The 55866-nt window shown below is 60.2% G+C and carries 53 protein-coding genes, 1 pseudogene and 1 riboswitch (1 of these 55 only partly in view); of the genes and pseudogenes, 26 read left to right on the forward strand and 28 right to left on the reverse strand.

Going from position 1 to position 55866, the window contains the following annotated elements; genetic code table 11:
• Nucleotides 1-257 (forward strand): annotated as a pseudogene (locus LEPTO7104_RS41790) (IS3 family transposase); the annotation flags it as partial.
• Nucleotides 258-386: 129 nt separating this feature from the next.
• On the opposite strand, the gene LEPTO7104_RS0122935 reads toward LEPTO7104_RS41790, so the two are convergent.
• The 10 genes from LEPTO7104_RS0122935 to LEPTO7104_RS40360 all read right to left on the reverse strand — a co-directional run bounded on the left by LEPTO7104_RS0122935 (nucleotide 387) and on the right by LEPTO7104_RS40360 (nucleotide 13180).
• The gene (locus LEPTO7104_RS0122935; protein WP_017300931.1) at nucleotides 387-3059 is read right to left on the reverse strand and encodes an MGH1-like glycoside hydrolase domain-containing protein; all 2673 of its coding nucleotides are present in this window, start codon (nucleotides 3057-3059) and stop codon (nucleotides 387-389) included.
• A gap of 133 nt (nucleotides 3060-3192) precedes the next feature.
• Complete coding sequence (locus tag LEPTO7104_RS0122940; RefSeq protein WP_017300932.1) at nucleotides 3193-5208, reverse strand: amylo-alpha-1,6-glucosidase; 2016 nt, start codon at nucleotides 5206-5208, stop codon at nucleotides 3193-3195.
• A gap of 85 nt (nucleotides 5209-5293) precedes the next feature.
• Entirely contained in the window at nucleotides 5294-6382 is a 1089-nt protein-coding gene (locus LEPTO7104_RS0122945; RefSeq protein WP_017300933.1) for a VOC family protein, read from the reverse strand.
• Between the two features lie 114 nt (nucleotides 6383-6496).
• The gene (locus LEPTO7104_RS0122950) at nucleotides 6497-7300 is read right to left on the reverse strand and encodes a hypothetical protein (protein WP_017300934.1); all 804 of its coding nucleotides are present in this window, start codon (nucleotides 7298-7300) and stop codon (nucleotides 6497-6499) included.
• Between the two features lie 60 nt (nucleotides 7301-7360).
• Nucleotides 7361-7492 (reverse strand): hypothetical protein, encoded by a 132-nt coding sequence (locus LEPTO7104_RS42470; protein ID WP_017300935.1) that lies wholly within the window; start codon nucleotides 7490-7492, stop codon nucleotides 7361-7363.
• Nucleotides 7493-7514: 22 nt separating this feature from the next.
• Nucleotides 7515-9074: a GMC oxidoreductase gene (locus LEPTO7104_RS0122960; RefSeq protein WP_017300936.1), complete on the reverse strand. Its 1560-nt coding sequence runs from the start codon at nucleotides 9072-9074 to the stop codon at nucleotides 7515-7517.
• A gap of 99 nt (nucleotides 9075-9173) precedes the next feature.
• Entirely contained in the window at nucleotides 9174-10517 is a 1344-nt protein-coding gene (locus tag LEPTO7104_RS0122965) for a 2Fe-2S iron-sulfur cluster-binding protein (RefSeq protein WP_017300937.1), read from the reverse strand.
• A 105-nt stretch (nucleotides 10518-10622) separates the two neighbouring features.
• Nucleotides 10623-11423 (reverse strand): MIP/aquaporin family protein, encoded by an 801-nt coding sequence (locus LEPTO7104_RS0122970; protein WP_017300938.1) that lies wholly within the window; start codon nucleotides 11421-11423, stop codon nucleotides 10623-10625.
• An 8-nt stretch (nucleotides 11424-11431) separates the two neighbouring features.
• Nucleotides 11432-12235, reverse strand: coding sequence for an SDR family NAD(P)-dependent oxidoreductase (locus LEPTO7104_RS0122975; RefSeq protein ID WP_017300939.1), 804 nt, complete (start codon nucleotides 12233-12235; stop codon nucleotides 11432-11434).
• A gap of 693 nt (nucleotides 12236-12928) precedes the next feature.
• Complete coding sequence (locus LEPTO7104_RS40360) at nucleotides 12929-13180, reverse strand: hypothetical protein (RefSeq protein WP_155523741.1); 252 nt, start codon at nucleotides 13178-13180, stop codon at nucleotides 12929-12931.
• An 8-nt stretch (nucleotides 13181-13188) separates the two neighbouring features.
• On the opposite strand from LEPTO7104_RS40360, the gene LEPTO7104_RS0122980 reads away from it, so the two are divergent.
• Complete coding sequence (locus LEPTO7104_RS0122980) at nucleotides 13189-14583, forward strand: chloride channel protein (protein WP_017300940.1); 1395 nt, start codon at nucleotides 13189-13191, stop codon at nucleotides 14581-14583.
• 123 nt (nucleotides 14584-14706) lie between these two features.
• Here the strand turns inward: LEPTO7104_RS0122980 and psbA are convergent, their stop codons facing one another.
• Both psbA and pirA read right to left on the reverse strand, forming a co-directional pair.
• Nucleotides 14707-15789: a photosystem II q(b) protein gene (psbA, locus tag LEPTO7104_RS0122985; protein WP_017300941.1), complete on the reverse strand. Its 1083-nt coding sequence runs from the start codon at nucleotides 15787-15789 to the stop codon at nucleotides 14707-14709.
• 211 nt (nucleotides 15790-16000) lie between these two features.
• On the reverse strand, nucleotides 16001-16417 hold the full coding sequence (gene pirA / locus LEPTO7104_RS0122990; protein ID WP_017300942.1) for an arginine synthesis PII-interacting regulator PirA: 417 nt from the start codon (nucleotides 16415-16417) through the stop codon (nucleotides 16001-16003).
• Between the two features lie 45 nt (nucleotides 16418-16462).
• Nucleotides 16463-16547, reverse strand: a riboswitch (Glutamine riboswitch).
• 290 nt (nucleotides 16548-16837) lie between these two features.
• Here pirA and LEPTO7104_RS0122995 point away from each other — a divergent pair.
• Entirely contained in the window at nucleotides 16838-17704 is an 867-nt protein-coding gene (locus tag LEPTO7104_RS0122995) for a 6-carboxytetrahydropterin synthase (RefSeq protein WP_017300943.1), read from the forward strand.
• A gap of 44 nt (nucleotides 17705-17748) precedes the next feature.
• Here LEPTO7104_RS0122995 and LEPTO7104_RS0123000 read toward each other — a convergent pair whose 3' ends face one another.
• The 4 genes from LEPTO7104_RS0123000 to psbN all read right to left on the reverse strand — a co-directional run bounded on the left by LEPTO7104_RS0123000 (nucleotide 17749) and on the right by psbN (nucleotide 19738).
• Nucleotides 17749-18732: a PhoH family protein gene (locus tag LEPTO7104_RS0123000; protein ID WP_017300944.1), complete on the reverse strand. Its 984-nt coding sequence runs from the start codon at nucleotides 18730-18732 to the stop codon at nucleotides 17749-17751.
• A gap of 42 nt (nucleotides 18733-18774) precedes the next feature.
• A complete protein-coding gene (locus LEPTO7104_RS0123005; RefSeq protein WP_017300945.1) occupies nucleotides 18775-19119 on the reverse strand; it encodes a KH domain-containing protein in 345 nt (114 codons plus the stop codon).
• Nucleotides 19120-19151: 32 nt separating this feature from the next.
• Nucleotides 19152-19418, reverse strand: coding sequence for a 30S ribosomal protein S16 (rpsP, locus tag LEPTO7104_RS0123010; protein WP_017300946.1), 267 nt, complete (start codon nucleotides 19416-19418; stop codon nucleotides 19152-19154).
• A gap of 188 nt (nucleotides 19419-19606) precedes the next feature.
• A complete protein-coding gene (gene psbN / locus LEPTO7104_RS34970) occupies nucleotides 19607-19738 on the reverse strand; it encodes a photosystem II reaction center protein PsbN (RefSeq protein WP_040697336.1) in 132 nt (43 codons plus the stop codon).
• 74 nt (nucleotides 19739-19812) lie between these two features.
• On the opposite strand from psbN, the gene psbH reads away from it, so the two are divergent.
• The 3 genes from psbH (at nucleotide 19813) to pth (ending at nucleotide 21275) form a co-directional block, all read left to right on the forward strand.
• Nucleotides 19813-20016, forward strand: a complete 204-nt coding sequence (gene psbH / locus LEPTO7104_RS0123020; RefSeq protein ID WP_026073000.1) for a photosystem II reaction center phosphoprotein PsbH — start codon at nucleotides 19813-19815, stop codon at nucleotides 20014-20016.
• Between the two features lie 247 nt (nucleotides 20017-20263).
• A complete protein-coding gene (locus LEPTO7104_RS37280; protein ID WP_051158530.1) occupies nucleotides 20264-20635 on the forward strand; it encodes a TatA/E family twin arginine-targeting protein translocase in 372 nt (123 codons plus the stop codon).
• Nucleotides 20636-20657: 22 nt separating this feature from the next.
• The gene (pth, locus tag LEPTO7104_RS0123030; RefSeq protein ID WP_017300950.1) at nucleotides 20658-21275 is read left to right on the forward strand and encodes an aminoacyl-tRNA hydrolase; all 618 of its coding nucleotides are present in this window, start codon (nucleotides 20658-20660) and stop codon (nucleotides 21273-21275) included.
• 145 nt (nucleotides 21276-21420) lie between these two features.
• Here the strand turns inward: pth and LEPTO7104_RS0123035 are convergent, their stop codons facing one another.
• Entirely contained in the window at nucleotides 21421-23505 is a 2085-nt protein-coding gene (locus LEPTO7104_RS0123035) for a M3 family metallopeptidase (protein ID WP_017300951.1), read from the reverse strand.
• A gap of 280 nt (nucleotides 23506-23785) precedes the next feature.
• Here LEPTO7104_RS0123035 and LEPTO7104_RS0123040 point away from each other — a divergent pair, with 280 nt between their 5' ends.
• Nucleotides 23786-24844, forward strand: coding sequence for a potassium channel family protein (locus LEPTO7104_RS0123040; protein WP_026073002.1), 1059 nt, complete (start codon nucleotides 23786-23788; stop codon nucleotides 24842-24844).
• A gap of 91 nt (nucleotides 24845-24935) precedes the next feature.
• Here LEPTO7104_RS0123040 and LEPTO7104_RS0123045 read toward each other — a convergent pair whose 3' ends face one another.
• Entirely contained in the window at nucleotides 24936-25301 is a 366-nt protein-coding gene (locus LEPTO7104_RS0123045) for a Lin0512 family protein (RefSeq protein WP_017300953.1), read from the reverse strand.
• A 153-nt stretch (nucleotides 25302-25454) separates the two neighbouring features.
• Between LEPTO7104_RS0123045 and LEPTO7104_RS0123050 the strand changes: the two genes are divergently transcribed.
• From LEPTO7104_RS0123050 to LEPTO7104_RS0123095, 10 genes are all read left to right on the forward strand, one after another.
• The gene (locus tag LEPTO7104_RS0123050) at nucleotides 25455-25964 is read left to right on the forward strand and encodes a response regulator (RefSeq protein ID WP_225887029.1); all 510 of its coding nucleotides are present in this window, start codon (nucleotides 25455-25457) and stop codon (nucleotides 25962-25964) included.
• A gap of 135 nt (nucleotides 25965-26099) precedes the next feature.
• Nucleotides 26100-26594 (forward strand): DUF1269 domain-containing protein, encoded by a 495-nt coding sequence (locus LEPTO7104_RS0123055; protein ID WP_017300955.1) that lies wholly within the window; start codon nucleotides 26100-26102, stop codon nucleotides 26592-26594.
• Between the two features lie 111 nt (nucleotides 26595-26705).
• Nucleotides 26706-27203, forward strand: a complete 498-nt coding sequence (locus tag LEPTO7104_RS0123060; protein WP_196358142.1) for a hypothetical protein — start codon at nucleotides 26706-26708, stop codon at nucleotides 27201-27203.
• A 127-nt stretch (nucleotides 27204-27330) separates the two neighbouring features.
• Nucleotides 27331-28803 carry a basic amino acid/polyamine antiporter gene (locus LEPTO7104_RS0123065; RefSeq protein ID WP_017300957.1) on the forward strand — a complete coding sequence of 491 codons (1473 nt, stop codon included), beginning with the start codon at nucleotides 27331-27333 and terminating at the stop codon, nucleotides 28801-28803.
• A gap of 187 nt (nucleotides 28804-28990) precedes the next feature.
• Nucleotides 28991-30244, forward strand: a complete 1254-nt coding sequence (gene arcA / locus LEPTO7104_RS0123070) for an arginine deiminase (protein WP_017300958.1) — start codon at nucleotides 28991-28993, stop codon at nucleotides 30242-30244.
• Between the two features lie 216 nt (nucleotides 30245-30460).
• Complete coding sequence (locus LEPTO7104_RS0123075) at nucleotides 30461-31018, forward strand: LURP-one-related/scramblase family protein (protein ID WP_017300959.1); 558 nt, start codon at nucleotides 30461-30463, stop codon at nucleotides 31016-31018.
• Between the two features lie 141 nt (nucleotides 31019-31159).
• Nucleotides 31160-32236: an AOC03_06830 family ribosome hibernation factor gene (locus LEPTO7104_RS0123080; protein ID WP_017300960.1), complete on the forward strand. Its 1077-nt coding sequence runs from the start codon at nucleotides 31160-31162 to the stop codon at nucleotides 32234-32236.
• Between the two features lie 195 nt (nucleotides 32237-32431).
• On the forward strand, nucleotides 32432-33238 hold the full coding sequence (locus tag LEPTO7104_RS0123085) for a cyanophycinase (RefSeq protein ID WP_017300961.1): 807 nt from the start codon (nucleotides 32432-32434) through the stop codon (nucleotides 33236-33238).
• A gap of 143 nt (nucleotides 33239-33381) precedes the next feature.
• Nucleotides 33382-34473: a M14 family metallopeptidase gene (locus LEPTO7104_RS0123090; protein WP_017300962.1), complete on the forward strand. Its 1092-nt coding sequence runs from the start codon at nucleotides 33382-33384 to the stop codon at nucleotides 34471-34473.
• 130 nt (nucleotides 34474-34603) lie between these two features.
• On the forward strand, nucleotides 34604-35182 hold the full coding sequence (locus LEPTO7104_RS0123095) for an HdeD family acid-resistance protein (RefSeq protein ID WP_017300963.1): 579 nt from the start codon (nucleotides 34604-34606) through the stop codon (nucleotides 35180-35182).
• Between the two features lie 82 nt (nucleotides 35183-35264).
• Here the strand turns inward: LEPTO7104_RS0123095 and LEPTO7104_RS0123100 are convergent, their stop codons facing one another.
• The 3 genes from LEPTO7104_RS0123100 to LEPTO7104_RS37285 form a co-directional block, all read right to left on the reverse strand.
• Nucleotides 35265-36494 carry a DUF445 domain-containing protein gene (locus LEPTO7104_RS0123100; RefSeq protein WP_017300964.1) on the reverse strand — a complete coding sequence of 410 codons (1230 nt, stop codon included), beginning with the start codon at nucleotides 36492-36494 and terminating at the stop codon, nucleotides 35265-35267.
• The gene (ubiE, locus tag LEPTO7104_RS0123105; RefSeq protein ID WP_017300965.1) at nucleotides 36481-37242 is read right to left on the reverse strand and encodes a bifunctional demethylmenaquinone methyltransferase/2-methoxy-6-polyprenyl-1,4-benzoquinol methylase UbiE; all 762 of its coding nucleotides are present in this window, start codon (nucleotides 37240-37242) and stop codon (nucleotides 36481-36483) included. Before ubiE ends, LEPTO7104_RS0123100 begins: the two co-directional genes overlap by 14 nt.
• Before the next feature lie 107 nt (nucleotides 37243-37349).
• Nucleotides 37350-37874 carry a type IV pilin protein gene (locus LEPTO7104_RS37285; protein ID WP_017300966.1) on the reverse strand — a complete coding sequence of 175 codons (525 nt, stop codon included), beginning with the start codon at nucleotides 37872-37874 and terminating at the stop codon, nucleotides 37350-37352.
• A 224-nt stretch (nucleotides 37875-38098) separates the two neighbouring features.
• Here LEPTO7104_RS37285 and LEPTO7104_RS34985 point away from each other — a divergent pair, with 224 nt between their 5' ends.
• A complete protein-coding gene (locus LEPTO7104_RS34985) occupies nucleotides 38099-39109 on the forward strand; it encodes an NAD-dependent epimerase/dehydratase family protein (protein WP_225887030.1) in 1011 nt (336 codons plus the stop codon).
• Between the two features lie 93 nt (nucleotides 39110-39202).
• Here the strand turns inward: LEPTO7104_RS34985 and sppA are convergent, their stop codons facing one another.
• The 5 genes from sppA to LEPTO7104_RS0123140 all read right to left on the reverse strand — a co-directional run bounded on the left by sppA (nucleotide 39203) and on the right by LEPTO7104_RS0123140 (nucleotide 44288).
• Entirely contained in the window at nucleotides 39203-41041 is a 1839-nt protein-coding gene (gene sppA, locus LEPTO7104_RS0123120) for a signal peptide peptidase SppA (RefSeq protein WP_017300968.1), read from the reverse strand.
• Between the two features lie 32 nt (nucleotides 41042-41073).
• On the reverse strand, nucleotides 41074-41271 hold the full coding sequence (locus tag LEPTO7104_RS0123125; protein WP_017300969.1) for a Sec-independent protein translocase subunit TatA/TatB: 198 nt from the start codon (nucleotides 41269-41271) through the stop codon (nucleotides 41074-41076).
• Between the two features lie 64 nt (nucleotides 41272-41335).
• Nucleotides 41336-42553, reverse strand: coding sequence for an aspartate aminotransferase (locus LEPTO7104_RS0123130; RefSeq protein WP_017300970.1), 1218 nt, complete (start codon nucleotides 42551-42553; stop codon nucleotides 41336-41338).
• Nucleotides 42550-43713, reverse strand: coding sequence for an iron-containing alcohol dehydrogenase family protein (locus tag LEPTO7104_RS0123135; protein ID WP_017300971.1), 1164 nt, complete (start codon nucleotides 43711-43713; stop codon nucleotides 42550-42552). The genes LEPTO7104_RS0123130 and LEPTO7104_RS0123135 overlap by 4 nt, the downstream gene beginning before the upstream one ends.
• 71 nt (nucleotides 43714-43784) lie before the next feature.
• A complete protein-coding gene (locus LEPTO7104_RS0123140) occupies nucleotides 43785-44288 on the reverse strand; it encodes a Ycf51 family protein (RefSeq protein WP_017300972.1) in 504 nt (167 codons plus the stop codon).
• Nucleotides 44289-44726: 438 nt separating this feature from the next.
• On the opposite strand from LEPTO7104_RS0123140, the gene LEPTO7104_RS0123150 reads away from it, so the two are divergent.
• The 5 genes from LEPTO7104_RS0123150 to LEPTO7104_RS0123175 all read left to right on the forward strand — a co-directional run bounded on the left by LEPTO7104_RS0123150 (nucleotide 44727) and on the right by LEPTO7104_RS0123175 (nucleotide 52087).
• The gene (locus tag LEPTO7104_RS0123150) at nucleotides 44727-45392 is read left to right on the forward strand and encodes a hypothetical protein (RefSeq protein ID WP_196358143.1); all 666 of its coding nucleotides are present in this window, start codon (nucleotides 44727-44729) and stop codon (nucleotides 45390-45392) included.
• A 731-nt stretch (nucleotides 45393-46123) separates the two neighbouring features.
• Complete coding sequence (gene hetR / locus LEPTO7104_RS0123160) at nucleotides 46124-47053, forward strand: hypothetical protein (protein WP_017300976.1); 930 nt, start codon at nucleotides 46124-46126, stop codon at nucleotides 47051-47053.
• Nucleotides 47054-47164: 111 nt separating this feature from the next.
• A complete protein-coding gene (gene crtD / locus LEPTO7104_RS0123165; RefSeq protein WP_017300977.1) occupies nucleotides 47165-48718 on the forward strand; it encodes a C-3',4' desaturase CrtD in 1554 nt (517 codons plus the stop codon).
• Between the two features lie 297 nt (nucleotides 48719-49015).
• Complete coding sequence (locus LEPTO7104_RS0123170; RefSeq protein WP_026073005.1) at nucleotides 49016-50278, forward strand: hypothetical protein; 1263 nt, start codon at nucleotides 49016-49018, stop codon at nucleotides 50276-50278.
• A gap of 195 nt (nucleotides 50279-50473) precedes the next feature.
• The gene (locus tag LEPTO7104_RS0123175; protein ID WP_017300979.1) at nucleotides 50474-52087 is read left to right on the forward strand and encodes a glycosyltransferase family 39 protein; all 1614 of its coding nucleotides are present in this window, start codon (nucleotides 50474-50476) and stop codon (nucleotides 52085-52087) included.
• Nucleotides 52088-52347: 260 nt separating this feature from the next.
• Here LEPTO7104_RS0123175 and LEPTO7104_RS0123180 read toward each other — a convergent pair whose 3' ends face one another.
• Entirely contained in the window at nucleotides 52348-53388 is a 1041-nt protein-coding gene (locus LEPTO7104_RS0123180; RefSeq protein WP_017300980.1) for a S66 peptidase family protein, read from the reverse strand.
• A 56-nt stretch (nucleotides 53389-53444) separates the two neighbouring features.
• Here LEPTO7104_RS0123180 and LEPTO7104_RS0123185 point away from each other — a divergent pair, with 56 nt between their 5' ends.
• The 3 genes from LEPTO7104_RS0123185 (at nucleotide 53445) to LEPTO7104_RS34990 (ending at nucleotide 55574) form a co-directional block, all read left to right on the forward strand.
• On the forward strand, nucleotides 53445-54056 hold the full coding sequence (locus LEPTO7104_RS0123185) for a methyltransferase domain-containing protein (protein WP_017300981.1): 612 nt from the start codon (nucleotides 53445-53447) through the stop codon (nucleotides 54054-54056).
• Between the two features lie 157 nt (nucleotides 54057-54213).
• A complete protein-coding gene (locus LEPTO7104_RS0123190) occupies nucleotides 54214-54891 on the forward strand; it encodes a HEAT repeat domain-containing protein (RefSeq protein ID WP_017300982.1) in 678 nt (225 codons plus the stop codon).
• Nucleotides 54892-54965: 74 nt separating this feature from the next.
• Entirely contained in the window at nucleotides 54966-55574 is a 609-nt protein-coding gene (locus LEPTO7104_RS34990; RefSeq protein ID WP_017300983.1) for a Uma2 family endonuclease, read from the forward strand.
• A 50-nt stretch (nucleotides 55575-55624) separates the two neighbouring features.
• Here the strand turns inward: LEPTO7104_RS34990 and LEPTO7104_RS0123200 are convergent, their stop codons facing one another.
• Nucleotides 55625-55866, reverse strand: the 3' portion of a protein-coding gene (locus LEPTO7104_RS0123200) for a hypothetical protein (RefSeq protein WP_026073006.1). 37 nt of this gene lie beyond the right edge of the window; the window shows 242 of its 279 coding nt (coding positions 38-279); the start codon falls outside the window, past its right edge; it ends in the stop codon at nucleotides 55625-55627.

Raw genomic sequence — 55866 nt, forward strand, 5'->3', positions numbered from 1 at the left:
GGGCCTTTTGCCAACACTTCTTTGCCTGGTATAACCAAGTCCATCATCATGGGGGCATTGGTCTATTGACCCCTGAGGTGATGCATTCAGGCCAAGCTGACGTCGTCACTCAGCAACGACAAGCCGTTTTAAACACGGCTTATCTCGCCCATCCTGAGCGCTTTGTCCATCATCCGCCCACTCCACCCGTGGTGCCCAATGCCGTTTGGATCAATCCACCGATAGCAGCTCCTAACAGCCAGGCGGTTCCACACTAATTTGTTTTTAGTTTCTGTCTCATTTTTGTTGACACATTCCGACGCACCACTAGGTCTGGGCTTGGTGCGTCACGCCAAGCGATGACGCACCCTACGATAATGGGGCCGTGAGAGTTGCGCCCAGCTAGCTCACTCCTCCTGGGTGTACTCGGCACACTGCTGAATCATTTTGGCCACCAGCCCGGTCCAGCCGGTTTGATGGCTGGCGCCGATGCCAGCGCCGTTGTCGCCGTGGAAGTATTCGTGGAACAGCAGGTGGTTGTGCCAGTGGGGGTCCTGCTGAAAGATGGCGGTGCCGCCGTAGATGGGGCGGTGTCCGGTGGCATCCTGCAAGAAGGTGCCAATTAGGCGATCTTCGAGATCGAGCGCCACCTCCCACAGGCACTTTTGCTCGCCAGAGCCGCTGGGGCAGTCCACCATAAAGCGATCGCCCAGGTAGTGGTGAAACTTTTGCAGCGACTCAATCAGCAGGTAGTTGACCGGAAACCACACCGGCCCCCGCCAGTTGGAGTTGCCGCCAAACAGCCCGGAGCTGGACTCGGCGGGCTCGTAGTGGACCTGGTGCTCTTTGCCGCAGGCGTCGAAGCTGTAGGGCTGCGCCAGGTGGTAGCGGGAGAGGGCGCGAATGCCGTGGGGACCTAAAAATTCGGCTTCATCCAACATTTTGTCGAGAATGCGCCGCAGTTTGTCGGGCTTGACCACCGCCAGCAGTCGCCGCTTGCCCACCCCCTCGTCGACCAGGCTGGCGACGTTGTGGCCGAGGTCGGGGCGGTTCTGCTCAAACCATTCCAGCCGCTCTCGAAAGCTGGGCAGTTTTTTCAGCAGGTCGGGCTCCAGGGTTTCTACCGCAAACAGAGGGATCAGCCCCACCATCGATCGCACCTTGAGCTTGACCCGCTCGCCGTTGGGCAGGTGCAGCACATCGTAGAAAAAGCCGTCGGCCTCGTCCCAGAGTTCGGCCTTGCTGACCCCCATGTGGTTCATGGCGTCGGCAATGTAGATGAAGTGCTCGAAGAATTTGGTGGCCATGTCTTCGTAGACGGGGTTTTCCTGGGCCAGCTCCAGGGAAATGGTGAGCATGTTGAGGCAGTACATCGCCATCCAGCTGGTGCCGTCGGACTGCTCGATGTAGCCGCCCGTGGGCAAAGGAGCGCTGCGATCGAACACGCCGATGTTGTCCAGCCCCAGAAAGCCGCCCTCAAACACGTTGCTGCCCCGGGCATCTTTGCGGTTGACCCACCAGGTAAAGTTCAGCAGCAGCTTTTGAAAGACGCGCTCTAGAAACTGGCGATCGCCCTGGCCCGACATTTTCTGCTCAATTTTGTAGACGCGCCAGGCGGCCCAGGCGTGGACGGGCGGGTTGACATCGCCAAAGGCCCACTCGTAGGCCGGAATCTGGCCGTTGGGGTGCATGTACCACTCCCGCGTCATGATGTCGAGCTGGTGCTTTGCAAATTCGGCATCGACCAGAGCCAGGGGAATGCAGTGGAAGGCCAGATCCCAGGCGGCAAACCAGGGGTATTCCCACTTGTCGGGCATGGAGATAATGTCGTCGGCATCCAGATGGGTCCACTGGTGGTTGCGCCCGGTCTGGTGGCTCTCCGGTGGCGGTGGGTTGTTGGGGTCGCCCTCGAGCCAGCGCTCGACCCCGTAGCCGTAGTACTGCTTGGTCCACAGCAGGCCCGCGAAGGCCTGCCGCTGCACATTTTTCATGTCGTCGCTGAGGGCAAAGGGGGTGAGGTGGCGATAGAACTGGTCGGCCTCTTGCAGGCGAGCCTGCCGCAGCGCCTCAAAGTCATCGAAGGGCCGATCGAGCTGGGGCCGATGGCTCAGCCGCAGGCGAATCAGGCGGGTCTCGCCGGGGCCGAAGTGCAGGGTGTAGTGGGCGGCGGCTTTGGTGCCCACGCGATCGGGGTTGAGGGCGGCGGCATCGCCCTCGATCAGGTAGCGGTGGAAGGCATCTTTGACGTAGGGCGACGGGTTTTTGCCGCCGTAGAGCCGTTGGTTGTTGGTCTCGTTTTCGGTGAACAAAATTGGGCTGTCGCCGTGCCAGTTGTCGTGGCTTTCGCAGTAGAGCCAGCGATCGCCCAGCTCCCCGTGGCTGGCCTCCAGGGTGCAAAAATCGGCCCGGCTCTCGGCCAGCTTGATCCGGGGCTTCTCGACCGTGTCGCCCCAGCTCCAGGTGTTGCGAAACCACAGGGTCGGCAGCACCGCCAGGGTGGCCGCATCTGGTCCCCGATTGACCACGGTGATCTGAATCAAAATCTCCTCGGGGTCTGCCTTGGCGTATTCCACCCCCACATCGAAGTAGCGATTTTCGTCGAAGGCGCCCGTATCCAGCAGCTCAAACTCCGGCTGATCGCGCCCTCGGCACTGGTTCTCGTCCACCAGCCTCCCGTAGGGATACTCGGCCTGGGGGTACTTGTAGAGCGCCTTCAGGTAGGAGTGGGTGGGGGTGCTATCCAGATAGAAATAGTATTCCTTGACGTCTTCGCCGTGGTTGCCCTGGTTGCCGGTGAGGCCAAACAGCCGCTCCTTCAGCACCGGGTCTTTGCCGTTCCACAGGGCCAGAGCAAAGCAGAGCCGCTGCCTGTCGTCGGAAATGCCCAGCAGCCCGTCTTCGCCCCAGCGATAGGCGCGGCTGTGGGACTGCTGGTGGGAAAAGCTATCCCAGGCGGAGCCGTCGGCGCTGTAGTCTTCGCGGACGGTGCCCCACTGGCGATCGCTGAGGTAGGGGCCCCATTTTTTCCAGGGGGTGCCGGTTTCGCGGATCTCGGTCAGGCGTTGGTGTTCGGGGGTCATGGGTTTGGGGGGTGGGGGAGTAGGGGAGTGGGGGCGTGGGGCGTGGGGCGTGGGGCGTGGGGCGTGGGGGCGTGGGGCGTGGATTAATTTTCGTTATCTCATCACCGCACTACCGCACTACCGCACCACCCCATCACCCCGTCACCCCATCACCTGCCATTACCATCCAGGCTCTCAAGGTTTCAGCTACCGACCAGGCCTGGGCAATGCAGCCTCTGGGCGTAAAAGGGGCATCACCGTCGAAGATTTCGCTGATGGTGCCGATGCCGTGGGCGTGCAGGTGGTGGGCCAGGGGTTGCAGAAATTGCTGGGCCTGGGCGCGGTCCTGGTAGACATGGTAATGGGCCAGAGCAAAAGGGCCGAGCAGCCAGCCCCAGACGGTGCCCTGGTGGTAGGCGCCGTCGCGCTGGAGCGGGTTGCCGCCGTAGTGGCCCTGGTAGCTGGGGTGGCTGGGGGCGAGCGATCGCAGCCCGCACGAGGTCAACAGCTGCTGGCCGCAGACATCGACAATTTGCCGCTGCTGGTCGGCACCCAGGGGGCTGTCGGGCAGGGAAACGGCGAAGATCTGGTTGGGGCGCAGGGCCGGGTCGGGGCCGTCGGGGCCGTCGAGCACGTCGTAGCAGTGGCCGGTGTCGGGGTTCCAGAAGCGGCTGAAGCTTTGGGCCACGCGATCGCCCATTGGGCCGTAGGGATCGGGCTGGTTGAGAATTTGGGCGAAGCGGGACTGCGATCGCAGCGCTCCGTACCACAGGGCATTCACCTCGATCGGCTTGCCGATGCGGGGGGTGACCACCCAGTCGCCCACCTTGGCGTCCATCCAGGTGAGCTGCACGCCGGGTTTGCCCGCGTAGAGCAGGCCGTCGGCGGGATCGACGTGAATCTGGTAGCGGGTGCCCCGCTGGTGCCAGTCGAGAATCTCCGCCAGCACCGGAAAGAGCTGCCGCAGCAGGTCGTCGTCTCCGGTGGCCTCGTGGTAGGCGCGGATGGCCTGGAAGTACCAGAGGGTGGCATCGACGGTGTTGTATTCCGGCACGTCGCCCGCGTCGGGGAAGCGGTTGGGCAGCATGCCCCGATCGACAAAGCGGGCAAAGGTGAGCAGGATGGAGCGGGCGATATCGGGGCGTCCGGTACTCAGGGTTAGCCCCGGCAGGGCAATCATGGTGTCGCGGCCCCAGTCGCCAAACCAGTGGTAGCCCGCAATGACCGTTTTGCCGGTGGGGTCGGTGGGGGTGCCGCGATCGACGATGAACTGGTCGGCGGCCAGAACCAGCTGCTGAATCCAGGCGGGGGCTGCCCTCTGCTCGGCCCCCTCATCGTTAGGGTTCGGGACCTTTGACGCTGCCCCAAACCCGAGGATTTTCTGCTCGTAGTTTCGCCGCTGTTGCAGGGCCATTTCCCCATTGAGGCTGGGGCTGGGCTGGGTGCTGCTGGCGACGGTGAGGGATTCTCCCGGTTGCAGGGTCACGGTCAGGCTGGCGGCGTGGAGGTGGTCTTCGCGATCGCGCAGCCCCCGGTAGCGCTCCACCGCCAGGTCAAAGCCGTAGAACCAGCTCTGGGCAGGGCTAAACTCCCCCTTATCCGCCAGCAAATAAAACGGCGTCGCCGCTGGAAAAGCGGTGACGCGAACGCCGTGGGCAACAGATTCCACCGCCATCTGCCAGCCGTTGGCCTGGGTGTTGCCGTGGTGGTCGCGGTAGTTGACCAGGGCCTTGAGGCTAAGCTCCAGCGGCTGGGTGCCGCGCAGCAGAGAGTAGCGAATATAGGTGGTGTTGGCTCCCGGCTGCATCCAGAGGCACTTCTCCAGCAGCGCATCCCCCAGCTCAAATCGCCACACGGGCAGGGTGCCCTCCAGCCTAAAGCGCTCCATCTGTCGGTAGCCCTCGGGGGCGATCGCGCCATCGGCCCAGCGATTGGTGGAGAGGGGATAGCTCTGCCCACCGTAATTCGCTGTTTCCTCCAGCTTGGTCAGCAGCAGGGTGCGGCCCAGGGGCGGATCAAGGGCCGCCACCAGCAGCCCGTGGTAGCAGCGAGTGAGCAGTCCGGCCACGGTGCCCGAAGCGTAGCCGCCAATGCCGTTGGTGACCAGCCACTCGCGGGTTTCGGCGTTGGGCAGGTCGTTGCAGAGGGCTTGGCTGAGTTGGATGTTCATGGGGGAGGTGGGGAGATGGGGGAGTGGGGGAAGTGGGGGGGATGGGGAGTGGGGGAGGCTAAAATTGCTCTGGAAATTGCGCCGCCTACTTTTCGACGATTCTGATTACGTGGCCGTCGGGGTCATGCACCAAAAAGGCTTTGGCAAAGCCAATTTGAGAACTGGGCAGGGTGGCTACGCTGTTAGAGATTGGATCGTACCCGGCCCGCCGAAGCTGGCCAGCAGCAGTCTCGGCATTCGCCACTATTAAGGTAGTTTGCCACTGGGCCAGGTCATTGGCCTGTAGATCCGCTGGAATCGGGCGACCTCCCGGCGGGGAGAGGTAGTCGAGGAATTCCACGCCGGGGCCTGCCGGGGCACGCAGTCCGGTGATTTGCAGGTGCGCCCCAAACACGTTGTTTAGGTGCTCCTGCTCGGTGCCGTAGTTTTCGCTTTTCCCAGCTGCTCTCAGGCCGAGGAGATCACGGTAGAAACCGAGGCTGGTGTCGGTGTCGGCGGTGGCGATCGCCGTATGGTCAATGCCCAAAAACACCTGATCCGTCGGCTCCTGCCAGCGGGGGTCGCCCTTGCCGGGGGGAAAGTAGATCACCTCTAGATTGTGGCGATCGGGGTCCTGAAAATAGAAGGCTTTGATGCCCGCTGCCGCCGTCAAATAGTCCGGCAGGGTTTGGGGCATGTTCGACACAAACTGCACCTTAGCCTCGCGCAACCGCTGGTAGGCCGCATCCATGTCGCTGACGACAATGGCAACGTGCTGAAACCAGTGGTCGTTACTGCGAGAGTCCAGCGGAATCGGGCGACCCTCGGCGTTCAGGTAATCCGTCAGCTCGATCGCCTCACTGCCAAGCTGCACCTGCACCACCCGCATTCGCGCCCCGCGCACCCCCTCTAGCTGCTCGTAGGCGGCCCCGGAAGCCTCAATATCCGAGATTTTCTGGAAGCCCAGCACGTCGGTGTAGAACGGCAGCACCCGATCCATATCCGAAACCGTCATGCCCACCGTGGCGACCTGCTGTACCGCAATGGGGGCTACGGCAGTTTGAGCCAGGGTTACGGCAGAAGGACCCTCTGGCACACCCTGGGAGAAGCCCGGTGCGTAGGGCACCAGCAACATCACAGAAAAGACGGCAAAGGACAGAAACAACTGCCTCACCCATTTTGATGACAAAACCATAGGTACTCTCCAAAATTCGTGGTTTCGGTAGGGGCGTAGGCTTAGCCGATCCGGAGGCTCTATGCCATTCGCCCCCACGGGCACATTGGCCGATGGGCGTCCGACCTCACGCCCCTACTCCACCCCCAACAAATCCTTCGAGGCCGCCACCGCTGCATTGATGAACGTTCGCAGCGTGGACTCATCCTGCACCTGGGATGCGGTCAAAACGCCGCCCACCCAGCCTGCCGTGTGCCATCCGCCCACGGGCAATTCCGGCAGCTTCGCCACGTCGGGACAGGGATAGGGCGTGACGTACCAGTAGGGTTCGGCGTAGCCCTTATCCCCAGGGGATAGGCCGACGCCGAGGTACTTGGCCTCCGCTTCCGTCGGGCCGGGGTAGGTCATTAGCGTGGCTATATCGAAGTGGTGGGGCCAGATATAGATGGGGGATGCCGCCGGATTCGCCGCCATCATCTCTGCTAGCAGCGGACGGGTTTCTGCGTAGAAAGCGGCTACTCCCTGGCGCGCTGCCGCATCCCCGGCTGCAAAGGCCGCCCCGTGGGCCAGGGGGTGATCGGGAAAGTCATCGGGGGGATAGTCCAGCAGTTTGACAGTCTCTGCGGCGACACCCAGCTTGGCCAATTCGGCTCTGTGCCAGTCCAGCGCCTCGGCCATGGTTTTGCTCACCAGAGACAGGGTTGCTACGGTTTGATCAGCTTGCAGAATTAGGCCAGTCAGCGTTTGCGGCACCAGCGCCACCTGAATCTGCGTACCGGGAATTTTTTGGCCGACAAAACCCTGCACATTGGTATTCCAATCCAGCGTTATCTGGCTCTCGTCCGATCGCGCTTCTCCCAGCGCCATACCCACCGCAGCCATGAATTGAATCGCGTAGTGCAGCTGCACCCGTTGAGATAAAAGGTCTTTGGGGTTCATCGCGTGATCTTCTTTAGGAGTCTGGTTCAGCAATTGGACGACTGATGGGCATTGCCCACTCTATCGGAGGTTTTCGATCAATTCTTGGGGCAGCGGTGGCCCCAACTGGGGATGGGGCACGTAGGCGGCAAACAGACCCACCGTGAGAAACAGCAGAACTAGCCGCAGCGGTTTGATCGCAGGCTTTTTCATGGCGTTACTCCAGGCGATCGCTCTACCCTAGCCGCCCGAGGAGATGATCGCCCACCCGCAGGGCATTGGCCATAATCGTCAGCGTCGGGTTGACCGCCGCGCTGGAGGGAAAGAAGCTGCCGTCTACCACGTAGAGGTTGTCCAGGTCGTGGGTGCGGCAGTCTAAATCCAGCACCGATGCGGCGGGATCTTCCCCAAAACGGCAGGTGCCGCACTGGTGCCCCACCACCTGAATCGGGGTCTTGGTGCGGGGGTAAATGCCAAAGGGAATGGCGTGTTCGGCGCGATCGCTGGCTTTGAGAATTTGGGTCCAGCGGTGAATCAGGCGATCGCCCGCAGCGGTATTGTTCGGCTTGTAGCGCAGCTGGATTTGGTCATTCAGCACCTGCACCCGGTTGCTCGGCTCCGGCAAATCCTCCGTTTGCAGCCACCAGCCGGTGGCGTACTGGCTCACCCGCTCCAGCTCCTGGCCCGGCACCAGTTTGACAAAGGGCGCCAGCAGCTTGGGCGCTTCCGCCGGAATCATATCCCGCAGCACGTTGCCCGTGTTTTGCACAAACCCCATGGGGTAGTCAAAATCTGTGTCGCCCCAGTAGAAGTCGCTGACCGCAATCGTCTTTTGGTACACCGCCGGGTTGGGCGTGGTCTCCAGCGCCACGATCGCGGTGGTCAGGTGCTTCATCAGGTTGCGCCCCACCTGGTCAGAGCCATTGGCGAGGCCCTGGGGATGCTGGTCACTGGCCGATCGCAGCAGCAGCGCCGCCGAGTTGATCGCACCGCAGGCCAGCACTACAATGTCGCCCTGGTAGGTCTGCGGTTCCCCGTGGACGATTGCCTCTACTCCGGTCACCTGGCGGCCCGAGGGGCTGGTGATCAGCCGGGTGACCTGGGCCTGGGTTTGCAGGGTGACATTGACGGCGTGGCGAATCGGCTGAATGCCCACCACCTCCGCATCGGCCTTGCCCTGCACCAAACAGGGAAACCCGTCGCAGGAATCGCAGCGAATGCAGGCCCCCAGGGTTTTGTCCACCTCGTTGAGGTTCAGGCCCAGCGGCAGGTGAAAGGGAGTTAGCCCCTGGTGGGTGAGGGTTTGGGCGATCGCCGCCATGCGGGGCTCATGGCTCACCGCCGGGTAGGGAAAGGGGCTGCTCCGCCCCGCCTCGGTCGGGTCTTCCCCCGCCCGGCCATGCACCTGGTATAGAGCTTCCGCCTCGGCGTAGTAAGGTTCAAAATCTGCGTACTTGAGCGGCCATTCCGGCGAGATGCCGTCAACGTGCGCCACCGCCTCAAAGTCTCGCTCCCGCAGCCGCAGCAGCGCCGCCCCGTAGACCTTGGTGTTGCCCCCCACCCAGTAGCTCATCTGGGGGCGAAAGGGTTTGCCCGCCCCGTCAACCCACGTTTCATGGGTGTGGTAGCGCTCGTTTTGGTAAACTTCGCGAGCATCCCAGTTGGCCTTTTCGCGGGGCAAAAAGTCGCCCCGCTCCAAAATCAAAATGCGCTTGCCGCTGGGGGCCAGCCGATAGGCCAGGGTGCCGCCGCCCGCGCCCGTGCCGATGATAATGATGTCGTAATGGGAAGTCATAGTAAGCACAGATAAAGTAGCGTGGGTCGAACCTACAAACCGCCCAGAGCAAGACCGAAATCTATGGACCCACGAAGCAAAACCCCAATCCAAAGTGGCTCATAAATCCAGCACCACCTGGGCTGTTTGGGGTTTAGACACGCAGATTAACACCGAGCCAGGTTCAGGGGTGCCGGTCGGCGGTTCCTCGTAGGCCACCTCACCAGACTCCAGGCGACACATGCAGGTGAGGCAGATCCCGGCCCGGCAGCTGTAGTCAGGCTCCAGGCCCTGGTCTTCGGCAAACTCCAGCAGGGTGCCGTCGGCGGGGGTCCAGGTCGCAGTTTTGCCCGACTTGGCGAAAACGACTTCGGCGGTGGCGGCAGCGCCAATCGGGTCGACAGCCGCTGAGTTAACCGCCGCCGGGTCGACAGCCGCCTTCGCCGTGGGGGCAGCTTTGGCGAAAGACTCAAACCGGATCTGCTGCGGAGGAACGCCCAGAGCCATCAGGCCCGATCGCAGGGAGTCCATAAACGACGGCGAACCGCACAAAAAGTAGTCGGCATCCGCCGGAGCCACGGGCAGCAGCGTTTGAATTAACTCGGCATCGACGTAGCCCGTGCTGTGGTAGTGGCTGGCATCGTCTGGCCGAGGGCGGCTGTAGCAGTAGTGAACCTTGAGGCTGGGGGTTTGGGCCGCGATCGCCCCCACCTCATCTCGAAAGGCGTGGTAGCTGCCGTCCCTGGCTCCGTGCAAAAACCACAGAGGGCGGGCCGGGTTGCGCTGGCTGACGGCCTTGGCCATGCTGATCATGGGGGTGATGCCCACCCCGTTGCTAATCAGCACCGCCGGACGGGGACTGAGCACATCCAGCACAAATTTGCCCGCCGGGGGCTTAGCTTCAATAATCGAGCCCGCCTGCACCTGGTCGTGCATGAAGTGAGAAGCTACGCCGGGCGGCACGTCCCGATCCTTAGGTGGGCCTTCCCGCTTAATGGACAGCCGGTAGTGGGCCGGATCGTCGGCATAGTCCGACAGGGAATAGGTGCGAATCACGGGGCGAGGCTGACCCGGAATCGGCAGCCGAATGGTCAAAAACTGCCCCGGCACAAAGCCCGGCAGCGCCCCCCCATCCAGGGGCTTCAGGTAAAACGAGGTGATTTCCTGGCTTTCCGGCACCTTGCGCTCGACCACGAAGTTGCGCCAGTCCTGCCAGGTTGTGCTGGCCTGGGGCTGCACCCTGGTCTCAGGCAGCCGGGGTTTGACCCCCACCAGCCCAAACACTGCTCCAGCTCCGGCTCCCACCAGCGATCCGTAGAGGGTCAGCCGATGCAGGAGGCCATCGTCAATTTTGGCCAGGCCCAGCAGCCCTGCGGCCAAAATGCCCGTTGCCGAGGCCCCCATAACGGCGGCCTGGGTGCTTCGCCAAAAGGGATTGGGAATGCGTTCGAGAATGTCGGCCATGGGGCGGTCTCCAGGGAAGAGGGCGATCGGGGCAGGGCAGGGACAGGTGCAAGATGCTGACGGACGTAGTTCCACCAGGGAACAATCCCCTGGCGAGCAATTGGGCTAGGCCATTGGGGTATCGGCCTCGCAGCAGCAGCTGGTGCAGAGGCAGGGCGTCTCAACATTGGGGCAGAGCTTGCCGCAGAGGTGGCGGGGGTTGGCCCTGGTCCAGCGCAGATAGACCTCTACCGCTGCCAGCATCGCCAGGGGCGGGGCGAAGTAGTAAATCCAGAAGGCGGTCCAGACCTGGGCGGGCAGGGCCGAGGCAAAGCTGCGGGCCGGGTTGATGCTCATACCCGAAATCGGCGCGGCAAAGGTGATGTAGGTGGCGACCATCAGCCCGGCAAAGAGGCCTGTGAGCTGAGACCAGCGCTTGTGGTTCGAGACTACCAGCACCATCAGCATCAGCCCAAAGGCCATGATGAATTCCGCCAGCAAAGCGGCGGGCCATCCCCAGGGGCCGGGTACCGTCACTATGTAGTCGATGGGCCGGTCGGTAAAGGCCGTTTGCAGCGCGATCGCCACCAGCCAGACCCCCACCAGGCCGCCGATAAACTGAGCCACCACGTAGAAAAAGGCATCCCAGGGGGCCAGCTTGCCGAGGCGAAAAAAGGCCAGGGTCACCGCCGGGTTGATGTGGGCACCGGAGCGCTTGCCCCAGGGCGAGTAGATGATCGCGATCGCGGTCAGCCCCATAGCCACCCCCATTAGCACCCCCCGCCCACCGCTGGGAATGAGGGCATAGACGGGGGAATTGGGGTAAAACAGCAGGGTCGCAAACCCGCCCGCTGAAACCATAAACAGGCCCAGCCCCCAGGCTTCGATCGCATACTCTGGCCAGTGACGGCGGAGGGAAGACAGCATAGAACGTCCTACTGCTCCTGATAGTTCCAGGTCAGGCCGCCGTCGACAAAGAAGGTGCTGCCCGTGATGTAGTCGGCATCGCCAGAGGCCAGAAATTCCACCAGCCCCGATACATCTTTAGGCTGCCCCAGCCGGCCGAGGGGGATATTTTTGAGCAGGGCACCCAGCTTTTCGGCATCGTTGAGCAGCTTGGTATTGATCGGCGTTTCGATCGCCCCCGGAGCCACATTATTAATGGTGATGCCGTAGGGGGCCAGCTCCACCGACAGATCGCGGGTGAGCATTTTTAGGCCGCCTTTGCTGGCGCAGTAGGCGGCAAAATTGGGAAACGGCAGCTCTTCGTGGACGGAGCTAATGTTGATGATTTTGCCGGGGCGCTGGGTTTCGATCAGGTGCTGCACCATCGCCTGGGTGGCGAAGAAAACCCCTTTCAAATTGACGTTGATTACGGCGTCAAAGTCTTTTTCGGTAACCTCCCAAAAGGGGGCATTTTTTTCGATCCCGGCGTTGTTGACCAGCACATCCAGCCTGCCGTAGTGGGCCACACTTTCGGCGATCAAACGTCGAACATCGTCCACCATACCCAGATCGGCGCCAATGCTGTAGCCCCTGTCGTTGTCGCAGTAGCCTTCAGCCGGGTGGCAATCGCCGCCCGCTGCCCGCACCTTTGCCAGGGTTTCGTCTGCCCCCTCAGGGTGGGAGCGATAGTTGATCACCACCTGGGCACCGGCTTCGGCCAGGCGAATGGCGATCGCCTGGCCAATGCCCTGGCTACTGCCGGTTACCAGGGCAACTTTTCCAGCGAGTTTCATAGAGGCTCCTTGGGGTAGGCAAATGGATGGGGCAAAAAACGTTGTGGCTAAAGGCAGAGCTGAGCAGTGGATAGGTCTTATATAAAGAGTCAACCCCTGCTCAAAGATGAGAACTCGATTAGACTTTGGGGTAGAAAAGTAAAGAAAATAGACGCAGGGTTTTTCCTGGTGGTTTTAGGGCCTGCGCCCCAGGTCATCGCCCAGATTATTGCCCAGGCCATGGGCAGTAGCCAAACAGGCCTTGGCATCACCCCGCGCAGGCGCTTGAAATCCAGGCTGGTTGACGCTGATTCACTCGGGGGAGCGGCGCGATCGCCAGCGGTTCAACGGGTCTATGAGCAAGATTTATGCTCAATTCATGACAAGGCCAGAACAAAACTAGCTCCAGCTTGTACCGGCACAGGCTGTGGGGCAACCCATAAATAGCGTATGTCTTTAAAAATACAAAAATACCCCATAGACAGCCGCTAAGTTATCCCCAACCCTGGTTGACTGACAAAACCCTTGAAACCCTGATTTTGCCGTAGGTTTGGTTAGCGTTAGCGTAACCCAAAAAACGTTTCTGGTGTTGGTTTTTGTTTTGCCAAACACCAACTTACATCAGAACTTTTGTCAGTTAATCAGCCCTGAACTACGCTAAAGAGGGCTTACCGCTTACGGGAATGCAGGAATTGCATGGGGGACATGTAGCTTTTATTCTCGCAAAAATATTTTGTAGCTGAACACACCAAACACCTCTATCAACATCGGTAGTTTGATAGGCAAGAGCAAGGGATTAAAAAACTCATCTGCTTTGTATTGAAGCGCCGCAGGCGTTTTTTCTCGATGTACAGTAGCACGCTCAGCCACCGAGCCAGGGCCCCAGGCAGCGGCAAGCGGCAGGTAGATTGGCCGCCCTAGTTGAGCAATTCTGAAATTTGCTGAGGATTCAGGCAGTGACAACACAATCGGATTTGACCCAATCAGCGTCCCAAACCGCAGCCATTTCCGAAGGAGAAGGTGCGGGGGCGGGACAGCTTACCTATCCTCAGCTTGTTTTATGTGCAGGGCTGATCGGCATCATTGGCGGTGTCGTAGCAACGCTCTACTACTTCGTTTTAGAAACCCTGATGCACGGCGTCTGGCATACGCTACCCGAAAAAATTGAGCCCTATTTCCCCGCCTGGCTGCCCACCGACAACTATGTGTGGATAGCCACCACCGTCGGCGGCTTTTGCGTCGGCCTGGTGCTCTATTTCATGGGATTGCCCGGCGAGATGGCCCAGGTCGTAGATAGAATTCACAACCCTGGCCGCATCGATATTCGCAAAACCCCGGCCATGGTGATTGCCTCCCTGATCGCTATTACCTCGGGCGGTAGCGCTGGCCCTGAGGCCCCTCTGGTTCAGGTAAACGGCAGTTTTGGCAGCTGGCTGGGCGACACCCTGCGCGTCAATACCACCACGGTGCGAGTGCTGACGTTTTGCGGCATGAGTGCGGCCCTCGGCGCGTTCTTTGGGGCACCGATTGGGGCCGCTATGTTTGCCTTAGAAATTCCCCATCGGCGCGGGCTCGAATATTACGAAGCGATCGGCCCAGCTGTCATATCTGCTATTTTTTCCTTTGCTGTTTTTCGCATTAGCACAGGCATGACCATCGGCGGCTTTTATCATTTTGAATCGGTGCCGCCTTTGATCCCCATCAATTTGTTGGAGGGTTTGCTCTTGGGGGCCATTGGGGCAGGGGTAGCGGTCATGTTTATCTACATCTTTCGCGCTGTTGGCCAGCTGCTAGAGCCGCTGGAACACTACCGCATTGTGCTGGCCACCCTGGGCGGGCTTTCCATTGGGCTAATCGCCTTCTTCTTTCCCCAAACGCTGTTTTTTAGTGAGCAGCAAATCCACACCGTCATCGACACTGGTATGACGCTGGGAGTGACGATGCTGCTGCTGATTGCGGTGGCAAAAATGTTTGCGATTAGCTTTACGCTCCACTCGGGCTTTTTGGGAGGGTTTATTTTTCCGCTGTTTTTCATTGGCGCCAATGTCGGACTGGCGATCGCCCTGGCGGTGCCCCAAATTCACCCAACCCTGGCCATGGTGTGTCTGATGGCCGCCGTCAACGTGGCCGTGACCAAAACCCCCATCAGCACCAGTATTATTCTCAGCGTGCTGTCGGGTACTACGATGCTCCCGGTGATTGTAATCGCCAGCTTTACCAGCTTCCTGCTTACGGGCCAGGTAGCCATGATTGGCACCCAGCGATCGCGCAGCCTAGATCAAGAAAGCATCCCGTTCTGGTCGCAAAACGGTCTGATGGCGGGTTTACAGAAAATGACAGCGCCAGTTCAGGAAAGCTTGCAGGAGTAGGAGATTAGGAGGTACAGAAATCTGCAAGCTTGCCCCAACGCTCACAGCGCCCCGTTAGAGGGAGCCATGAGCGTTGGGGTTGGAGCACAGTTAAAACCGCTGACGGATGACTGGCCCGCAAACCTAACCCGCTATGACCGGGGCGACAAAGGCCACCGGCAGCGCTTCACCCGACGCTAGATCCAGCGGAAAGTTATGGGCATTGCGCTCGTGGATAACCTCAATGCCAAGGTTGGCCCGGTTTAAAATGTCGGCCCAGGTTGCAATAGGTCTACCTTGCCCGTCCAGGATGGACTGGTTGAAGTTAAACCCGTTCAGGTTAAACGACATTGTGCTAATGCCCAGGGATGCAAACCAAATCCCTATCACTGGCCAGGCGGCCAGAAAAAAGTGGAGCGATCGGGAGTTGTTAAACGAAGCATACTGAAAGATGAGACGGCCAAAGTAGCCGTGGGCCGCCACAATATTGTAAGTCTCCTCTTCCTGACCAAATCGGTAGCCGTAGTTTTGAGACTCCCCTTCGGTCGTTTCGCGCACCAGGGAGGATGTCACCAACGACCCGTGCATTGCCGCAAATAGGGCTCCACCAAAAACGCCGATTACACCCAGCATGTGGAAGGGATGCATCAGCACGTTGTGCTCAGCGGTGAACACAATCATAAAGTTGAATGTGCCAGAAACGCCCAGCATTAGCCCATCCGAAAAACTCCCCTGGCCGATGGGGTAAATCAATAGCACCGCCGTTGCCGCAGAAGCTGGGGCAGAGAAAGCAACCGGAATCCAGGGCCGCATACCGAGGCGGTAGCTCAACTCCCACTGCCGCCCCATGTAGGCATAGACGGCAATCAAGAAGTGGAAAATAATCAGCTGGTAGGGGCCGCCGTTGTACAGCCATTCATCGAGGTTGGCGGCCTCCCAGATGGGATAAAAGTGTAGCCCAATGGCATTGGACGTCGGCACCACAGCCGCCGTGATTAGATTGTTGCCGTAGAGCAATCCGCCGCTAACCGGCTCACGGATGCCGTCGATATCCACCGGGGGAGCGGCAATAAACGCCAGAATGAAGGTCGTGGCTGCCACCAGGGCGGTGGGAATCAGCAAGACCCCAAACCATCCCACGTACAGGCGATTTTCGGTACTGGTCACCCAGTCGCAAAATCGCCCCCACCAGCTATCGCGATCGCGGCTTTCTAAAAATGTAGTCATGATTGCAACCAAAAATAAAGGGAGCAAGGCAAAAGCCTCCTCCCTTTTATAACTATATGGCTATATTTCTGTCAATCTATTTGTCCGCGATCGCCACTGGCTCCTCACTGCGGCCAGCCCAAAGAAAAAGGGCACCCTACCTGGGGTACCCCTCACTGCTCCAGCTACAGCAAAACGCTGAGTCAGCGGCGCATAGCATTAGATTAGGCAGCTAGGCCAGTTTGTGCAGCTCGTCCTCAAGCTGAGTCAAAAGCTGATCGTTGCCCTGGGCACGAGCCACTTCAATGCGGTGCTGAATCGATCGCTGAATGTTGATGCGGTGGGCATCGGCTGCTTCCCGCAGCAGGTGCCGCCGAGCCCGTAAGCCCTGACCAGCAGACACTCGCCCGGCCTGAAATACCGGCTGCCGCTGGGCAACTTCCGTGGTAGGCTGCACCTGTCCTTGGGAATTGGTGCTGTAGCCTACGCCGCGATAGTTGTAGTCAGCCACCGGCTGGGGCACCGGCACATGGCTCACGTAGGAAAAATTCAGCCTATTGCCCCGGTAGCAACCGGTCAGCTCACTTTCCCGCACTTCGAGAGAAGGCGGGTTATAGTCGTATTCCACGCCGCGATAGCAAAGTTTCATGTAACGCCTCCTGTTGACAAAGGATTTAACAAACTGCGTAAGCAGGGTGCGTTCCTTCAGGAGTCAATCTCCTTACTTCCGTCTAGAGCAGATGGAGCAACTGCCCCAGGCTGGCCTCAAGATGAACGTCAACTTATTGTTTCTGTATTCAATTTTACTAAATACGCTCGATGTCAACAAGCCATGTCATTTTAATTTAGGTCAATATCTATCCCGCGACATAGCTTGTCTAGCAAGGGATTCAGCGGCAGAGGCAGCCATCGCGCTCCGGCAAATCTTTACGTTGTTTTTATGGCGATCGCGCCCCTCCGCCCGTTTCTCAAAGGCCAGCAATGGCCAGCAATTTGAACTATGCTGGTTATGTAACAGTTGCTTAACGTAGTGGCTCTCTGTACTGTCCCCCGTGGGGGCTTCACGCCTATGAAATGCACCATCAACCGCCGGGCGCAGTTTTCCGCCAGCCATCGGTACTGGCTGTCTGAGCTGAGCGCCGCCCAAAACAACCGGCGCTTTGGCCCCTGTACCAACGCCCCCGGCCACGGCCACAACTACGTCCTCTACGTCTCCATGACAGGCGACCTGGACGAGTACGGCATGGTGCTCAACCTTTCCGATGTCAAGCAGGTAATCAAACAAGAAGTGACCGCCCAGCTCGACTTCTCGTACCTCAACGACGTCTGGCCCGAGTTTCAGCACACTCTGCCCACCACCGAATACCTGGCTAAGGTCATCTGGGACCGCCTCGCCCCCCACCTGCCCCTCGTCAATATTCAGCTCTTTGAACATCCCGAACTGTGGTCCGACTACTCAGGTAATCATATGGAAGCCTTTCTCACCGTCAGCACCCACTTCAGCGCCGCCCACCGCCTCGCCTCCCCGCGCCTCAGCTACGAAGAAAACTGCGAAATCTACGGCAAGTGCGCTCGCCCCCACGGACACGGCCACAACTACCATCTAGAAGTCAGCGTCAAGGGCCAGATCGACCCCCGCACCGGCATGCTGGTGGACTTGGCGGCGCTCCAGGCCGCGATCGACGAGCATGTAGTCGAACCCTTCGACCACACCTTCCTCAACAAGGACATTCCCTACTTCGCCGAAGTGGTGCCCACCGCCGAGAATATCGCCGTGCACATTCGTGACCTATTGCAGGGTCCGATTGCGGCCCTGGGGGCCAGCCTGCACCGGGTCAAGCTAATCGAAAGCCCCAACAACTCCGCCGAGGTATACGCCTCCGCCCCGCTTGAGGGCACTCTGCCTACCTCCACTCCCGAACTGGCGGCCGTTTAAGCCCAAGCTCCGGCACAGGCCTTGAGTTTCGCTAGCCGCAGGTCCTAGGGCCTGCCCCCGCGTCGAGGCGAGCTATTGCTTTCGTAGTTTTCGTAGGCGGCTACAATGCGCTGAACGAGGGGATGGCGCACCACATCGCTCTGGTTGAGTTGGCAGAAAGCGATGCCGCTGACCCCCTGCAAAATTCTTTGGGCCACCGCCAGCCCCGAGGTTTGATCGCTGGGCAGGTCGGTTTGAGTTACGTCGCCGGTTACCACCATGCGCGATTTAAACCCCAGTCGGGTCAGCACCATCTTCATCTGGCCCGGGGTGGTGTTTTGGGCCTCATCCATAATCACAAAGGCGTTGTTGAGGGTGCGGCCCCGCATGTAGGCCAAAGGAGCCACCTCAATGATGCCTCGCTCCATCAGGTTGGCAATTTTCTCGGGGTCAACCAGCTCGTGGAGCGCGTCGTAGAGGGGGCGCAGGTAGGGATTGACCTTCTGCTGCAGGTCGCCGGGCAAAAAGCCCAGCCGCTCCCCCGCTTCCACCGCCGGGCGGGTGAGAATCAGCCGCTCGAACTCGTTGTTGAGCAGGGCCTGCACCCCCACCAGGGTGGCCAAAAAGGTTTTGCCGGTGCCCGCCGGGCCAATGCAAAACACCATGTCGCTGCTGCGCAGGGCTTTGACGTACTGCTTTTGGCGAAAGGTCTTGGCCCGAATTACCTCGCCTCGGCGGGTGCGGGCGACCACATCCTGGTGAATGGCCTGGAGTTCGTCGATGCGATCGGTATCGATCGCCTGGCGAGCGGTCATGATGTCGGCGCTGGTCACCGGCTGTCCCTGGCTCCACAGCGGCTCTAGCGCCTGCACTAGGCGCTGGGCTAGCCCGACACCCTTTTCGGTGCCCGAAACAAACAACTCCTGACCCCGCAGCACCAGAGAAGCTCCAGTCTGGCTGGCCAGGAGTTTAAGGTTTTCATCTCGGTAACCCGCTAGGGCCAGGGCACCCTCCAAGCTGGGCAATTCAATCTGCAGGGGAGAGGACATCTAAACCCATTGCCAGAACAATTCAGGCACTCAAAAACCACCTTAAGTTTTGGGGCGGAGTTGAGGCTTTGGTTTCCCAGACGACTGCTGAGGCGACCTGCGGGGTCTCTGGTCGGTGCCGCTGTCTTGCTCAGACGCGCCATAGACATCGACGTAGGCCGACCAGCCCGACAGGGCCGCTGTCGCGCGCACAATGGTGCGAATAGCCTGAATATTTCGCCCGCCCCGGCCAAACACCTTACCGCGCTCGTCGCCACTGAAGGCAATTCTGATCCAGACCTTGGCTTGGACCGCATTCTCTTCACAGTCGATGCGCAGAGAGTCGGGCGAACCTAAAAAAGGCTCTACCAAAAACCGAACCAGTCCTGGGAAATCAGGGCTATCCATGGTGGGGGCGGGGGCTAAAAATAGTCAGCGACCTAGGCTTCGGCCTCAACACCAGCCTTAAGTTGCTCGAACACATTGGCTTTTTCGAGAATGCTTTTCACGGTTTTGGTGGGCTGAGCCCCCTGCTCTAGACGCCGCACAATGGCGGGCACATCTAAACGGGTTTCATCGGTGCGGGGATTGTAGAAGCCAACTTCTTCCAGGGGCCGACCGTCGCGACGGGCATCGCTGTTGATGGCTACGATGCGGTAGCTGACTTCCCGCTTTTTACCGAAACGCTTGAGTCGAAGCTTAATCATAGGGTTTAGAGCAACATTCGTGAAGGTTGAAAGTTTTGGGCTGCTTGGACTACGGCTAAATCAGCCAAAATAAATCCACAGGTTTCTAATCCTACCACTAGAAACCCTGTAGTTCAATCATTTTGAGCAGAAACCGCGTCTTGGCTAGGGCAGTACATGACTGAGCGGCCACCGCCCTAGAGGATATTCTAGTCTTCGTGGTCGTCGAAGGGGTCAGCCAGCTGTTTGGAGGGGGGGCCAAAGGACATATACACTGAGTAGCCGGTCACGGCGACGAGCACGGTAGCCACGGAAATGATAAGAACTGTTGCAGGTTCCATAGGGTTTATGAGAATAAGAAACCACTCCATCCTATAATATTACGAACTATAAAGTGTTGATTGTGGAAGGATCCATGGCACAACGGACTTGGTTAGGCGACGTTTTAAAGCCCCTCAATTCTGAGTACGGCAAGGTGGCCCCCGGTTGGGGCACCACCCCTCTGATGGCGGTTTTTATCGGCCTGTTCTTCGTGTTTTTGCTGATTATTTTGCAGCTTTACAATTCTTCCATCGTGCTGGACAGCTTCGATGTTGACTGGCGCAGCGTAGGTCTCTAGGGATTTAAGATGCCGAACTCCCGAGAGTTCGGTGTCTAGCTTTGCCATTGAGCTTTGGATTTTAACCTTATCTAAGCCCAGAGGTGGAGTTTTGCCCGTAGGAAGACTCCAGATCCCGAGCTGCGCCTGGTTTGAAATCCAGAATTTACCTGTCTGAGGCTGGTGTAGACCCTTGACTACCCGGCCTCTTTTGCCGTTTTATGCACAACAGCAGTAGTTCACGCAGATTGCCCGTGGAGGTTGGCCTATGAACGTATTTGGTGTGGGTTTGCCGGAGATGGCGCTTATTTTGGTGCTGGCCCTGCTGGTGTTTGGCCCCAAAAAGCTGCCCGAGATTGGCCGCAGTCTGGGTAAGGCCATCAAGGGTTTTCAGGATGCCTCGCGGGAGTTTGAAGAGGAGTTCAAGAAAGAAGCCCAGCAGATTGAAAAGGCGGTCAGTGCGCCAATGAAAGCGACCCTGGAACCCGACCCGCAAAAGGTGCTGACACCGCCAGAGACTGCCCCTGAGCCAGAGACCGCAGTGGCCGAGGCTCCGGTAGTCGCGGGTGATACCAGCGGCGACAACGGCAGCAGCCCTGAGATCGCGGGAGAGCCAGCTGAAACTGACTCTCCCGCCTAGGGCATCCAGAGGCGTTTGAGCTATGGCTGAAGCAGTATCTCCTCCTGCGCCCTGCCTGATTGTGGGGCTGGGCAACCCAGGGGACAAGTATGCGGGTACCCGCCACAATATCGGCTTTGAGGTGATCGATCGCCTCTCTAAAACCTGGTCTATTTCCCTTAAAGAAGAGCGGCGGTTTCAGGGGGAGTACGGTGCAGGTTTTGGCCCCCGCCGCGAGAAGGTGTACCTGCTCAAACCCCTCACCTACATGAATCGATCGGGTCAGTCGATGCGGGCGGTGCTGGACTGGCTGAAGCTATCGCCAGCTCAGGTGCTGGTGGTTTATGACGATATGGATTTGCCGGTGGGGCGACTGCGCATGCGGCTGTCGGGTTCGGCCGGGGGCCACAACGGCATGAAGTCGGCCATTGCTCACCTGGGCACCCAAGAGTTTCCGCGCCTGCGGATCGGTATTGGCGCCAGTCCGCGGGAGGGTGAGCAGGCGGTGGTCTCCCACGTGCTGGGCAATTTTTCTAAGGCGGAGCGATCGACCATGGATGCGGTGGTTGACACCACCCTGCGCGCATTGGAGAGGGCTTTGCTCGACGGGGTTGAAAAAGCGATGAGCCTCTACAACAGTGCTGATCTGAGCGATCGCTAGATTCCCTTCAACTGTGAGGACACCATCTTGTTCCCTTTGTGCTGCTGAGTGCGGCGGAAAAACTGCACTCTAAAAGCCCAGGGGTGTTGCCAACATCCCTGAGCTTAATCGGTTTACGTTTAGTGAGCCTATAAAAAGCCTAGTGCTACGCTGTCACTAAGCCCCGATGGCGCAGCAGCGCCTGGGTGCTGGGCTCGCGACCCCGGAAGGCCTTGAACACCTCCATGGGGTGGCGGCTACCGCCCAGGGCCAGCACCGTATCGCGGAAGCGGTGGCCGGTTTCAGCGATCGCCGCCTCGTCATCTAGCCCCGCCTCCTCAAAGGCAGCGAAGGCGTCGGCACTGAGCACCTCGGCCCAGAAATAGCTGTAGTAGCCCGCCGCGTAGCCCCCGGCAAAAATATGGGTAAAGGCGCACAGAAACGCATCCTCCGGCAGGGGCTTGAGAATAGAAGACTGCTCGGCAATGCGGCGGTTGACTTCGGCAATGGTCTCGCCGTTACCGGGCCGGTAGCGGTGGTGCAGCTCAATGTCTGTCCAGCCAAAGCGCACCTGGCGCAGGATGGCGCTGCCGGTCATAAAGGTGCGGGCGGCAATAATCTTTTGGTACAGGTCTTCGGGCAGGGGTTCGCCGGTATCGACGTGGCGGGCCAGGGTGAGCAGCGTGTCGCGGTGGTAGCACCAGTTCTCCATAAACTGGCTGGGCAGCTCAACGGCGTCCCACTCCACATTGTTGATGCCCGCCGCCCCGGTAAAATCGACCTTGGTAAGCATGTGCTGCAGGCCGTGCCCAAACTCGTGGAACAGGGTTTCCACATCGCGGAAGGTCATTAGACTGGGCTTGCCGTCCACCGGAGGAGCCTGGTTGCAGACCAGATAGGCCACGGGCAGGCGCACCTGGTCGTTGAGCTTACCCCGGTTTATGCAGTCATCCATCCAGGCTCCGCCGCGCTTTTCGGCGGGGCGGCTGTAGGGGTCGAGGTAGAAGTGGGCGATCGGGTCGCCGCCGCCGTTGAGCACCTGAAAGTAGCGCACATCCGGGTGCCACACCGGAGCTTCGCCGTCGGCAGGGGCAATGGTGACATCAAAGATGCGGTGGGCGAGGGCAAACAGGCCGTCGAGCACCTGGGGCAGCGGGAAGTAGGGCCGCAGTTCCTCGTCGTTGAGACCGTACTTTTCTTCGCGGATGCGCTCGGCCCAAAAAGCCGTATCCCAGTGGGTGAGGCTGTCGGCCTCGGCGGCCCCTTTGGCCTGGGCAAAGGCTTTGAGTTCGTCGAGTTCTCTGACGGCGGTGTCGTAGCTGGCCACCCGCAGCTCGCCCATCAGCTTGTCGATCGCCTCCACCGAAGGAGCCATCTTGCGGGCCAGGCTGAGGTCAGCGTAGGTGGCGTAGCCCAGCAGGTTGGCCATCTCATAGCGCAGCTCCAGGATCTTCTCGATATTGGGGCTGTTGTCGAGATCGCCTTCCGAAGCGCGGGTGACGAAGGCGCGGTAGAGCTGCTCGCGCAGATCGCGGCGGCGACTGTGCTGTATAAATGGCCCAAAGCTGGGGTAGTCGAGGGTAATGCGCCAGGGACCAGCGGCTGGGGTCGCACTCTCTTCGCCAGCGTCGCGGGCCAGCTGGGCGGCTAAGGCCAGCAGACTGGGCGGCAGACCGTCGATCTCATCGGGGGTAGTGAGGGTCAGGCTAAAGGCCTTAGTGGCATCGAGCACGTTGTTGGCAAACTTGGTGGTGAGCTCGGCCAGGGCCTGCTGAATCTCGTTGAAACGCTCTTTTTCGGCGCCCTCCAAGCCCACTCCAGACAGTTCGGCCTCGCGGATGGAAGACTCGACGATGCGCTGCTGAGCCGGCTCAAAATTGGCCCACTCGGCGCTGGCGCGCAGCTGCTTAAAGGCCTCGTACAGGGGCTTGCTCTGGCCCAATCGGGTGGCAAACTCGACCAGGGCAGGCTGCACTTCTTCGTAGGCGGCCCGCAGCTCAGGGCTGTTTTTTACCCCCATCAGATGGCCGACAATGCCCCAGCTCCAGCCCAGGCGCTCTTCGAGACGGGTGAGGGGCTCGACCAGTCCAGTCCAGGTGGGGGTGACGTCGGCCTCCAGGCTCTCTAGGGCAGCGGTGAGGTCGTCGATCAGCGCGGTGATGCCCGGCACGATATGGGCGGTCTCGATGCTGTTGAAGGGGGGCAGTCCGGCACCGATCAGGAGGGGATTTTGGAGGGTGGTAGCTGTCATAGTCACAGAATTAATTGTGGTGGAAGGGGACAAAATCGATCGCTGCCTAGAACAAGGCGTTGGTAGCAAACGCCTTGTTCTGGGCTATTTAGCGGTGGTAGTTTAACTAATGAGTGAATTTAGGCGAAGTCGTTATGAGTTTGATTTGTATTGTATCGCATATATCCTAATTTGCTATCTGCCACACCCTTTAAATAGCGGGCTGTCAATTACCATAGCCTTTATTTGATAACTGATCTGAAACTCTGTCGAGGCCTAGGCACTGTCTGAGGTGTAGATGCTGGATAGCTCGTTTCGGCGGATTCTTACGGGGGTTGTCTTTTTCTCGCTGACGGTGATAGCGGCGGTGATCGGCTACATGGTGGCGGGCTGGAATTTTCTCGATGCCATCTACATGGTGGTGATCACCATCTTCGGGGTGGGCTACGGCGAGGTAAAGCCCCTGACCTCGCCCACGCTCAAGGTATTTACGATTGTGGTGATTATTGCCGGGGCACTGTCGGTGGCCTACACCGTTTCAGGCTTTGTGCAGATGATTACCGAAGGAGAGATTCACCGTGCCCTCAACCTCAAACGTATGACTAAGGAAATTGAAAGCCTGGAAGGTCACGTGATTATCTGCGGGTATGGCCGCATTGGTCAGCTCGTGGCCCGCAAGCTAAAGCGCGATCGCGAGTCTTTTATCATTTTGGACAACGATGTCGAGCGGGTGACCATGGCTCGGGAGCAGGGCTACCTGATCTACCAGGGCAATGCCACCGACGAAACTGACCTGGAATCGGTGGGTATCCACCGGGCCAAGTCACTGGCGACCGTGCTGCCCAACGACGCCGCCAACGTGTTTATTACCCTCACCGCTCGGGAGATGAACCCCAGCCTGATGATTTTGGCGCGCGGTGAAATGCCCTCGACAGAGAAAAAGCTGCGGCTGGCCGGGGCCAACCACGTGGTGCTGCCCGCCAGCATCAGCGCCATGCGCATGGCCCACCTGATCTCCCACCCGTCAGCGGTCGACTTTTTATCGCAAACCGACGGGCACCAGGGGCTAAACGAGTTTTTGGCAGAGCTCGATATCCAGCTCAATGAGCTAGGGGTCGGGGCCGATTCACCCCTGATTGGCGGCACCATCGGCGACATCGAGCTAAAGGGGCAGGGCACGTTTATTACCGTAGCGCTGCGGCGAGCCAGCGGTGAGGTGATTATTCACCCCAGTCGGGCCACCTATCTGGCCCTGGGAGACTCAATTATTTTGATGGGTCATCAGGGGGATATGCCGACCTTTGCTCAGCAGAACGCGATGAAGAAGGAAATGCGCTACCGGGGGGCAAGGCTGCGGTAGGGGAGAGATGAGGGGATGGGGGGATGGAGGGATGGGGGGATGGGATATTGATTTTTCCAAACTTCCCCACCTTCCCCACCTCCCCGCGTGCTCAGCTGTCAGGGATCAAGACCGTAACGGCGGCGATCGCCACGTACATGTCGTCGTTCTTATCGTCTAGCTCAGGGATTGCCCGCCCGGCCACCACCATGCCGCCATCCTTGAGCAATAAGGTCTTCTGGCCAAAGGGCAGCACGGCTAGCACCTCCTGCTGGCGCACCTGGTCGGGGAAGGGAACGGCGACCTGGACTTCAACGAGCATCTGGTTGGGGTGGCTGAGGCCCGCCACTTCCCAGACGCCGGGGAGGGCATTGTGGGCGATCGCATTGCGCACCGCCCTCGCCGCCGCCACGGTAGGGTCTTGACCATGCTGATCGACACCCATCCCCATTTCAATAATCAGTCGCTTGTGGGCCACAACATATCCTCAGATGTCGGTTGACACCCTTGATTCTAGGGGCAAGGGGCTCCGGTGCAAGGGTGCTGCTCTGGACCATACCTGGGTCCATCCAGGAACCCTATAGGGCCTGGGTTGCCCATCGCCGAGGCGCAGTTCCTGTTCTTAACTCCTATGAGTTTCCTATATTTTTTATCTACTCTACCTTCAAGTCATCTCACTTTACCTATGCTTGAGACGCCAGCTCATCTCAAGCGTAGGGCATTCCTTTTTGAGGGTTTTAAGGGGCAGGATATGCTCAGCAAGTCAATCCTTTTGATTGAACAAGAAGCTGGTCTTCGAGATGTTTTGGGCGACTGCCTCAGCGAGCTTGGCGACTGGGATGTTAGACTCTCTGGATCTATTCAAGAAGGCATTAGACTATGCGAAGAAAAGCGACCGGATGTAATTTTAATTGATGCCTCTACCTCTGAAAACGATGCAATTTTGCTTGTGGAGCAGCTCAAACAGTATTCGGAGAGCCAGTCAGTGCCAATTTTACTCATTAGCTCTCGGGCCAGCTGGTTTACCCTAAAGGAGTTTCGCCGGATGGGATTTTCGGGGGCAATTAGCAAACCCTTCGACCCCTCTACTCTGTCATCCCAGGTGCACCATCTAATGACCTTAGAAAAACCTAAAACTTAATCAGTTCCAGGCAGATTTTAGTTTAAGTTTGGTCACGGAGCATGTTTTTCATGCTCACAGTAAACGACTCTCAGCTTCGGGAAGGCCATTTTTTTAAGGCTTTTCTCAACAGACGAACAGTATCAGGAGAATATTATGTCTACGTTAACCGTGTGGAAATTTAACACGCCCGACGGGGCCGAAAAGGCTCTGCACAAGCTAGGAGACCTGCAAAAGCAGGAGATTGTTAAGGTGCTCGACGCTGCGATCGTGTCGTGGCCCGAGGGGCGGAAAAAGCCCAAGACCAACCAGGCCGTTAGCACTGTGGGTGTCGGTGCCCTGGGCGGAGCGTTTTGGGGCATGCTGTTTGGCCTGATTTTCCTGGTGCCGCTGTTTGGCCTCATTGTGGGCGCAACGGCGGGGGCGCTGTCGGGTAAGTTTACCGACTACGGCATCAACGACGACTTTATTAAAGACCTGCGCGACAAAGTGACCGAGGGTACCTCCGCCCTGTTTTTGCTCACCGGGCAGGTGACGATCGACAAGGTCAGCGAGGCCTTTTCGCCCGATGAGGTGGGCGAGCTAATTCAGTCGAACCTGAGTGCTGAGCAAGAGGCCAAGCTGCGCGAAGACTTCGGCGCCGAGCTGTAGTCGATTTCTAGTTTCACGCAGAGCTAAGTCTGCTGGAATGCATCTCCTTGGGCGGGTTTCTGGCCTGCCCAAGCCACGGACCCGCGATACCTGATAGCAAGACCGCAGAACATGCCTAAGACGACTGGTTTACAGATTGGATTGGCGGCGGCGATCGCGGCCCTGGGGTTTTCCCTGCTGCCGCGAGCTGTGGCACAGACGGTTACCCCCGCTCGTCCGGCCCCAGCCAACGTTTTCCAAGGCCGGGGGGTGGCCCAGGGGGCGGCCTTTGCCCGAGGCCGCAACGCCAATGTGGCGCTGACCCTCGACGGCGAAAACTTTGGCTTAGAGCTGACGGAAATTCAGCCCTCGAACGTGCGCGGCCAGACTCCGGCGCGGGTTCAGTATCGCGGCGCGATTACTCGGCGGACGAATGAGCCCGGCACCGCCAACAGCTTTAGCCTGTTTACCCGGGTGCGCAGTTTCGACTCTTCAGCAAATCTGCGCATTATTACCAACACCACCGGCACCTGCCGGATCGAGGTGTTTAACTCGCGGGTGCTCTCTAGCAGCTGCAGCACGATCGCCGACGACAGCTCGACTGAGTTTTTGGGCCTGGAGCAGTTTTAGCCAGAGCCCGCCGTCCGCCCATGGCCAGCGGAAAATTGGCCAGCCTTTTTTGACAGTCTTTTTAGGAATACAGCTTGGGAGCCAAGGCCGTTAACAGCACCGATCGCGATCTACCCAGGAAACAAGCATGGCAGCAGAACAAGACTTTGGTGCCGCTATAGACCCCAACTATGGCGCTGAACCCGAGAAGCAAACGCTTTCCGTCTGGGCGTTGACCGCCCTGGTGGTCGGCTCCATGGTGGGGGCGGGGATTTTTACCCTGCCTGCCGCCTTTGGGCGGGCGACGGGGGTAGTGGGCGGCCTGATTGCCTGGGCGATCGCGGGGGTCGGCATGCTGATGCTGGCCTTTGTGTTTCAAAACCTGGCCCAGCGCAAGCCCGACCTCGACTCGGGGGTGTTTATCTACGCCAAGGCAGGCTTTGGCAACTACATCGGCTTTTTGGCGGCACTGGCCTTTTGGTCGAGCACCTGTGTGGGCAACGTGTCGTACTTCGTGCTGATTAAGTCCACCCTGGGCACGTTCTTCCCGGTGTTTGGGGATGGCAACACGGTGCAGGCGGTGGCCACGTCCTCGGTGATTATCTGGCTGTTTCACTTTATGATTTTGCGGGGCATGCAGCAGGCCGCCGGACTCAACACCATCGTCACCATCGCCAAGATTGTGCCGATTTTGGTGTTTGTATTTATTTTGCTGTTTGCCTTCAATCCCGAGGTGTTTATGGCCAACCTGCTGGGGGGCGACGGCTACAGCGAGCCCCTCTGGCAGCAGGTGCGCAACACCATGCTGATCACCGTGTTTGTGTTCATCGGCATCGAGGGGGCCAGCATTTACTCCCGCTACGCCGAAAAGCGGTCTGACGTGGGATTGGCCACGGTGCTGGGCTTTGTGGGGGTGCTGTGCCTGCTGGTGTTAGTCACCATGCTGCCCTTTGGCCTGCTGCCTCGGGCCGAGCTGGCGGAACTGCGCAACCCGTCGATGGCGGGGGCACTGGAGGCCGTGGTGGGGCGGTGGGGCAATATTTTTGTCAGCGTTGGCCTGATTATTTCGGTGCTGGGGGCGTTTTTGGCCTGGACGCTGTTTGCGGCGGAGGTGCCCTTCATGGCCGCCAAAAGCAATCTGATGCCTAACTTTCTCAACCACGAAAACGCCCAGAAGGTGCCGTCGCGGTCGCTCTGGATGACGAACATCGTGGTGCAGGTTTTTTTGATCCTGACGCTGTTTGCCCAAAATGCCTTCACCCTGGCCCTGGAACTCACCAGCGCCATGTCCCTGATTCCCTACTTTCTGGTGGCGGCGTTTGCCCTCAAGCTGGCGATCACCCGAGAAACCTACGAGACCGATGCCCGCAGCCGCACCCCAGAGCTAATTATCAGCGTGATTGCGACCGGCTACGCCATTTTGATGCTGGTGGCGGGCGGGCTAGAGAAGCTGCTGCTGGCGGCGCTGATTTTGGCCCCCGGCACAATTTTGTTTTTCCTGGCGCGGCGAGAGCAGGGGCTGAGAACCTTTGGCTTTTGGGAGCTGGTGGTGTTTACGGTGACGGTGATTGCGGCGCTGACGGCGCTGGCTGGCTTTGCTACCGGGAAGATCACGATTTGAGGGTTCGGCAATTCAAAGTTCAAAGTTCAAAGTTCAAAGTTCAAAATTTTGAATTGCCGAAAGTTAAACACCCACAGCTCAAACCCTTTTCCCTTCCCACCTTCATCCACTGAGAGCGCAGTCACAAACTAAGCCCTTTGCCTTTTGAATTTTGAATTTCCCCATCTCCCCATTTACGGAACTACCTATGACTACCGAAACCCAAACCTACGGCGTCCACTCCGAAGTGGGCAAGCTGCGCAAGGTAATGGTCTGCTCGCCCGGGCTGGCCCACTCGCGGCTGACCCCCAGCAACAACGACGACCTGCTGTTTGACGATGTGCTGTGGGTGGAAATGGCCAAGCGCGACCACGCCGACTTTGTGCTGAAGATGCGATCGCGCGGCGTTGACGTGATCGAAATGCACGAAATGCTGGCCGAAACCGTCGCCATCCCCGAAGCCAAAAAGTGGATTCTCGACCAGCAAATTGTGCCGAATCAGGTGGGCCTGGGCCTGGTGGAGGATGTGCGTGCTTTTCTCGATGAGCTACCCGCCGCTCAACTGGCTGAGTACCTGATTGGCGGTCTGGCGGTCTACGACATGCCTACGGGCTTTGGCAGCGAATTGCTGAAGCTGGCCCAAGACAACGACGGCTATGCGGGCTACCTGCTGCCGCCTTTGCCCAACACCCTCTACACCCGCGACACCACCTGCTGGATCTACGGCGGCGTTACCCTCAACCCGCTGTACTGGCCCGCTCGCCACGAGGAGACGGTGCTAACCACCTCGATCTACAAGTTTCACCCCAGCTTTGCCGAGGCCAACTTTCCGATCTGGTGGGGCGACCCTACCGAGTACCACGGCGCGGCCACCTTCGAGGGCGGCGACGTGATGCCCGTTGGCAAGGGCATTGTGCTGGTGGGCATGAGCGAGCGCACCTCCTACCAGGCGATTACCCAGGTGGCGGCGAATCTGTTTGCCAAGGGCGGGGCCGAGCGAGTGATCGTAGCGGGTATGCCCAAGCTGCGATCGGCCATGCATTTGGATACGGTGTTTACCTTTTGCGATCGCGACCTGGTCACCCTGTTTCCGCCCATCATGGACCAGGTGGTGCCCTTCTCCATCTACCCCAGCGATAAGGCCCCTGGCTACGACATCGTCAAAGAGTCCAAGTCTTTTGTGGAAGTGGTGGCCGACGCCCTGGGCCTGAAGAAAATGCGGGTAGTGGAGACCGGTGGAAATGCCTACCAGGAGCAGCGCCAGCAGTGGGACAGCGGCAACAACGCCGTGTGTTTGGAGCCGGGCGTGGTAGTGATGTACGACCGCAACACCGTCACCAACACCGCCCTGCGTAAAGAGGGCGTCGAAGTGGTCACCATCGTCGGGGCCGAGCTGGGACGCGGGCGCGGCGGCGGCCACTGCATGACCTGCCCGATCATCCGCGACGCCGTCGATTTTTAGGGGATTTTTCAGGCATACATTTCTCCCGTAGGGTGGGCAATGCTCGCCTTCACCCACGCCAACCTACAGACCCGGCAGGGTTGGCAATGACCACCTCAATCCTGATCTGCCAACTGTTCAAACCCCCTTGCCCCTAGCCAATGTAGGGGTCGCCAAATTTCTGCCGCTGCCCCCAATTCAAAGGTGGGCAATGCTCACCCTACCTGAGGAAACACTATGTTCAACAAAGATCGCCCCAGCCGCCGCGAGCAGCGCAAGGAAGAACGAGAGGTGTTTGGTCGGCGGGGTACGGCCACCCAGTACCGGCTGCGGGAAAAGCTGTTTTCCCTTGGCGATGATTTTTGGATCGAAGACGGCCAGGGCAACCGGGCCTTCAAGGTGGACGGCAAACTGCTGCGCATCCGTAACACTCTTTTCTTTGAAGACCTCCAGGGCAACCGGGTCTGCAAGATCCAGGAAAAGCTGCTCACCATCAAAGACACCATGACCATTGAGGGGGCCAACGACGAACCCCTGGCCACCGTCAAAAAGGCGCTGATTTCGCCCCTGCGCGATCGCTGGACGGTCAAAGTAGGCGATGGCTCCGACCTGGCCGTAAAAGGCAATGTTTTGGATTTTGAATACACCATTGGCGAAGACGGTCGCAAAGTGGCCGAAGTCTCCAAACGCTGGTTTCGGATTGCCAACACCTACGGCGTGCAGATTGAACCTTCCCAAAACGACATCTTGATTCTGGCCATTACCGTTGCCCTCGATCGCATGGCCCATCCCTAGATCCCAGCTCCCCGTAGGGTTGGCACCGCCCCCCACCCAACGCCAGCCCCGAGACCCAACCGCAACATTGTCCACCGGGGCGATCGCCATTCCGCAAATTTCAAGGTGGGCATTGTCCTACCGCTCCATAGGAAAGACCGCATGATTACCCGCCACGACCTAAAGGAACTGCAATCGCTGACCACAGTTCCGGCCCTGTCGATTTTGCTGCCCACCCACCGCACCTCCCCCGACAATCGGCAGGACCCGATTGTGGTCAAAAACCTGGTCAGCGAAGCGACGGAGCGTCTGGCTAAGGAATTCTCCGATCGCGATCTAGACCCCCTGCTGGTCAACCTCGACGGGCTGGTCAGCGACATCAACTACGCCCACACACTTGACGGACTGGCGCTGTTTGTCAGCCACGAGTTTGCCAGGCTGTTCTACCTGCCCTTCACCGTGCCCCAGCGGGTGATCATCGACCAGACCTTTGCCACCCGCGATCTGGTCTACGGTCTGCACCGAGCCCAGCGCTACTGGGTGTTTTTGCTCAGCCAAAACGCCACGCGGCTGCTGGCGGGCACGGGCGAAACCCTTGAAGAAGTCACCGACGGCAGCTTTCCCATGGAGATGACCGGCCCCGGCGCCACCACGGCGCTGCCCTACGATTCTGACTCGGCCTACGTGGACGATCGCCACCGCCGCTTTTTTCAGCAGGTCGATCGCACCTTTACCGCCTACGCCGAAGACAATACCCTGCCGATTATTCTGGGGGGCGTCATCCGCCAGATTTCGTTTTTTCAGGAGGTTTCTAAGTACACCGCCCAGGTGGCGGGCACTATCACCGGCAACTTTGACGCAGCCACCCCCGCAGCCCTGGTGCCCGAGGTGTGGCCCATTGTGCAGGCGGTGCGATCGCAGCAGCGCGCCGATGCCCTGCAAGCCCTCGATACCGCCATGGGCGCAGGCAAAGTGGTCTCTGCGATCGAAGCGGCGTGGCGGCTGGCCAGGGACGGGCGGGGCAGCCTGCTGGTGGTAGAAAAGGGCTATCACGTCCCGGCCGTCGTCAGCCCAACCGGCGGTTTAGAGGTGGTAGAAGCCGTGGGCGGCACCGACGTCATGGATGACGCCGTCGATGAAATTATCGAGGCCGTGCTGGCCAAGGGCGGCGAGGTGGTCTTTTTAGAAGATGGGGCCTTGGCCGACTACCAGCGCATTGCCCTTATCCTGCGCTACTAGCCCGGCGAAACCCCCAGGCTGCGACAGCCCCCTTGTCTCCCATCCAGGCTGAGGTGTGATGAGCCTCACTGAGGCAAAGTTAGTCTCCTGGTCGGCACTTTCTTTTAGGACTCAGTCGGTGGATATAGCACGACCAGCTTGCAAATCTGAGATGCTGGAATTCTGTAACAACAGACACCTTAAGGAGTCATCACCATGGGTACTGAGCAACAACAACCGGGCGCACTGGTCATCATCGGCGGCGCAGAGGACAAAGAGGGCGACTGCGTTGTGCTGCGGGAGTTTGTCCGCGCTGCTGGCGGCGTCAAGGCCCGCATTGCCGTTATGACCGCCGCCACCAGCCTGCCCGGCGAAGTCGGAGACGAGTACATTCGCGTGTTTGATCGGCTGGGGGCTGAGTCGGTAGAAGTTGTGCACACCGAGCGCCGGGAAGACTCCGAGCGGGAGGACGGGCTGCGCAAGGTTTCAGAGGCCACCGGCATTTTCTTCACCGGGGGCGACCAGTCGCGCATCGTCGATTTCATCAAAGACACGCCCCTAGACGACGTCATTCACCAGCGCCACGCCGCTGGTGCCGTGATTGGCGGCACCAGCGCCGGGGCCGCCATGATGCCCGACGAAATGATTGTGGGCGGGGCTTCGGTATCTAACCCCAGCGTTGATGCGGTGGAAATGGGGCCAGGCATGGGCTTTTTGCCCGGAATTGTGGTGGACCAGCACTTTGCCCAGCGGGGGCGACTGGGCCGACTGCTGGCGGCCCTGGTGCTACAACCGGCGGTGCTGGGCCTGGGCATTGATGAAAACACCGGCATTATCGTCAATGGCGACGAGTTTGCCGTCATCGGCCAGGGAGCCGTCACCGTGGTGGATGAAACCAGCGCCACCCACAACAACCTGGAGGGGTTACTCCAGGACGAACCCCTGGCCCTCTGCGGGGTCAAGCTGCACATCTTGCCCCAGGGCTACCGCTTTAACCTCAAGACTCATACTCCCATCGTGTAGTTACAGGAGATGTTCTATGGCCGAGTCCCCCGAGCTGCCGCGATCGCCCTCCTTATTGGTAAGCTACCCACTGCCCCCGGCCCCACCGCCGAGGCGCTTTAGGCGGGGGTAGCTGCTGGTGTCCATTCAATTTGCCATTCACTATGACCACCCTCATCAACCCCAGGGCCATCCCTGGCCTGGCCAAAACGGTCTATACCGGCGATACCCTCCAGGGGGTACCGGTGATCAGCCATCTGGGGGTGGGCGACCTGGCGGCGGGCCAGGTGCATCGGTTTTTCTTCCAGGGCGTGCAGATGGGCACGGGCCAGCACTGGTATGTGCCGGTGCTGGTGGCTAAGGGGGCTGTCAAAGCCGCTGCCAGCGAAGCCTCAGCCCCCTGCGTGGGCCTGGTGGCGGGCATCCACGGCGACGAAGTAAGCGGCATTGATGCGGTGCAGCGGGTGATGGCCCAGCTCGCCCCCCAGGCGATGGCGGGCAGCGTGGTGGCGGTGCTGGGGGTGTCGCGACCAGCGCTGGAGTATACGCGATCGCACTGGCTGACCGCCCAGGGCGGCGGCTCCCTGGTGGATATGAACCGGGTTTGGCCGGGGGATGAAACCGGGGCCAACGCCGCCACCCGCCACGCCGGGCTGCTGTGGAATCGGCTGCTGATCAACAACATCGACATTGTGCTCGACTACCACACTGTCACCACTGGCAGCGACTTCACGCTGTTTTTGTTTGCCGATCTGCGCCAGATTCTGGTGCGGCAACTGGCGGAACTGTTTCCGGTGGAGCAAATCCAAAACGACCCTGGCCTGGAGGGCACCCTCGAAACAGCCCTGGTGAAGGCGGGCATTCCGGCCCTGACGCTGGAAGTGGGCGGCCCCCGGCGGTTTGACGCGGGCAAAATTGCCCTGGCGGTGGAGGGCAGCCTCAATGTGCTAAAGCACTGCGGCATCCTCGATGGGCCGCTGGGGCGCACCGCCGCCGAGGCAGGCACGGTGGTGGGCGATGCCCTGGAGACCATTCGGGCGACCGCAGGCGGTTTTTTAGAGCTGCTGGTGGATTTGCGCGATCGCGTCACCCCCGGCCAGCCCGTCGCCCTACAGCGCAACGCCTTTGGCGACGTGGTGGCCGAGTACCGCTCCAGCGTCAGCGGCGAGGTCGCCGTGGTGGCCCGCGACGCCCTCTGCGAACCCGGCTCGCGGGTGATGCAGATTCTCTACAGCCAGGGGGTGGCCCCAAACTAAGGCGCGGTTTACATCTATTAATTGCCCTGGCTTTTGTCGCCGCGTACAATTTTCACAGCCGTTTCATGTCACTGCTGCGTCATTCAAGATCCGTTAATAATCCGTTAAACCAGGACAAGAGGAAACGACCATGACAACCAATATTCTGTCAAGCGAAGAGATTAAAAAGTCAATTTCCTGGGTCATTATTCTCAGCATTGCGCTCATTGTGCTGGGCGCGTTGGCCATTATTTCGCCGATGATAGCGTCCGCCTTTTTCACCGCCACAATGGGGTGGATCGCCCTGATCAGCGGCATCGTAATGGTGGTTCAATCCTTTCGATCGCACCCGGTAAGAGGGTTTTGGCTCAACCTGATTGTGGGTATTTTTTACGCAGTGGCTGGCCTCTATATTCTGTTTAACCTGGGGGCGGCGCTGCTGGCTCTGACCCTGGCCTTCGGCATTTTGTTTGTCGTTGAAGGCATCTACACCATCATTGTGGGCTTTACCCAAAAGGCGGGCCACAGCATGTCGTGGCTGGTGGTGCTCAATGGCGTAGTGACGCTCATTCTCGGCATCATGGTGCTCAACCGCTGGCCGATCAGCGCCCTCTGGCTGATCGGCCTGTACGTCGGCATTAGCCTGTTGCTGAGCGGCCTCAGCCTGCTGGCCGCCGCCCTGGCCGCCCGCAAGGCCATGGCCGATGCTCCCCCGACTGAGGCCAGCTAGAGACCGCACCAGACTCGGGCAGGCCGTATTTTGAGGCCTGCCCGATCGCGTGAATAGCCCTGAAAAAATTCCTAAGAAAAGATTACTGAAAGTAGAAAAACGTTGCCTGCAGCACTCCAATCGCAAACCCTAAAATGCCGCCCAGATTGACAATCGCCTGGAGCTCACTGCGCACAATGCCCTGAATCGCCATCTCCAGCTCCTTGGGCGAGGTGCCGCGCACCCGGTCGATAATCACCTGGTCGATGTTGAGAATAGGAATAATTTGCGCCACCAGCGACTCTAAATCGCGCTCCAGGTAGCGCTCCAAAATGAGCGCCAGCTCTTCGCTGACCGGGTCCAGCGATTGGGTGATAACGGCTGAATTTTGCAGGCGGTTAAGCAGTTGGGTAGCCAGCATTTCCCAGTTCACCGAAGCGCCCAGACCGCGCACAAACTCTGGACCCAGGGTGCGAATGTAGCCCTGGATTGACTCGCGCAGGTTGCGGCGCACCTGGCGCACGGTGGACACCGGCAGGTTTTGTAGCGACACCCGCTGCAGCGACTCTTGCAGGCGTTTTTTGAGCTGTAGGGCCACGGTCAGCTCGGCAATGCGGGTGTTGCTGACCTCCCGCTCGTCGAGGCAAAAGGCCCGCAGGCGGCCCAGGGCATTGCGGACCCCAAACAGGTTGGCCACCACCCAGTAGGTGCCGCTGGTGCGCTCGCGAAAGATGGTGTCAATGACTTGAATGTTGCGATCGGTGAGAAAGTCGATCACAAGCTGGCGCAGCTTATCGGGGGGAAATACCCCTGTGAGCAGCCAGGTGGCAATCTGGTCGGCCTGATCCGGGGTAAGCCTAAAGTCAATCAGCACCTGGTCAAAGAGCTGATTGAGCTGGGGTTCTAAAAAGTCGTCGCGGCGCGCCCAAACCCGAATCAGCCGGGGCAGCGATTTGCCAAACAGATCCTCCAGAATGGCCCCGGCAATCTTGGCGGTACGCGCCTGGGCGCGGCTCTGCACCTGGTCGAGGGCCAGCTGCAAGAGCCACTTGATGGCGGCCTGGGTGCGATCGGTCTGCAGCAGGCGGCGGGCCAGGTTTTGCAGCTCCTCCGGCGTGAGTAGCGACCCCATAATCGTGTCTGAAATGCGTTTGGCCAGCCGCTCCTGGTTGCTGGGTATCAGCCCTGGGGTAAAGGGCAGGCGCCGCGTTCCCAGGTAGATAGGGCGGTAGGGGCGAAACAGCATTTTGATGGCGATGTCATTGGTGCAGTAGCCAATGACGCCGCCCACGATCGGTGGAGCCAGCAGTAGCCACAGCTCAGACCCGGTCATGGCGACCTACCACCAACACCCCCATCAGCTCACCGGCAATGGGGTAGTGAACCGCCTGCCCAAACCCGGCCCGGCGGGCCAGGGCCACCTGCTCTGGCCCGTCGGGGAAGCGATCGACGCTGGGGCCGATGTAGGCATACTCCTCGGTGAGGCCCATTTGCTCGGCGGCGGGCACCACCAGGGCATCGAGATACCAGCGCTGAAACTGCTCGGCCAGCCAGCCCTGGGGCCGATGAAAGTCGAGGATGGCGGCGGTGGCGCCGGGTTTGAGCACCCGATGCAGCTCGGTCAGCCCCTGGGGAATATCGGTGAGATTGCGCAGGCCGTAGCCCATGGTGGCGGCATCAAAGGTGCTGGCCTCAAAGGGCAGAGCCAGAGCATCGCCCTGCACCCAGTGCGGCTGCGTTGGCAGGGGCGCCCGGCGCGATCGCCCCTCGGCCACCGCCAGCAGCTCTGCCGAAAAATCGAGGCCATAGACTTTACCCGTTGTCCCCACGGCCTGGGCCAGCATGAGAGCCATGTCGCCGCTGCCGCAGCACACATCAAGGGCGGTCTGCCCAGGGGCAGCGCCGCTCCAGCGCACGGCCATGCGCTTCCAGACCCGGTGCAGGCCAAAGCTCAGCCGCTCATTGAGGCTGTCGTAGACCGGGGCAATGCGATCGAAGAGCCCCTGAATATCGGTGGCAGTGAGAGGGGATGACTGAAGAGGGGCCACGGTAAATACGGCGGTTACGGTAAAATAGGCCAACCTTTACTGTAGCGCTGCTCCTGGGACTCAGCCAGGGTATTTCGTAGTGTTTGTTACATTGCTTCCATTGCCCGTCCCGGCCCCTTGCCCCTACAGGCCCATTGCTCCTATAAGGTATCGCAGTTGGCAATCTGCACCTGCCCGGCCACCGCGACCGGGGTGGGTGAGGGGGTAGTTGCTGCACTACCCTGGCAGATGACGGTGGCCAGCCTGGTGCTGCCGCCGGGGTCTACGGTGCTAAAGACGACCCCCGCATAGCCCCGCAGGGCGGGGTTGAGCGGAATCGCCTGGGTGCTCGTCATCTTCAGCCCGCTGGCCTGGGAGGTAATGGCGTAGGTGTAGTCCGCCGGGGCGTTTTGATTGGCAAAACCCAGTTCACCGATGGATGTGGCAAAGCGATCGTTTTCCACAAAGAACGCCTGCTGCGCCCGGTTGACCACGCCAATGTACACCAGCACCCTGGCCTGCTTGGACTTGGCGGCTTGGCTTAAAAAGCTGGGTAGGGCCAGGCTCGCCAAAACGCCCAGGATCGCCACCACTACCAGCATCTCGATTAGGGTGAAGCCCCCCTGGGTGGAGCTCCAACGGCGGCTGCAGGGCTTAGGGGCAGAACGATAGAGGGGAACAGCCATCGCAAAAACAGGCCGGGAGAGATTGCCCTACTCTCTACGCAATTTCTCGGAGGCAACAGAGTAGAATCTCTCAGCTTTACCTGAGCTTTAAGAATGCCCTGGCCATCCCTAGGGCTGAAATTATTCTCCAGCCAGCCCCCAGCCCCAGCGATCGGGCGCCTAGCTCTACCAAAACGGTCTAAACTGTCAGACTATACCCATTGAACCTGAGCGATTTGGACACCTTGCCCCCTACCTCTACCAACCCTAATGCCCTGCGCGTGTTTATGACAGGGGCTAGCGGCTGCATCGGTCACTATATTCTAGATCTGCTGCTGGAGAGCGATCGCTACGAGCTGTTTTTGCTGCTGCGCCACCCCGAGAAGCTGCGGCTACCGGTGCAAAACAATGCCAGGGTGCACATTCTGCGCGGGGGGCTGGAGGATATTGATCCGTTCGTCGATCTGCTGCCCACCATCGACATCGCCATTTTGACGGCGGCAGCCTGGGGCGGTGACGCCAGCTACGTCGATGCTATCAATGTCGATGCCAATTTGAGGCTGATGGCCCACCTCGCCCCCCAGCGCTGCCAGCAAATTATCTACTTCTCCACCGCCAGCATTTTGAACCAGCAGAGCGACCCCCTGCCCGAGGCTGGCAGTATCGGCACCGAATACATTCGCAGTAAGTACGAATGCCACCACCGCCTCAGCGAGCTGGCGGTGTACGACAAAATCACTACGGTGTTTCCCACCCTCGTGTTTGGGGGCGACAAGGAAAAGCCCTCCTCATTTATTTCAGCCGGGCTCAAGGATGTCACCCGCTGGGTGGGGCTGGTGCGCTTTTTCCGGGCCGATGCGGGGTTTCACTTCGCCCATGCCCAGGACATTGCCACCGTGGTCAACTACCTGGTTGAGCACCCGTCCACCGAGGGCTACCGAGAATACGTGCTGGGCAACCCGCCGCTGACGGTAAACCAGGCTGTAGAGCAAATTTGCGACTATTTTGGTCAGCGCATCTGGTTTCGCATTCCGCTGTCGATGTGGCTAGCCGATGTGCTGATTAAAGTGTTTCGGGTGCAGATGGCGCCGTGGGACTATTTCTGTCTGCGCTACCGTCACTTTGTCTACGCTGGGGTTGTCAGTCCGGCCAGCTTTGGCATGGAGCCCTACTGCTCGACCCTGGCGGACCTGCTGCGGGTACATGGTATTCCTGGGGTAAAGCGGATGAGAAAGGTGAGGGGATCGGAAAAGTAGGGCGAGCCGATCTAGCCCAAGTTGGAACCCTTGCTCTTTTCCAAGCGCCGTCTTCCGTACGCCGTCCTCCAGGCGCTGGCCCAGGTTGGCTCTCTACTTCAGCACCAGTCGGTAGGGCATCAGCGAATAAATACCGCGGGGATCGTCAAAGGCTCGGATCATGTGGGTGTCGTCGACAAACTGTAGCACCTGGCTGGTGAGGGGATCGTGGGCGGCCGCTCGGACGGTTTGACCGCCCAGGAAAAACCTTAGGAACTGCTGCCATTCGTCGGGTTTAGGGTATTCTTGCAGGCGCCAGTCGTCGCCCAGGTCGGCGAGTTTGGCGGCGGTGGCGATCGCCGCATCTACCCCCCCCAGCTCATCCACTAGGCCCAGATCTAGGGCCGCCTTACCCGACCACACCCGCCCCTGGGCCAGATCGGCCACCTTCGGACGAGGCAGGCCGCGCCCCTCGGCCACCCGGTCTAAAAAGCCGTCGTAGATGGTGTCCACAGTCCGCTGCAAAATGGCGAGTTCGGCCTTGGTCTTGGGCCGAGTGTTGGAGTAAATATCGGCTAGCTCAGCGGTTTTCACCCCGTCCCAGCTGACCCCCACCTTATTGCCCAGGCCCTGTAAATTGAGAAAAATACCAAACACCCCAATCGACCCCGTGATGGTGGTGGGCTCAGCGACGATCGCATCGGCCTGGGAGGAAATCCAGTAGCCCCCGGAGGCCGCCACGTCGCCCATGGACACCACCACTGGTTTCCCCGCCTTCTGCACCAGCTGAAGCTCCCGCAGAATCACCTCCGAGGCGGTGGCGCTGCCGCCGGGGCTGTTGACCCGCAGCACCACCGCCTTAACCTTGTCGTCCTGGCGCAGCTGGCGCAGCTGGTGGGCCAGGGCATTGCCCGCAATTACTCCGGCTTGGCCAAACTCGCTGTCGTCCCCGCCATCGACGATGGGGCCTTCGGCGTACACCAGGGCCACCTGGCGGTCGGAGCGGCGGCTGGTTAAAGGGTCATCTACGGCTTTGGCGTAGCCGGCCAGACTAATCTGGCGAAAGTCGAGGTCGTCCTCGTTGTCGTCGGATTTATCTTCCCCGGTGAGGCCCCTGAGGGCGGCAATCACCTCGTCTTCGTAGGCGATCGCATCGACAAACTTCTGGGTTTTAGCCTCCTGCCCAAACAAAAATCCCTGGGTATTGGCCACGGTCTGCATCTGCTGGGGAGACAGCTTTCGGGGCGCGGCGGCGGTGGCCAGCAGATTCTGCCACACATCCCCCAGCAGCCGCTGGGTCTGCTCCTGCTCCTCAGGGCTCATGGTGTTGCGAATTAGCGGCTCCACCGCCGACTTGTACTTGCCCACCCGCGTCACCTGCACCCCTACCCCCAGTTTCTTCAGGGCGTCCGCCTGGTACATGGTTTCGGCGTAGAGGCCGTTCATCTCAACTTCGCCAAAGGGGTTGAGGTATACTGTATCGGCCAGGGAGGCCAGGGCATACTCCCGCTCATCCCAGGAGATGTCGTAGGCCAAAACGGGCTTCCCCGCGGCCTTAAAAGCCTGTATCGCCGGGTAAATTTCCGCCTGGCTGGCCAGCCCGGTGCCCATGCCAGCGCCACCCTTGAGGTACAGGGCCGCTACGCGATCGTCGGTGGCAGCCGCCTTGAGGGCAAGCACCGCCTGGCGCAGGGTTAGCTCCCCGGCAGGCTGGCCGCCGAACACGATCGCGCTCGGATCGATGGCCCCAATGGAGTCAGGAATGACCGTAGAGAGGTCGTAGACCAGCACGGTATCTTTCTCTATGGTGGGGGCATCACTGCCTTTGCTCAGGTTGGCCACCAGCACCCCCACCAGCCCCACGGCGCCCAGGGTCAGCAAAAACCCCAGCAGCAAACAAAACAAAATGGACCCGGTCAGACTGGCCAGGGTGTACTTCAAAAACTGCCGCATGGAGATCACGCTAGGGGATAGGGTTGGCCAAACTACCGATACACGTCGGCGTCTTCGGCATCCTCGTAGGCATCGAGGGCCTCGTCATCGGGAGTCTGACTCATTTCATCTTTAAAGCCGCGCAGGGTTTTGCCCAAAGCGCTGCCCAGTTCAGGAATTTTTTTGGGGCCAAAGATGAGCACAGCCACCCCAATGACAAGCACAACTTCAGTCCAGCCGAGGTTAAACATGGTGGTAGCAAAGGTTGGAGGTTTGTTTCACTATACAGCCTGAAACCAGAGCCGAGGAGATTACCTACACCGTTGCCGCCGCCTCAGGGGCAGCCTCGGGGGCAAAGCGGAACCCCGCCTGCCGAATCCGGTCCATCGCCACGGCCAGGCGATCGCAGTCGGCAATCAGGCTGACGCGAATGTAGCCGTCCCCGCCGGGGCCAAAGGCATTGCCTGGGGTGACCACCACCCCGGTTTCCTGCAAGACCGCCAGGGCAAAATCGGTCGAGGTGGTGCCGACAGGGCAGGGCACCCACAGATACATGGTGGCCTGGGGTTTATCCACCGTCCAGCCCAGGGAGGCAAACTCGTCGATCAAAAAGTCGCGGCGGCTAGAGTAGCGCTGCTGCACCTCCTCCAGGTAGCGATCGGGCAGAGACAGGGCCGTTTCCGCCGCCCGCTGTAGGGCCGCAAAAATGCCGTAGTCCAGGTTGGTCTTCAGAGTGCGCAGGCCCTGAATAATGTGGGAGTTACCTACCACAAAGCCCACCCGCCAGCCGGCCATGTTGTAGGTTTTCGACAGGGTGTGAAACTCCACCCCCACCTCCTTGCCGCCGGGAATTTCCAGCAGGCTGGTGGGCTGGTAGCCGTCAAAGGCCAGCTCGGCGTAGCAGAGGTCGTGCACCAGCAGAATCTGATGCCGGTGGGCAAACTCCACCGCGCGCTCAAAAAATGACCGGGGCGCCGTGGCGGCGGTGGGGTTGTTGGGATAGTTAAAGAACAGCGCCTTGGCCCGCTGGGCCACCTCCACCGGAATGGCGTCAAAATCGATCAGCCATTGGTTGGCGGGGGTGAGGCGCAGATTATAGATCTCGGCTCCGGCGATGGCAGGGCCGCGAAAGTGAGCCGGGTAGGCCGGGGTGGGCACCAGCACCAGGTCGCCAGGGTTGATAAAGGCCATGGCCAGGTGGGTAATCCCCTCCTTAGATCCCAGCAGTGGCAGGGCCTCGGCGGTGGGGTCGAGGGCCACTCCGTAGCGGCGGCGGTACCAGTCGGTAATGGCGGTGCGAAAGCTGGCAGTCCCCTCAAAGGGCGGATAGCCGTGGGTAGCGGCGTCGGCGATCGCCGCGTGGGCTGCCTCCACCACCGGGGCAGGGGTAGGGCCGTCAGGATTGCCCATGCCCAGGTCAATCAGGTCTAGCCCCTGCTCGCGGGCGCGAGCCTTGAGCTCATCGAGGCGGGCAAAGACGTAGGGAGGCAGGGCGCTGAGGCGATGGGCTGTGGGCATCCAGTCGAGGGTCATGGCTGCACCTCCGGGGCAACGCTAGCGGGACGAACGGGAGCGGCGGCGCGGTTTTTTTCGCGCAGTTCCGGGCACAGGGGCGACACCATGGCCGCCATCACCGCCTCCGGAGCCACCGTAAAGGGCAGGTGATGAATGTCAGACCCCTCACGGCAGGCAAAGGCCGCCGCCCGCTGCAAATCACCCAGGGAAATCTCTCCCAGGCCCAGGTCGGCCAGGGTTTGGGGCAGGCCAGCGGCGCGGTAAAAGGGCAACAGCTGCTGACGGGCGGCCCTGGCCAGGGCGGCATTCCCGCCCATTTCTTCTAGCCGCAGCTGCACCAAAATGCCGTAGGCCACCTTCTCGCCGTGGAGAATGCCGTGGCTAGCCGGAATCTGCGTTAACCCGTTATGCACCGCGTGGGCCGCCACCGTGCGGCACTGGGCGCCACCGACGCCGCCAACTACCCCGGCCAGCAGCACGGTGGCGTCGACCACCTCCTGCCATTCGGGGCCGCCCCAGTGGCGCAGGGCAGCGGGGGTCTTTTGCAGGAGAATGTCGCGCAGCACCCGCGCCTGCTGCACCGCCGCCACAATCAGGGTTTGCTGGCTGGCCCCACTGCTGACAGCCGCTTCGTACCACTTGGCCAGGCCGTCGCCAATGCCCGCCACCAGGGTGCGGCGAGGGGCCGTGCGAATCAGGGCATAGTCGAGAATCAGCAGGCTGGGGCAGGTAGGCAGGGCCACATCGTAGCGAAAGGCCCCCTGGTCAGAATAGACATTGGACAGCGCTGTCCAGGCGGCGCAGGTGGCCCCAGAGGTGGGCACCGTCACCACCGGCTGCTGGATTTGATGGGCCAGCAGCTTGGCCGTATCCAGCGCCTTACCGCCGCCGACACCGATGACAACATCGGCCCGATGGTCGCTGGCGATCGCCCGCAACCGGGCCAGGCTGGCTTCACTACAGTCGCCGCCGTAGGTCGCCGTCTGGATGGCCATTCCCTCCTGGCTCAGGGCATCGAGCAGAGGCGCAATCAGGCTAAGGCTGTGGCTGCCGCCCACCATCAAAGGACGCTGGCCCAAACGGGCAATGGCAGACCCCTGGGCGGCCAAAATACCGTCACCGCGAACAACCTGAGCCGGGGCAATGGCAAGGGTGGGGAGGGGGGAGAGGGTGGTCATAGAGGATACGGGAGCGGATGGATGGGTAGGTAAATGGGGACGCGGGTGGAAAAGAGTAAAAGCAGAGAACGCTAGCTGGGGATGGGCCAGCTATCGCGGTTGATCTGCACCTGAAACGCATCCTCTGAGCCTTTGGGGGTGGGCTGAATTTGGCCCAGGTACAAAAGCCGGGAGATCCCCCCTGGCTCGTGGGCTAGGGTGCGGGCGCGAATGGTGGCTACCTGCCCCGGCAGACCCAGGCGGTAGGGCTTAAAGAGATTGCTGGCGGCCTGGTGCAGGGTGGCATCCAGAGTCTCCGGGTCCATCGTGTTGGGCACGGTGATCACAATCTGGCTGGCCCCGGAGTCGTAGACGGTGGCATAGGGCATGGCGCCGGGCACCGCCGTCCGGGTAAACGGCTCAAAGCTCAGACCCAGTAGCCCCACCGTGAGGACGGCCGCAAACCCCGTAGCCCCCACCAGGCGAAACCGAATGCCCCACTTGAAGATAAAAGCCAGCACGGCCAGCACGGCCAGGGCCAGCGTACCGAGGGCAGCCCACTGAGTGGCGATCAAGAAATTGGCTGGGCTAAACATCTCGCAGGTGTATCCGTAGATTAAGGCGGCTCATTAACGATATCGCAGAAGCTCTTCCCCAATCCGGAAAAGCACTCCCAGGCGGGGCTACAATGCGCCCCCACCCAGAGCCCTGAGGCGAGAATGCCCGGCTCACGCTCTGCTCTCTGGTATACAGCCATACCCTTTGCCTTACTGATCCTATCAGCAGTTTTCCAGTCTTTGGGCTGCCGGAGCATAACGGTAGACACAGCAGGCAATCTCAGCCCCCTGGGGCATTTGGCGCTGGGGTTGGGGAAAGCGATCGCGCGTAAAGCTCGGCCGCAGGCCACCAAGGCCGCCGTTTTGGCCCATTTCCACCGAAGGCCCCAGCCCCAACAAAACTCAATGAATTAGGTTGTAAACCTACCCAAGACAGGGTAAAACTTGAAGCCGTAGCAATAAACGATGGCGGCAGCAATGACACAGGTAGCAGGCACAGGTAGCAGACTATGGCGGCAGGGTGCGCGTGGGGTAGGGCTATTGCTGCCGCTGCTGCTGCTGGGCTGTGGCTCGTCGAAGGTGGCCCAGTGCAATCAGCTGGCCGAGGTAGTCAATCAAACCCAGGGCTTTATGCAGGAGTTCGAGGCCGAGATTCAGACCTTCAGCGAGAGTGCGGCCCAGGTCAAAAACCTAGACGACATCAAGCTAGCCGCCAGCCAGTACACCAGCGCTGTCGACAAGGTCGTCACCAACCTCGACGGGCTAGTGGACGATCTTCAGGCCACCAACCTGCGCGATGAAGATCTGAGCCAGTTTAGGGATAACTACGTGGGGGTTGTGAAGGGCTTCAGCACCGCCCTTACCGATGCCCGTGAGGCCATGGAGCTGGTGGTGCAGGTGCAGTCTGAGGCCGAGCTGCCGGCCAAAATCGAAGAGTCTCAGCAGCAGACCATGACCGCAGTCGCCTCGATCGAAACCCTCTCCCAAAAAGAATCGCAGCTCATCAACGAGGTCAACACCTACTGCGGGGCAGCTCAGCCCGCTGTGCCGCCTCAACCCGCCCCCTCCACCCCCACTGAGTCCACCGAACCTGCCCCGACCGAACCCGCTGTTCCCTCTACCCCCACCGATCCCGGATCGTAGCCCAGTAGACTGCGGCATAGGTTTTTGGACTATGGCCGATTGCAAGGGGGCCGTGGGGCTGGGGAGCCAGGGAGTGGGAACGGTGGCGGATTTGCGTCCAGCAGCACCAGGCGCCAGTTTGGCGGCTTTGAAAGCGGGTTTAAAGGCCTATTTCAGGGGGCTTACACTCGTTTTCCTGGCTTAGCTCTGGGGCAAGACAGGAACTTTTCGTCGCAGCAAGCGCTCTAGGCCGTTAGATCTGCCAGAGTGATTTTGACGGGGGTGCGTTGCGGCGATCATCTGCCCTACCCCGGCAATGGGAGACTGGTAATCTCAGTCCAGTTGTGGAAGAAAAGTTAACATCCGCCCTACCTGCGCCAGAATATGAAGCATTTTCTGCAACTAAATCTATACTTTTGAAGCTGGAATAATCTCCCTGTATAGAAAGCAATAACCCATGTGGGCCTAAGATATGTTAAAAGCATAGCTGATCCCACTTTAGGGCCAATAGACGGGGGGCAGGGGGGACTGCTAACTGCCGCTAGACTCCTTTCAAACCCGTATTTAGATCCTGCTATCAATGGTTCTCAGCTAGTTCCTAAATAGATGTTCTGGCCCTCAACCTGAGCCAATTTGGGTAACTCTAGCCTGCGGCTTTCACCCCTGCCTGCTGTTATATCCTCTGTGTGTTCCCTGTGAGTTACTGAGGCTAAAAATTCCGTAATTTATCTAGTCTGAGTAATCGTCATCCTGTGACCTATCAGTCCCAAGTTCCGCCCGATTTAAAACAAGACCTCCTGCGAGCCGTAGACAACAGCCCCGCAGACTGGATTTTGCTTAACCTGGCCCTGAGCACGATGAAAATGGGGGGCCACCGCTACGGAGCATTCCTAGACGCTGCCACCACCGCCGCCAAGCTAGCCATCTACAGCACGTTCATAGAACAGGGCCAGAACATTCGCAAGACAGGCTTCTTGTACCACGTAGAGCCCAAACGGGTAAAAGCGATCGTGCAAGAAATTCAGGCCGCGCTGGCAGAGGGGCAAAGCCTCAAGGTTCTCAACTCCAAAGAGCCCTACTATCTCATTGCTCTGCCCTTTCTCTGGCAAGAACACTTTCCCTGCAACGCCTCCGAGTCCTGCGTCCGGATTCAGGGCCTTACCCCCGGCGAGCGCAAAGCCATTGAGGAGGACTTGCCGAGCGGAGCACCCCGAGCCCGAATCTTAGACCAGGTGGAGTTTACCGAGCTCATTGAGCTGCTCCACCAAATGTCCCAGGAGGAGTTGCCCAAGGGGCAGCGGATGCCCTTTAGCGACGCTCTGATGTCCCACATCAAGTTTCGGCTGCTGCACTCCAGCACCGTGATTCAGATCGATTCGCCCCTGGTAGATATTCCTCTGTACGCTCTGGCCAGTGAATCGTACTCGCCCAAGGGGGAGCAGGAGCGAGTCTTTGCCATGATCGACGACGTGGCCCGCTACTTCGGCCTACTACAGGCCTGGGTGCGCGAAGAAACCGGTGTGATGCGCGGGGTCGAGGTATTTGACGTTGCTCCCCAGCAACGCCAGCAGGCCCTGCAGGAGCTCGACGAGATGCTGCGGGCCTGGGCTGACAAATACCACCAGGACGGCGGCCTGCCCATGGTGCTGCAGTTTGCGGCGGGCCGTCGGGAGTACGACTGACCCAGGTGCCGACAGCCTTTACCGCCCCTGGTGCCCCATCATCTAGGTCTTTGGACTGACTCCAGAGCCTGGGTGGGCTAAGCTGAAGGTGTTGTAAAGATATGTAACGCCATGGGTCAAGCTGCCCCTTCCCGCCAGGCCTCATCGGGTCGTCGAATCGTTGTCGCTGGGGCGGGCATTGGCGGCCTGACGGCGGCGGCGCTGCTGGCGCGTCGGGGTTATGCGGTGCGGGTATTTGACCAGGCCCAGGTGGCGGGAGGATGTGCCTCAACCTTTCGGCGGCGAGGCTTTACCTTCGATGTCGGGGCAACCCAGGTGGCGGGGCTAGAGCCAGGGGGCATTCACCACCAGATCTTTGCTGAACTCGATCTGCCGCTGCCCGAGGCCACGCCCTGCGATCCGGCCTGTGCCGTTTTTTTGCCGGGGGAGAGTGAACCCATTCGGGTGTGGCGCGACCCGGCGGCGTGGCAGGCCGAGCGGCAGCGGCAGTTTCCCGGCAGCGAACCCTTTTGGCAGCTGATGCAAAGGCTATTTCAGCCCAGCTGGCGGTTTCAGGCGCGGCAGCCGGTGCTGCCCCCCCGCAGCCTCTGGGATCTGTGGCAGCTGGCCCAGGCGCTGCGCCCCGACACGCTGACGACGGTGCCCTATACCTTTACCACCGTCGGGCAGGTGCTGCGTCAGCTGGGCCTGGCGGCCGATGCGCCCGGCGCTCCCCCCGCAAATCGCCGTCTCAAGACCTTTCTCGACCTCCAGCTCAAGCTCTACTCCCAGGTTAGCGCCGACGAAACCGCCGTCCTGTACGCGGCCACCGCCCTCAGCATGTCCCAGGCACCCCAGGGATTGTGGCACCTCCACGGCAGTATGCAGGTGCTCAGCGACAGCCTGGAAAAGGCGCTGCTGCGCGACGGCGGTCTGCTACAGCTCAACCACCGGGTGCAGCACGTCCACACCGCCCAGGGCCGGGTGACGGGGGTCACCGTGGAGGATCAAAAAACCGGCCGCACTTGGGTAGAAGCTGCCGACCATGTGGTAGCCAACGTGACGGTGCAGAATCTGGTGCAGCTGCTGGGCGATCGCGCCCCCAGCCGCTATCGGGGCTACCAGCGCCGGGTCGAGGCCCTGCCCCCCAGCAGCGGAGCCTTTGTGCTGTATCTGGGGGTCGATGCTGCCGCTATTCCCCCCGACTGCCCGCCCCACCTGCAATTTTTCTACGACTACGACGGTCCGATCGCCGAAAACAATACGCTGTTTGTGTCGGTGAGTCGCCCCGGTGACGGGCGCGCCCCCGAGGGCAAGGCCACCATCGTCGCGTCTTCCTTTACTGACCTCAGTCCCTGGTGGCAAATCGAGGACTATGAAGCGCTCAAACAGGCCTATACCGAGGGCGCCATCCGGCGGCTGTCCAGCTACTTTGACCTCCAGCGCGAGCACATTGTCCACGTTGAGGCGGCTACCCCGCGCACCTTCGCCCGATTTACCGGCCGCGATCGCGGTGCGGTCGGCGGACTGGGCATGCGCATCGGCACCTTTGGCCCCTTTGGGTTTGCCAATCGCACCCCAGTGGGTGGGCTGTGGCTGGTGGGCGACTGCACTCACCCCGGCGAGGGGACAGCGGGCGTGAGCTACTCGGCCCAAACCGTCGCGAAGCAGATTGGGGCGCTCTAGTGCTTGACCTAGGGGCAGAAAGGAGCAAATCCTCAAGAAAACTTTAAAAAATGCATCCTATATAGCGGAGAAAACCACCCCCGACCTGGGTATTATTGACTAACTAAAAGTTGTAGATTGCAGCGTTCTAGGTAAAATTCACTACTCATCACCCCATCAAACCGGGTTCGAGTCAAAAAGGGGGTCGAGCAGAGCTAAATTTTGAGCTGTTTGCCCCACCGTGGATAGAATTGTCGCCAGAGTCGGCCGCCGCTGGGTTGCCGCCACGTCTACCGCCCTCACAATCAGGTCAGCAGCATGAGTCCTTGGGATTCCTTAGATTCGTGGTCAAACTACTCTAGTCGGCCCCCCGCTAGTCTAGAAGACTTGCTCTATCAGCACTGGCAGTACTGGCGCAAGCAGGAGGCTCCCCACGAGCTGATTGAGCGGTTTCGCCGCCTGTTTTTTGACGTTGCTAGCTACCCAGATAGCTCGGTGGCCAGCGCCCTGCTCAAGCTGTCAGAGCAGGACACCGCCGATCGCGAGTTTAAGTACGTCCTCAACCGCTGCTGCTACACCCTCATTAACCTCTGGTACACCCAGCCCCGCGACCACTGGGCTATTCCAGAGCTGGTGCGGCTGTTTGAAGACCTGCCCCCGGTTCACGGCCCCAACGCTAAGGCTCAAAGGGTTTACAGCCTGGTCAAGGAGTTTCCCCAGACCGAGCAGTTTGCCTCTCTGGTGCGGCTTCAGCAAATTATGGCCCCCGCCCGAGAAGCCGATACCTCCGCAGCGGCAGCTGTGGAAGATCAGCCCCTGGCCCACCGCATTCGCCACTATCCCTTCCTGTACGACAACAGCCTGCTGACCAAAGACAGCGGCCAGGAGCAAAAGCAAAACATCAACGATCTGCGCCGTCGGGCCGAGACCGACCTGGGCATTCGGCTGGCCCGCTACCACGCCCAGCACCAGATTCCTGAGCGGGCCGGGCAGGTGGTCAATCCCACGCTGCTCGACACCACTGGACTAGACGAAGCGCTGAACTTCTACACGGGCAAAATTGATGGCCGCACCCACCGCGACCAGGCCCGCTGGTTTGCCACCTACAGCAAAACCGTGCGATCATTCCGCGACTTCAAAGACGAGTTTGTCGACTACTTGATCAGCCCGATCGCAGCAGCCGAACCCAAGTACAGCGGCAACCACTTCACCCGCAACTTGCGCCAGTACCTGCGCGAGACCCTGGCCGAGTTCGACGCTCAGCCCCTGAACAGCTTTATGCTGGTTGAGACCTGCCGCCGTCTGCTCAACTTTTTGGTGGTCGACAGCCCCCACCGCCCGGTGTTTCGCAACTTTCGCCACCTGGTCAACGACGTGGGCCACACCCTGACCATGGGCCTGCTGCTGCGGCTGGTGCTGTTTTGCTCGGCGGCTAAGCCCTGGCTAGAGCGCTGTTTTTCGGTGCTGTTCAACCTCCACGAGCGCCGCACCTGCAAAGAGGTACCCTGGCTGGTGACCAGTCTTGAGCACGCTAACGTAGCGCTAATCACCAACTTTAGCGATGTTGGCTATCAGTTCTAGCCTCTCTGGGGAACGCCTTGGCCTTTCAGTGCCTCGGTGACCCATGTGTTTAGGCGACACATTTTTGCTGTCAGCCCGCAGGAGCTGCGACTTTGCTGCGTCGTCCCGGCGTGGCTGTACTCGACGTCTATTTTTAAAATTTCCCCTGGCCCGAGGCCGTCAAAGCAGACCTTGGCCAGGCGGAACTAACGGTGTATGGGGGGAGTTGGATTGGCGCAGGGCTGGGTGTGGATTAGGCGATTGGCCCTGGGGGCGGTGGCGGTGGGGCTGGTGCTGCGCTTTGCCAACTTAGATCGCAAGGTTTACTGGCACGACGAAGCCTACACCAGCCTGCGAGTAGCGGGCTATGTCGGCCCGGCGGTGGAAAAAGCCACCGCCGATCGCCCCAGCCTGACGGCGGCAGACCTGATGCGTTATCAGCAGATGCCGCCTGCCCCATCGCTGGCCGACTGCTGGACCGCGCTGGTCGCCAACCCCGAACATCCGCCGCTGTACTACCTGCTGGCCCACGGCTGGGGGCGGCTGTTTGGCGCGTCGGTGGCGGGCTACCGGGCGATCGCGGCCCTGTTTGGGGCGATCGCCCTGCCGGTGATGTTCTGGCTGGCGCGGCAGCTGTTTCCGCTCCGGCCAGCGGTGGCCTGGGTGGCGGTGGCCCTGCTGGCGGTATCCCCAGTGCAGCTGGTCTACGGTCAGGAGGCGAGGGAGTACACCCTCTGGGTGGTGGGGCTGCTGCTGGCCCACGGGAGCCTGGTGCAGGCCCTCCACCAAAAAACGCCCTGGGCCTGGGTGACCTACGGGCTGGCCCTGGGGCTGGCCTGGTACGGGTCGCTGGTGACGGCGCTGCTGGGGCTGAGCCATCTGGTCTATATGGCCCTCAGCCAGCGGCGGGTGCGGCCCTGGGTGGGGTATGGGCTGGCCAACGGCCTCGGGCTGCTCCTGTTTGCCCCCTGGATTTGGACCCTGGTGCAGCAGTGGGGGCGGTTCCAAAAGGTCACCGGCTGGACCCGTGAACCAAGCCCCCTGGGGTTTTTAGCCCAGCTGTGGGGGCTGCACTACAGCGCCACCGTGGTCGATTTTAATCTCCCGCTGAACCATCCTTTTACCGTGGTGGGGCCAACCCTGGTGTTGGGCCTGGGGGCGATCGCCCTGGGCCACCTGTGGCGCCACTACCCGCGATCGACCGCCCTGTTCTTGACCTGCGGGCTGCTGATTCCGCCGCTGGTGCTGATCGGCCACGACATTCTCAAAGCGGCGCAAATCTCCCGCAATACTCGCTACTTCCTGCCGTCGCTTGTGCTGATGCCGCTGGCGATCGCGGTTCTTGTCACCCACTGGCTCACCTTTTCCCAGCGGTGGGTGAGGGGTTTGGGCGCGGCACTGCTGGCCCTGGTGCTCATGGTGGGGCTGGCATCAGGCGTCACCAATGTGCGCGCGTTTACCTGGTGGAATAAAGCCTTTAGCTCATCCAATCGGTTTATCGCTGCGGACATAAACCAGCTACCCGACCCCATGGTCATCGTTGGCCCCAGCAACATTGCCCTGGGGGAGGCCCTCTCGCTCAGCCACTACCTGCGACCCGACACGCCGGTATGGCTATTGTCCGACCAGACCCTGCCCACCGCCGCTGCCCTCAGGGCGGCCCACCCCCAGGGCAGCCTGGTTTTGTTTAAGGCCAGCCCCGACTTACTGGAAACAGTGCCGCCGGGATGGCAAATTGCCCTGGCCGACGAGGCCGCCCAGTTCTCTCCCTACGATGTGGTCAGGCTGATCCCGCCGCCCGGTTCTCAGCCTCGCCCAATGCCAGGCTGACCCATACGCAATCGATTTGGAAGTAACCCCGGTGCACGATTTGGACCCTGTGGGGGCGTGGCCCGCCATGCCCCCACAAACCGGGCATAGGCCGTCAGGGTTTGGGCTTATACCAAATCCGAATCCCATAATCCCGATTCCCAAAAGGTAGAACCGTAGGGTGCATTCGCGGCTACACCCTCGCCTGGCAGCGCCCTGATGGCTTTGATTAGCCGCAATGCACCACTAGGGAATCGGGGGTAGCTGATCAGGATTTGGTATTAGACGACCGCCGGAGCCTGCATCTGAAGGGTGCCGATCGCCGCATCCATGGTCAGCGGAGCGCCGATGGGCAGCGTCCAAATGGGTTCTACGTGACCAATCCAGGCCCCCGCGTAGGCGGGAATGCCCAGGGGCTGAATGTGGTCGCGCAGAATGTCTTCCAGGGTGAGCGAGCCGTAGCCTTCGCCGGGGCCGCAGGCGACGCACTGGCCAAACACAAACCCCGCCAGCCCGTCCAGCACTCCCGCTAGCCTGAGCTGGGTGAGCATGCGATCGATGCGGTAGAGCGGTTCACCCACGTCTTCTAAAAACAAAATGGCTCCGGTGGTGCTGGGCAGGTAGGGCGACCCGACAATGCCAGAAACTACCGACAGGTTGCCCCCCAGCAGCGGCCCGGTGGCGCGACCCGCCGTGATGGTCTGAATCCGCCCCTGGTCGCGCATCAGGCGATCTTGGTCGGCCCCCAGCAGCGGGTTGCTGTAGGTGAGCGCTTCGCCCTGCATAAGAATTTGGCGCAGTGGCTCCACCTGGTCGGGCTGCCAGGAGGTAACGCCGTGGGGGCCGTGGAATGTGACCAGCCCGGTTTGGGCGTGGATGCCCAGCAGCAGGGCCGAGATATCGCTAAAGCCAATCAGCACCTTGGGGTTGGCGCGAATGGTGTCGTAGTCGAGGTAGGGCAGAATGCGGGCGCTGCCCCAGTCGCCCCGGATTGGCAGCAGCGCTTTGACCGCCGGGTCGGCAAACAGGGCATTGACGTCGGCGGCCCGCTCGGCATCGGTGCCGGCCAGGTAGCCGTAACGGGCTAGAGCGTGGGGCGCGACCTGGGGCACAAAGCCTAGAGCCTTTACCGCATCGATGACCAGATCGAGGCGATCGCGCTCAAAAGTAGCCCCCGCCGGACTCACAATGCCCACCGTATCGCCCTCCCGCAGGCGCGGCGGCTTCAGGATGGGCGGGGCCTGGGCCGGGACGGCCTGCGATCGCAGCGCCACCGCTGCCGTAGCCACCCCCAACCCGCCCAATAGCTGTCGCCGCTGCATACGCGCTACCCTAAAATCTTGCCTACGTCACTGCCGAGCATACACCGGAGCCACCCATGACAGCGTCTTCTTCGTCCCCCCTCAGCCCCGCCGCCTGGGAACAGCGCTACCAGGAAGGCACCCCCCGCTGGGATCTGGGCCACCCCGCCCCGGCCTTTCAGGCCCTGCTAGCATCTGCCGACGCCCCCAGGACAGGCTCGGCGCTGGTGCTCGGCGCCGGGCGCGGCCACGATGCCATCCTTTTCGCCCAGCAGGGCTTCAATGTTACTGCCGTAGACTTTGCTCCCTCAGCCATTCAGGCCTTGGGCGCACAGGCCCAGGCTAAAGACCTCTCCCTGCAACTGCTAGAGCGAGATATTTTTGACCTGGTGCCCGAGTTTAGCGGGCAGTTTGACTACGCGATCGAACACACCTGCTTCTGCGCCATCGACCCCGCCCTGCGCCCCGCCTACGTAGAGCTGGTGGCCAATCTGCTGGCACCCAATGGCGACCTGCTGGCCGTATTCTTTACCCACCGTCGCCAGGGCGGCCCACCCTTCGGCACTACCCCCACCGAAGTGCGCCAGCTGTTTGAACCCCACTTCGAGGTTGTTTCCCTGGAACCTGTGGCCAATTCAGTGCCATCGCGCAGCGGGGAAGAGTATTTTGGGCGGCTGCGGCGGCGTTAGAAGGGTGGATGGATGAATTCAAAGTTCAAAGTTCAAAATTTTGAATTCTCAATTTTGAATTTTGAACTTCCACAGATCTCCCTACCTCCCCCACCCTCCCACCTCCCAGCCCAACACTCCTTATACTGAAGAAGACCGTTCATAGCGCACCTTTTCCATGAACCTAGAGCAGATCGCCGACCAGCTTAAGAGCGAAGATTCCAAAGACCGTATGCTGGCGCTGGCATCGCTGCGAGATGTGCCTGCGGCCCAGGCCGCGCCGCTGATTCGGCAGGCCATCAACGATCAAAACCTGCAAATTCGCTCGATGGCGGTGTTTGCCCTGGGCCTGAAGCCCGACGAAAAGTCGTTTGATATTTTGATTGACCTGCTCAAGTCTGACCCCGACTACGGCATTCGCGCCGATGCGGCTGGGGCATTGGGCTACCTCGAAGACCCGCGCGCCTTTGAGACTCTGGTGCGGGCGTTTTACGAAGACACCGACTGGCTGGTGCGGTTCAGCGCGGCGGTTTCGTTGGGCAACCTGAAAGACCCCCGCGCCCACGATGTGATGATGCAGGCGCTGCAAAGCAAAGAAACGGTGATGCAGCAGGCCGCGATCGCCGCCGTTGGCGAAATCGGTGATCTGGAGGCGGTAGACGAAATTCTCAAATTTGCCCAGTCGGAGGACTGGCTGGTGCGCCAGCGACTGGCGGAAGCCCTGGGCCATCTGCCCACTCCCAAAACCGAACCCGCCCTGCGGTATCTGGAGAAAGACTCCCAGTTTCAGGTGGCTGAGTCGGCCAGAATTTCGCTAACCCGACTTCACAACCGTAAGGTCAACCAAAGCGGGTAGACAGCCCCAGGGCAGGTCATCCTGATAGGATGAGGGCACGGGCTAAACCTCGATCGCCGACGTTATCCAGTGCCATGGTTGCTTCGCCGCAGTATCTCACCCCCGAAGACTACCTTCAGCTCGAAGCTGAAAGCCCCATTAAGCATGAGTACTTTGGCGGGGAAGTATACGCCATGGCCGGGGCCAGCGATGGGCATGTCACCATTGCGCTTAACCTGGCGACCCTGCTCCGCAGTCATGTGCGCGGTACGGGCTGCCGGGTCTACATCTCAGATATGAAGGCGCGAATTGAAGCTCGAAACCGCTTTTTCTACCCCGATGTGATGGTGACTTGTGACCCGCGCGACCAGGAAACTGCGTCTTATAAGCGCTTTCCTAAGCTGGTGGTGGAGGTGCTGTCTAACTCTACTGAAGCGTTTGATAGGGGCGACAAGTTTGCTGATTACCAAACTCTAGAGAGCTTAGAAGAATACGTGCTCATCAACACGCGCCACCAGCGGGTGGAGTGCTTTCGCCGCAATGAGGCGGGGCTGTGGGTCTTGCAGTATTATGGCCTCGAAACAGCTGCGCCCGAAACGGCCACGTTTAATCTGGAGAGCATTGGCTTTACCGATACCATTGCGGCTCTGTATGAAGATGTGACGCTGGAGCCGTCTGAGGAAATTTCTGATACCAAACCTTAAATGAATGCCCCCGACAGCTTGTAGGTAAGCCATCGGGGGCGGGGGGGGCTTTACTCAATGAACACGGTTTTGGTGAGAATGGCCATCCAGGTTTGGGACTCGCCAGGGTGCCCCGACTCGGTGCTGGTAGGCGGCACGGGGATGGGGTCGCTCCAGTCGTTGGGGTCGGCGTAGCCGAGGGCGTGGAGGATTTTGATGGTGCGATCGATGGCGGCGAGGCTGCCGTAGAGCATGTGGCGCAACCGCTCGGGACGAGCTTGAGGGGTGCTACGTGAAGACGGCGGAAGATTAG

Origin of the sequence: Nodosilinea nodulosa PCC 7104 (assembly GCF_000309385.1) — a bacterium.
GTDB classification, from domain to species: domain Bacteria; phylum Cyanobacteriota; class Cyanobacteriia; order Phormidesmidales; family Phormidesmidaceae; genus Nodosilinea; species Nodosilinea nodulosa.

Coding starts and splice junctions, on each gene's coding strand:
- LEPTO7104_RS0123175 (WP_017300979.1), top strand. CDS start 50,474: ATGGGGGGAGTTGGATTGGCGCAGGGCTGGGTGTGGATTAGGCGATTG.
- LEPTO7104_RS0122945 (WP_017300933.1), bottom strand. CDS start 6,382: ATGGTTTTGTCATCAAAATGGGTGAGGCAGTTGTTTCTGTCCTTTGCC.
- LEPTO7104_RS0123005 (WP_017300945.1), bottom strand. CDS start 19,119: ATGGATAGCCCTGATTTCCCAGGACTGGTTCGGTTTTTGGTAGAGCCT.
- LEPTO7104_RS0123075 (WP_017300959.1), top strand. CDS start 30,461: ATGTTCAACAAAGATCGCCCCAGCCGCCGCGAGCAGCGCAAGGAAGAA.
- LEPTO7104_RS0123150 (WP_196358143.1), top strand. CDS start 44,727: ATGACACAGGTAGCAGGCACAGGTAGCAGACTATGGCGGCAGGGTGCG.
- LEPTO7104_RS0123085 (WP_017300961.1), top strand. CDS start 32,432: ATGGGTACTGAGCAACAACAACCGGGCGCACTGGTCATCATCGGCGGC.
- LEPTO7104_RS37280 (WP_051158530.1), top strand. CDS start 20,264: ATGAACGTATTTGGTGTGGGTTTGCCGGAGATGGCGCTTATTTTGGTG.
- LEPTO7104_RS37285 (WP_017300966.1), bottom strand. CDS start 37,874: ATGGCTGTTCCCCTCTATCGTTCTGCCCCTAAGCCCTGCAGCCGCCGT.
- LEPTO7104_RS0123090 (WP_017300962.1), top strand. CDS start 33,382: ATGACCACCCTCATCAACCCCAGGGCCATCCCTGGCCTGGCCAAAACG.
- LEPTO7104_RS0123180 (WP_017300980.1), bottom strand. CDS start 53,388: ATGCAGCGGCGACAGCTATTGGGCGGGTTGGGGGTGGCTACGGCAGCG.
- LEPTO7104_RS0122935 (WP_017300931.1), bottom strand. CDS start 3,059: ATGACCCCCGAACACCAACGCCTGACCGAGATCCGCGAAACCGGCACC.
- LEPTO7104_RS0122975 (WP_017300939.1), bottom strand. CDS start 12,235: ATGAAACTCGCTGGAAAAGTTGCCCTGGTAACCGGCAGTAGCCAGGGC.
- LEPTO7104_RS0122960 (WP_017300936.1), bottom strand. CDS start 9,074: ATGACTTCCCATTACGACATCATTATCATCGGCACGGGCGCGGGCGGC.
- LEPTO7104_RS0123035 (WP_017300951.1), bottom strand. CDS start 23,505: ATGACAGCTACCACCCTCCAAAATCCCCTCCTGATCGGTGCCGGACTG.
- pirA (WP_017300942.1), bottom strand. CDS start 16,417: ATGAAACTTTGCTATCGCGGCGTGGAATACGACTATAACCCGCCTTCT.
- LEPTO7104_RS0123185 (WP_017300981.1), top strand. CDS start 53,445: ATGACAGCGTCTTCTTCGTCCCCCCTCAGCCCCGCCGCCTGGGAACAG.
- arcA (WP_017300958.1), top strand. CDS start 28,991: ATGACTACCGAAACCCAAACCTACGGCGTCCACTCCGAAGTGGGCAAG.
- LEPTO7104_RS0123190 (WP_017300982.1), top strand. CDS start 54,214: ATGAACCTAGAGCAGATCGCCGACCAGCTTAAGAGCGAAGATTCCAAA.
- LEPTO7104_RS0122940 (WP_017300932.1), bottom strand. CDS start 5,208: ATGAACATCCAACTCAGCCAAGCCCTCTGCAACGACCTGCCCAACGCC.
- LEPTO7104_RS0122995 (WP_017300943.1), top strand. CDS start 16,838: ATGAAATGCACCATCAACCGCCGGGCGCAGTTTTCCGCCAGCCATCGG.
- LEPTO7104_RS0123125 (WP_017300969.1), bottom strand. CDS start 41,271: ATGTTTAACCTCGGCTGGACTGAAGTTGTGCTTGTCATTGGGGTGGCT.
- LEPTO7104_RS0123060 (WP_196358142.1), top strand. CDS start 26,706: ATGCCTAAGACGACTGGTTTACAGATTGGATTGGCGGCGGCGATCGCG.
- LEPTO7104_RS0123140 (WP_017300972.1), bottom strand. CDS start 44,288: ATGTTTAGCCCAGCCAATTTCTTGATCGCCACTCAGTGGGCTGCCCTC.
- LEPTO7104_RS0123065 (WP_017300957.1), top strand. CDS start 27,331: ATGGCAGCAGAACAAGACTTTGGTGCCGCTATAGACCCCAACTATGGC.
- LEPTO7104_RS0122970 (WP_017300938.1), bottom strand. CDS start 11,423: ATGCTGTCTTCCCTCCGCCGTCACTGGCCAGAGTATGCGATCGAAGCC.
- psbA (WP_017300941.1), bottom strand. CDS start 15,789: ATGACTACATTTTTAGAAAGCCGCGATCGCGATAGCTGGTGGGGGCGA.
- LEPTO7104_RS0122950 (WP_017300934.1), bottom strand. CDS start 7,300: ATGAACCCCAAAGACCTTTTATCTCAACGGGTGCAGCTGCACTACGCG.
- LEPTO7104_RS34990 (WP_017300983.1), top strand. CDS start 54,966: ATGGTTGCTTCGCCGCAGTATCTCACCCCCGAAGACTACCTTCAGCTC.
- LEPTO7104_RS0123050 (WP_225887029.1), top strand. CDS start 25,455: ATGAGTTTCCTATATTTTTTATCTACTCTACCTTCAAGTCATCTCACT.
- sppA (WP_017300968.1), bottom strand. CDS start 41,041: ATGCGGCAGTTTTTGAAGTACACCCTGGCCAGTCTGACCGGGTCCATT.
- pth (WP_017300950.1), top strand. CDS start 20,658: ATGGCTGAAGCAGTATCTCCTCCTGCGCCCTGCCTGATTGTGGGGCTG.
- LEPTO7104_RS0123055 (WP_017300955.1), top strand. CDS start 26,100: ATGTCTACGTTAACCGTGTGGAAATTTAACACGCCCGACGGGGCCGAA.
- crtD (WP_017300977.1), top strand. CDS start 47,165: ATGGGTCAAGCTGCCCCTTCCCGCCAGGCCTCATCGGGTCGTCGAATC.
- LEPTO7104_RS0123135 (WP_017300971.1), bottom strand. CDS start 43,713: ATGACCACCCTCTCCCCCCTCCCCACCCTTGCCATTGCCCCGGCTCAG.
- psbH (WP_026073000.1), top strand. CDS start 19,813: ATGGCACAACGGACTTGGTTAGGCGACGTTTTAAAGCCCCTCAATTCT.
- LEPTO7104_RS0123000 (WP_017300944.1), bottom strand. CDS start 18,732: ATGTCCTCTCCCCTGCAGATTGAATTGCCCAGCTTGGAGGGTGCCCTG.
- psbN (WP_040697336.1), bottom strand. CDS start 19,738: ATGGAACCTGCAACAGTTCTTATCATTTCCGTGGCTACCGTGCTCGTC.
- LEPTO7104_RS42470 (WP_017300935.1), bottom strand. CDS start 7,492: ATGAAAAAGCCTGCGATCAAACCGCTGCGGCTAGTTCTGCTGTTTCTC.
- rpsP (WP_017300946.1), bottom strand. CDS start 19,418: ATGATTAAGCTTCGACTCAAGCGTTTCGGTAAAAAGCGGGAAGTCAGC.
- LEPTO7104_RS0123170 (WP_026073005.1), top strand. CDS start 49,016: ATGAGTCCTTGGGATTCCTTAGATTCGTGGTCAAACTACTCTAGTCGG.
- LEPTO7104_RS0123130 (WP_017300970.1), bottom strand. CDS start 42,553: ATGACCCTCGACTGGATGCCCACAGCCCATCGCCTCAGCGCCCTGCCT.
- LEPTO7104_RS0122965 (WP_017300937.1), bottom strand. CDS start 10,517: ATGGCCGACATTCTCGAACGCATTCCCAATCCCTTTTGGCGAAGCACC.
- LEPTO7104_RS0123100 (WP_017300964.1), bottom strand. CDS start 36,494: ATGACCGGGTCTGAGCTGTGGCTACTGCTGGCTCCACCGATCGTGGGC.
- LEPTO7104_RS0123095 (WP_017300963.1), top strand. CDS start 34,604: ATGACAACCAATATTCTGTCAAGCGAAGAGATTAAAAAGTCAATTTCC.
- LEPTO7104_RS0123080 (WP_017300960.1), top strand. CDS start 31,160: ATGATTACCCGCCACGACCTAAAGGAACTGCAATCGCTGACCACAGTT.